The organism is Dermacoccus sp. 147Ba (assembly GCF_004151355.1).
Classification (GTDB): Bacteria; Actinomycetota; Actinomycetes; order Actinomycetales; family Dermatophilaceae; genus Dermacoccus; species Dermacoccus abyssi.
Map to the genome: position 1 here is coordinate 56691 of NZ_SEHL01000004.1, position 57671 is coordinate 114361.

The 57671-nt window shown below is 69.0% G+C and carries 52 protein-coding genes (2 of these 52 cut by a window edge); 15 read left to right on the plus strand and 37 right to left on the minus strand.

Features of this window, described 5'->3' with window-relative positions; genetic code table 11:
* From secA to EVU97_RS06630, 13 genes are all read right to left on the minus strand, one after another.
* Positions 1–1579 carry the 5' portion of a preprotein translocase subunit SecA gene (secA, locus tag EVU97_RS06570; protein WP_129664481.1) on the minus strand. The gene continues 1172 nt to the left of window position 1, outside the view, so the window shows 1579 of its 2751 coding nt (coding positions 1–1579); the start codon lies at positions 1577–1579; its stop codon lies off the left edge, out of view.
* A 94-nt stretch (positions 1580–1673) separates the two neighbouring features.
* Entirely contained in the window at positions 1674–2240 is a 567-nt protein-coding gene (locus EVU97_RS06575) for a response regulator transcription factor (RefSeq protein WP_129664483.1), read from the minus strand.
* Between the two features lie 94 nt (positions 2241–2334).
* Complete coding sequence (gene hpf / locus EVU97_RS06580; protein ID WP_129664485.1) at positions 2335–2979, minus strand: ribosome hibernation-promoting factor, HPF/YfiA family; 645 nt, start codon at positions 2977–2979, stop codon at positions 2335–2337.
* A gap of 203 nt (positions 2980–3182) precedes the next feature.
* Complete coding sequence (locus EVU97_RS06585; RefSeq protein ID WP_129664487.1) at positions 3183–3944, minus strand: ComF family protein; 762 nt, start codon at positions 3942–3944, stop codon at positions 3183–3185.
* Positions 3945–4040: 96 nt separating this feature from the next.
* Positions 4041–5840, minus strand: a complete 1800-nt coding sequence (locus EVU97_RS06590) for an LpqB family beta-propeller domain-containing protein (protein WP_129664489.1) — start codon at positions 5838–5840, stop codon at positions 4041–4043.
* Positions 5837–7615 (minus strand): MtrAB system histidine kinase MtrB, encoded by a 1779-nt coding sequence (gene mtrB / locus EVU97_RS06595; protein ID WP_047311910.1) that lies wholly within the window; start codon positions 7613–7615, stop codon positions 5837–5839. The genes EVU97_RS06590 and mtrB overlap by 4 nt, the downstream gene beginning before the upstream one ends.
* Positions 7596–8279, minus strand: coding sequence for an MtrAB system response regulator MtrA (gene mtrA / locus EVU97_RS06600; RefSeq protein WP_129664491.1), 684 nt, complete (start codon positions 8277–8279; stop codon positions 7596–7598). The genes mtrB and mtrA overlap by 20 nt, the downstream gene beginning before the upstream one ends.
* A gap of 527 nt (positions 8280–8806) precedes the next feature.
* Positions 8807–10270 (minus strand): adenosylhomocysteinase, encoded by a 1464-nt coding sequence (ahcY, locus tag EVU97_RS06605; protein ID WP_129664493.1) that lies wholly within the window; start codon positions 10268–10270, stop codon positions 8807–8809.
* A 184-nt stretch (positions 10271–10454) separates the two neighbouring features.
* Entirely contained in the window at positions 10455–11429 is a 975-nt protein-coding gene (locus EVU97_RS06610) for a DUF808 domain-containing protein (protein WP_129664495.1), read from the minus strand.
* Between the two features lie 105 nt (positions 11430–11534).
* Positions 11535–12575, minus strand: coding sequence for a cation diffusion facilitator family transporter (locus EVU97_RS06615; RefSeq protein WP_129664497.1), 1041 nt, complete (start codon positions 12573–12575; stop codon positions 11535–11537).
* 42 nt (positions 12576–12617) lie between these two features.
* A complete protein-coding gene (locus tag EVU97_RS06620; protein ID WP_165357903.1) occupies positions 12618–13247 on the minus strand; it encodes a TetR/AcrR family transcriptional regulator in 630 nt (209 codons plus the stop codon).
* A 742-nt stretch (positions 13248–13989) separates the two neighbouring features.
* Positions 13990–15375, minus strand: coding sequence for a mycothione reductase (gene mtr, locus EVU97_RS06625; RefSeq protein ID WP_129664501.1), 1386 nt, complete (start codon positions 15373–15375; stop codon positions 13990–13992).
* Positions 15376–15470: 95 nt separating this feature from the next.
* Entirely contained in the window at positions 15471–16115 is a 645-nt protein-coding gene (locus EVU97_RS06630) for a response regulator transcription factor (RefSeq protein ID WP_047311904.1), read from the minus strand.
* A gap of 96 nt (positions 16116–16211) precedes the next feature.
* On the opposite strand from EVU97_RS06630, the gene EVU97_RS06635 reads away from it, so the two are divergent.
* Positions 16212–17804, plus strand: a complete 1593-nt coding sequence (locus tag EVU97_RS06635; RefSeq protein ID WP_129664503.1) for a GAF domain-containing sensor histidine kinase — start codon at positions 16212–16214, stop codon at positions 17802–17804.
* A 101-nt stretch (positions 17805–17905) separates the two neighbouring features.
* Here EVU97_RS06635 and deoC read toward each other — a convergent pair whose 3' ends face one another.
* Entirely contained in the window at positions 17906–18607 is a 702-nt protein-coding gene (gene deoC, locus EVU97_RS06640; protein WP_129664505.1) for a deoxyribose-phosphate aldolase, read from the minus strand.
* Positions 18608–18685: 78 nt separating this feature from the next.
* A complete protein-coding gene (locus EVU97_RS06645) occupies positions 18686–19858 on the minus strand; it encodes an SIS domain-containing protein (protein ID WP_129664507.1) in 1173 nt (390 codons plus the stop codon).
* 105 nt (positions 19859–19963) lie between these two features.
* On the opposite strand from EVU97_RS06645, the gene EVU97_RS06650 reads away from it, so the two are divergent.
* Positions 19964–20380 carry a hypothetical protein gene (locus EVU97_RS06650; protein WP_052947033.1) on the plus strand — a complete coding sequence of 139 codons (417 nt, stop codon included), beginning with the start codon at positions 19964–19966 and terminating at the stop codon, positions 20378–20380.
* Entirely contained in the window at positions 20377–21576 is a 1200-nt protein-coding gene (locus tag EVU97_RS06655; RefSeq protein ID WP_129664509.1) for a glutathionylspermidine synthase family protein, read from the plus strand. The genes EVU97_RS06650 and EVU97_RS06655 overlap by 4 nt, the downstream gene beginning before the upstream one ends.
* Before the next feature lie 87 nt (positions 21577–21663).
* On the opposite strand, the gene EVU97_RS06660 is transcribed toward EVU97_RS06655, so the two are convergent.
* Genes EVU97_RS06660 through EVU97_RS06670 form a run of 3 tightly spaced genes read right to left on the minus strand, consistent with a single transcriptional unit; the run spans position 21664 to position 23775 of the window.
* A complete protein-coding gene (locus EVU97_RS06660) occupies positions 21664–21882 on the minus strand; it encodes a Trm112 family protein (protein WP_047311899.1) in 219 nt (72 codons plus the stop codon).
* A complete protein-coding gene (locus tag EVU97_RS06665) occupies positions 21879–23327 on the minus strand; it encodes a phosphomannomutase/phosphoglucomutase (protein WP_205744869.1) in 1449 nt (482 codons plus the stop codon). Before EVU97_RS06665 ends, EVU97_RS06660 begins: the two co-directional genes overlap by 4 nt.
* Positions 23328–23337: 10 nt before the next feature.
* Positions 23338–23775, minus strand: a complete 438-nt coding sequence (locus EVU97_RS06670) for a DUF3499 domain-containing protein (RefSeq protein WP_047311897.1) — start codon at positions 23773–23775, stop codon at positions 23338–23340.
* 235 nt (positions 23776–24010) lie between these two features.
* Here EVU97_RS06670 and EVU97_RS06675 point away from each other — a divergent pair, with 235 nt between their 5' ends.
* Complete coding sequence (locus EVU97_RS06675) at positions 24011–24337, plus strand: metallopeptidase family protein (protein WP_129664512.1); 327 nt, start codon at positions 24011–24013, stop codon at positions 24335–24337.
* Positions 24334–25152, plus strand: a complete 819-nt coding sequence (locus EVU97_RS06680) for an SDR family oxidoreductase (RefSeq protein WP_129664514.1) — start codon at positions 24334–24336, stop codon at positions 25150–25152. Before EVU97_RS06675 ends, EVU97_RS06680 begins: the two co-directional genes overlap by 4 nt.
* Positions 25153–25204: 52 nt before the next feature.
* Here EVU97_RS06680 and EVU97_RS06685 read toward each other — a convergent pair whose 3' ends face one another.
* The 3 genes from EVU97_RS06685 to EVU97_RS06695 are packed head-to-tail and all read right to left on the minus strand — an operon-like array spanning position 25205 to position 30156.
* A complete protein-coding gene (locus tag EVU97_RS06685; protein WP_129664516.1) occupies positions 25205–26605 on the minus strand; it encodes a DUF5719 family protein in 1401 nt (466 codons plus the stop codon).
* Positions 26606–26618: 13 nt separating this feature from the next.
* Positions 26619–29891 carry a glycosyltransferase gene (locus EVU97_RS06690; RefSeq protein ID WP_129664518.1) on the minus strand — a complete coding sequence of 1091 codons (3273 nt, stop codon included), beginning with the start codon at positions 29889–29891 and terminating at the stop codon, positions 26619–26621.
* Positions 29892–29895: 4 nt separating this feature from the next.
* Positions 29896–30156: a WhiB family transcriptional regulator gene (locus tag EVU97_RS06695; RefSeq protein ID WP_182434746.1), complete on the minus strand. Its 261-nt coding sequence runs from the start codon at positions 30154–30156 to the stop codon at positions 29896–29898.
* Positions 30157–30494: 338 nt separating this feature from the next.
* Between EVU97_RS06695 and EVU97_RS06700 the strand changes: the two genes are divergently transcribed.
* Positions 30495–31337, plus strand: a complete 843-nt coding sequence (locus tag EVU97_RS06700; RefSeq protein ID WP_165357904.1) for a 2-phospho-L-lactate transferase CofD family protein — start codon at positions 30495–30497, stop codon at positions 31335–31337.
* A gap of 61 nt (positions 31338–31398) precedes the next feature.
* Here EVU97_RS06700 and EVU97_RS06705 read toward each other — a convergent pair whose 3' ends face one another.
* The 7 genes from EVU97_RS06705 to EVU97_RS06735 form a co-directional block, all read right to left on the minus strand.
* Positions 31399–32379, minus strand: a complete 981-nt coding sequence (locus EVU97_RS06705) for a DNA-3-methyladenine glycosylase (protein ID WP_129664520.1) — start codon at positions 32377–32379, stop codon at positions 31399–31401.
* Positions 32376–33380 carry a hypothetical protein gene (locus tag EVU97_RS06710; RefSeq protein ID WP_129664521.1) on the minus strand — a complete coding sequence of 335 codons (1005 nt, stop codon included), beginning with the start codon at positions 33378–33380 and terminating at the stop codon, positions 32376–32378. The genes EVU97_RS06705 and EVU97_RS06710 overlap by 4 nt, the downstream gene beginning before the upstream one ends.
* A 1-nt stretch (position 33381) precedes the next feature.
* Positions 33382–34284 carry a glycosyltransferase family 2 protein gene (locus EVU97_RS06715; RefSeq protein ID WP_129664522.1) on the minus strand — a complete coding sequence of 301 codons (903 nt, stop codon included), beginning with the start codon at positions 34282–34284 and terminating at the stop codon, positions 33382–33384.
* Between the two features lie 69 nt (positions 34285–34353).
* Positions 34354–34839 carry a hypothetical protein gene (locus tag EVU97_RS06720; protein ID WP_129664523.1) on the minus strand — a complete coding sequence of 162 codons (486 nt, stop codon included), beginning with the start codon at positions 34837–34839 and terminating at the stop codon, positions 34354–34356.
* A 315-nt stretch (positions 34840–35154) separates the two neighbouring features.
* Positions 35155–35907: an SDR family NAD(P)-dependent oxidoreductase gene (locus tag EVU97_RS06725; protein WP_047311889.1), complete on the minus strand. Its 753-nt coding sequence runs from the start codon at positions 35905–35907 to the stop codon at positions 35155–35157.
* On the minus strand, positions 35900–37186 hold the full coding sequence (locus EVU97_RS06730; RefSeq protein WP_129664524.1) for an AMP-binding protein: 1287 nt from the start codon (positions 37184–37186) through the stop codon (positions 35900–35902). Before EVU97_RS06730 ends, EVU97_RS06725 begins: the two co-directional genes overlap by 8 nt.
* Positions 37187–37188: 2 nt before the next feature.
* A complete protein-coding gene (locus EVU97_RS06735) occupies positions 37189–37443 on the minus strand; it encodes a phosphopantetheine-binding protein (RefSeq protein ID WP_047311887.1) in 255 nt (84 codons plus the stop codon).
* Between the two features lie 266 nt (positions 37444–37709).
* Here EVU97_RS06735 and pseH point away from each other — a divergent pair, with 266 nt between their 5' ends.
* From pseH to EVU97_RS06760, 5 genes are all read left to right on the plus strand, one after another.
* Positions 37710–38204 carry a UDP-4-amino-4,6-dideoxy-N-acetyl-beta-L-altrosamine N-acetyltransferase gene (gene pseH / locus EVU97_RS06740; RefSeq protein WP_129664525.1) on the plus strand — a complete coding sequence of 165 codons (495 nt, stop codon included), beginning with the start codon at positions 37710–37712 and terminating at the stop codon, positions 38202–38204.
* Positions 38205–38251: 47 nt separating this feature from the next.
* Positions 38252–39316 (plus strand): pseudaminic acid synthase, encoded by a 1065-nt coding sequence (gene pseI, locus EVU97_RS06745; protein WP_047311885.1) that lies wholly within the window; start codon positions 38252–38254, stop codon positions 39314–39316.
* 2 nt (positions 39317–39318) lie between these two features.
* Positions 39319–41112 carry a hypothetical protein gene (locus tag EVU97_RS06750; RefSeq protein ID WP_129664526.1) on the plus strand — a complete coding sequence of 598 codons (1794 nt, stop codon included), beginning with the start codon at positions 39319–39321 and terminating at the stop codon, positions 41110–41112.
* A 104-nt stretch (positions 41113–41216) separates the two neighbouring features.
* Positions 41217–42932 carry a hypothetical protein gene (locus tag EVU97_RS06755; protein ID WP_129664527.1) on the plus strand — a complete coding sequence of 572 codons (1716 nt, stop codon included), beginning with the start codon at positions 41217–41219 and terminating at the stop codon, positions 42930–42932.
* Positions 42932–43954, plus strand: a complete 1023-nt coding sequence (locus tag EVU97_RS06760; RefSeq protein WP_129664528.1) for a hypothetical protein — start codon at positions 42932–42934, stop codon at positions 43952–43954. Before EVU97_RS06755 ends, EVU97_RS06760 begins: the two co-directional genes overlap by 1 nt.
* Before the next feature lie 103 nt (positions 43955–44057).
* On the opposite strand, the gene EVU97_RS06765 is transcribed toward EVU97_RS06760, so the two are convergent.
* The 3 genes from EVU97_RS06765 to pseB are packed head-to-tail and all read right to left on the minus strand — an operon-like array spanning position 44058 to position 47081.
* Positions 44058–44948: a hypothetical protein gene (locus tag EVU97_RS06765; RefSeq protein WP_129664529.1), complete on the minus strand. Its 891-nt coding sequence runs from the start codon at positions 44946–44948 to the stop codon at positions 44058–44060.
* Position 44949: 1 nt separating this feature from the next.
* Positions 44950–46083 (minus strand): DegT/DnrJ/EryC1/StrS aminotransferase family protein, encoded by a 1134-nt coding sequence (locus tag EVU97_RS06770; RefSeq protein ID WP_129664530.1) that lies wholly within the window; start codon positions 46081–46083, stop codon positions 44950–44952.
* Between the two features lie 8 nt (positions 46084–46091).
* On the minus strand, positions 46092–47081 hold the full coding sequence (pseB, locus tag EVU97_RS06775) for a UDP-N-acetylglucosamine 4,6-dehydratase (inverting) (RefSeq protein ID WP_129664532.1): 990 nt from the start codon (positions 47079–47081) through the stop codon (positions 46092–46094).
* 172 nt (positions 47082–47253) lie between these two features.
* Between pseB and EVU97_RS06780 the strand changes: the two genes are divergently transcribed.
* The 3 genes from EVU97_RS06780 to EVU97_RS06790 are packed head-to-tail and all read left to right on the plus strand — an operon-like array spanning position 47254 to position 50629.
* Positions 47254–48336 (plus strand): PseG/SpsG family protein, encoded by a 1083-nt coding sequence (locus EVU97_RS06780; protein WP_129664534.1) that lies wholly within the window; start codon positions 47254–47256, stop codon positions 48334–48336.
* A gap of 47 nt (positions 48337–48383) precedes the next feature.
* Positions 48384–49919: an aldo/keto reductase gene (locus EVU97_RS06785; protein ID WP_129664536.1), complete on the plus strand. Its 1536-nt coding sequence runs from the start codon at positions 48384–48386 to the stop codon at positions 49917–49919.
* Complete coding sequence (locus EVU97_RS06790; protein WP_129664538.1) at positions 49916–50629, plus strand: TIGR03089 family protein; 714 nt, start codon at positions 49916–49918, stop codon at positions 50627–50629. The genes EVU97_RS06785 and EVU97_RS06790 overlap by 4 nt, the downstream gene beginning before the upstream one ends.
* 77 nt (positions 50630–50706) lie before the next feature.
* Here EVU97_RS06790 and EVU97_RS06795 read toward each other — a convergent pair whose 3' ends face one another.
* From EVU97_RS06795 to EVU97_RS06805, 3 genes are all read right to left on the minus strand, one after another.
* Complete coding sequence (locus tag EVU97_RS06795) at positions 50707–51483, minus strand: ABC transporter ATP-binding protein (protein WP_129664540.1); 777 nt, start codon at positions 51481–51483, stop codon at positions 50707–50709.
* A gap of 1 nt (position 51484) precedes the next feature.
* Positions 51485–52351 carry an ABC transporter permease gene (locus tag EVU97_RS06800; protein ID WP_129664542.1) on the minus strand — a complete coding sequence of 289 codons (867 nt, stop codon included), beginning with the start codon at positions 52349–52351 and terminating at the stop codon, positions 51485–51487.
* A gap of 88 nt (positions 52352–52439) precedes the next feature.
* The gene (locus tag EVU97_RS06805; protein ID WP_370448528.1) at positions 52440–53504 is read right to left on the minus strand and encodes a glycosyltransferase family 2 protein; all 1065 of its coding nucleotides are present in this window, start codon (positions 53502–53504) and stop codon (positions 52440–52442) included.
* A gap of 147 nt (positions 53505–53651) precedes the next feature.
* Here EVU97_RS06805 and EVU97_RS06810 point away from each other — a divergent pair, with 147 nt between their 5' ends.
* Entirely contained in the window at positions 53652–55211 is a 1560-nt protein-coding gene (locus EVU97_RS06810) for an LCP family protein (RefSeq protein ID WP_240730151.1), read from the plus strand.
* 123 nt (positions 55212–55334) lie between these two features.
* Here the strand turns inward: EVU97_RS06810 and EVU97_RS06815 are convergent, their stop codons facing one another.
* The 3 genes from EVU97_RS06815 to EVU97_RS06825 all read right to left on the minus strand — a co-directional run.
* The gene (locus EVU97_RS06815; RefSeq protein ID WP_129664544.1) at positions 55335–56504 is read right to left on the minus strand and encodes an acyl-CoA dehydrogenase family protein; all 1170 of its coding nucleotides are present in this window, start codon (positions 56502–56504) and stop codon (positions 55335–55337) included.
* Positions 56505–56641: 137 nt separating this feature from the next.
* Positions 56642–57169, minus strand: a complete 528-nt coding sequence (gene purE, locus EVU97_RS06820) for a 5-(carboxyamino)imidazole ribonucleotide mutase (protein WP_047312177.1) — start codon at positions 57167–57169, stop codon at positions 56642–56644.
* Positions 57170–57177: 8 nt separating this feature from the next.
* Positions 57178–57671: the 3' portion of a 5-(carboxyamino)imidazole ribonucleotide synthase gene (locus tag EVU97_RS06825; RefSeq protein WP_047311873.1), read on the minus strand. 703 nt of this gene lie beyond the right edge of the window; the window shows 494 of its 1197 coding nt (coding positions 704–1197); its start codon lies beyond the right edge, outside the window; the stop codon is at positions 57178–57180.

A 57671-nucleotide genomic window follows, 5' to 3' on the forward strand; every position in this document is an offset into this window, starting at 1 on the left:
CCGGGTCGAGTCCGCGCTGCTTGAGCGCCGCCACGGCCATGAACTCGGGGTTACCACCGAGCATGATGTCGGTGCCTCGACCGGCCATGTTCGTGGCGACGGTGACGCCGCCCTTGCGGCCCGCCTGCGCGACGATGGCGGCCTCACGCTCGTGGTGCTTGGCGTTGAGAACCTCGTGCGCCACGCCCTTGCGACGCAGGAGCTCCGACAGCTTCTCGGACTTCTCGACGCTCGTCGTACCGACGAGAACGGGCTGGCCCTTGCGGTGACGCTCGCTGATGTCGTCGACGACGGCGCGGAACTTCGCGTCCTCGGTGCGGTAGATGCGGTCGGCCTGGTCGACACGCTGGGGCGGGTTGTTCGTCGGGATCGTGATGACGCCCAACTTGTAGATCTGGTACAGCTCCGCGGCCTCGGTCTGCGCTGTACCCGTCATGCCCGAGAGCTTGTCGTACATGCGGAAGTAGTTCTGCAGGGTCACCGTCGCGAGAGTCTGGTTCTCGTTCTGGATCTCCACGCCCTCCTTGGCCTCGATGGCCTGGTGGACGCCCTCGTTGTAGCGACGGCCCGCGAGCATACGCCCGGTGTGCTCGTCGACGATCATGATCTCGCCGTTCATCGCGACGTAGTCCTTGTCGCGCTTGAACAGCTCCTTCGCCTTGATGGCGTTGTTGAGGTAGCCGATGAGCGGCGTGTTCTCCGCCTCGTAGAGGTTCTCGATGCCGAGCAGGTCCTCGACCTTCTCGATGCCGGACTCGAGCAGACCGACCGTCTTCTTCTTCTCGTCGACCTCGTAGTCGCCGGCCTTGACGATCTTGCCTTCCTTCGACTTCTCGGCGCGCGTCAGGTGCTCGACGATGCCGGCGAACTCGACGTACCACTTCGTGGCCGCGTCGGCCGGGCCGGAGATGATGAGCGGCGTGCGAGCCTCGTCGATGAGGATCGAGTCGACCTCGTCGACGATGGCGAAGTTGTGTCCGCGCTGCACGAGCTCCTCGGGCGACCACGCCATGTTGTCACGCAGGTAGTCGAAGCCGAACTCGTTGTTCGTGCCGTAGGTGATGTCCTTGGCGTACTGCTCGCGTCGCTGTGCCGGCGTCATCGAGGAAAGGATGCAGCCGGTCTCGAGGCCGAGGGCGCGGTGCACGCGGCCCATGAGCTCCGACTGGTACTCGGCGAGGTAGTCGTTGACCGTGACGACGTGGACGCCCTTGCCCTCGAGCGCGTTGAGGTAGCTCGGCAGCGTCGCGACGAGGGTCTTGCCCTCACCGGTGCGCATCTCGGCCACGTTGCCCATGTGGAGGGCTGCGCCACCCATGAGCTGGACGTCGAAGTGACGCTTGCCGATGGTGCGACGGCTCGCCTCACGGACGGCTGCGAAGGCCTCCGGCATGATGTCGTCGAGCGTGGCACCGTCCTTGAGACGGGCGCGGAAGCGGTCGGTCTCTTCGCGCAGTTCGGCGTCGGTGAGCTTCTCGAAGTCCTCCTCGACGACGTTCACCTGAGCGGCGATCGCTTCGAGCTTCTTCAGCGTTCGGCCTTCGCCGGCACGCAGAACACGTTCGACAACCTTGGGCACTCGACAACTCCGTAGATCGATGGTCGGTGAGGGCAGCGGCCCGCGGCCTCACACTGACGTAGTACGCCCGAGACGGACGCACAGTTCCCTAAGCCTAGTCGCTCGGGCGGCGCCCCTCGCGCCCCTCCCGCGGCGAGGCGTCCGACAACGCCTCGCGGGTCAGGTCGACCGCTTCCCGACGCGTCGTGACGTCGAGTTTGCGGTAGATGCGCGCGAGGTGATTGCGCACGGTGTGCTCCGAGATGAACAGGCGCGCCGCGATGGCGCGGTTGGCCTGTCCACCGGCGAGCAGGCGGAGGACTTCGACTTCACGCGCGGTCAGGACGTCGAGCACGCTGTCCGGCCGCAGAGCCCGTCGCGCCAGACGCAGCAACGACTGGGTGAGGTCAGGGTGGGCATAACTGCCCGCGACCGCGAGCGCCCCGGCGGCCTCGGTCAGTTCGTCGTGCGAGGGCACGTAGGGGAAGAAGGCTGCAACACCGGCGCCGACCAGTCGTTCCAGGACTGCTTCGTCGGCCGGATCGACGACCGCCGCGACGTCCTCCGTACGGGCGAGTGCGACAAGGCGTCGAAGGGAAGCGATGGACGAGGGCTCGTGCACCGCGATCTGCCGGTCTTCGACCACGATGGTCGCGACGACATCACCTGACATGCGCTCCATTGTCACCGATCCTCACGGGAGCGACCCTGGGGGCGAACGGCCGCGGGACCGCCCGCACGGTGTGCGAACGGCCCCGCGGTCGAGTCCGCCGGTCTCAGGCGGTGGCCTCGTCGTCGTGCGCGACCTCCTCGGTCACGTCGAGGTGGATGACGCCGTAGGACCAACCGCGACGGCGGTAGACGAGGCTGGGACGCCCCGTCTCCTTGTCCTGGTAGAGGTAGAAGTCGTGGCCGACGAGTTCCATTTCGCGCAGAGCTTCGTCGACGTTCATGGGCGCACTCTGGTGAACCTTCTCACGCAGCTGGACCGGGCAGTCCGGGTCCTGTCCGAGCGCAGCGGGTGCTTCGTCCGCGTTGTCGCTGAGGTCGGGCATGACCTCGAGCAGCCCGAGGTCGGCCGTTGCCTCAGCGACGGAGGTGGGGCGCGCGTGGCCGCGGTGCACACGCCTGCGGTCGTGCTGGCGACGCAGACGCTCACCCAGCTTGGCCATGACGAGATCGAGTGCCGCGTACTCCTCGTCGGCCGCTGCCTCAGCTCGGATGACCGAGCGCTTGGCGCGGCAGGTCACCTCGATGCGGTACGCCTCTTTCGCACGTCGCGGGTTCGGTTCGTGCGTGACGACGACGTCACAGCGCACGACGCGCGGGTCGAGCTGCGGAACCTTTGCCAGCTTTTCCTCCGCGTGGCGGTGGAAGCGGGCGGGAACCTCGACGTGGCGACCGGTAACGGTGATCTCCATGGGAATGACCTCCTCAGGCCAAGAACTGATGCTGCGTGAGTCGGCGGGGCCGGGCACATTCACGGCGCCGCCCAGGGAACTGAGTGCATCACCTCCTGCCAGGAGTGGATCGTGACTCCACGCTAGACCTGTGAGGGGGCCCACACCAGGGTTTCGTGACGATCCGATGAACAGCGCGTGACGTGCCCAGGACCACGGACGTCTCAGGCGTCGCCCCGGGCACCCGCGTCGGGCGTCGCGGCGACCGCCGCGAGAAGGACAGGGTCGTACCCACCGCGGACGAGGACATCGTGAGCCGAGGCCAGAGTGGCGCCGCTGGTGACGACGTCATCGACGAGGACGACGCCGCACTCCTCCGGCGCATGGGCCTCGCGGGCGCCGGCCAAAGCGAAGGCTCCGGCGACGTTGGCGCTGCGCTGGGCTCGGGTGAGGTGGGACTGGTCGACCGTGCGTCGCGAGGCGCGCAGCAGAGAAGCTTCGACGAGCGTCCGCTGCTCGGCACCTGCTCGATCGCTGTGCAGCGATGCACGCACCACCTCCCCGAGAGGGAAGCGGCCGCGTACGCGCGTCGCGGCGGGCGACGACGGGACGGGGGTGAGCAACCACCTCCTCGGGATCGGCCGCTCACCGTCGATGTACTCCGCGAGTGCCGCCGCGACAGCGGCGCGCAGCAGGACGCCGAGAACGGGCGCGAGGTCACTGCGGCCCTCGTCCTTGAACACGGTCACCCCACGACGCACCGCACCTTCGAACGGCGTGGCCGCATGGACGACGAGGTGTGGCGCGAGGCTGGGACGGACTCGCAGGAGTTCGAGCCGCGTTGCCCGAGCGCATGCCTCACACCACGGCGTGGACCAGCGTTCGCACCCGGCGCAGGTGACCGGCCACGCGAGATCGAGCAGCTCCGCGAGCGCTCGACGAAGCGGCGATCGGGAATCGTTGTGCACGAACGGGCTGGGGCGCATGCCTCACGGTCGCGCCTCGAGGACCCCACGCGCAGCCGAGAACAGCGACGGGTTGTGGAAAAGCCGGTCCCACGGCGTGGTGGGACGTATCTCCCGTCACGGGTTGGGGACGATGACGTCCCCACGCGAGAGGAAGCTGCTCCACGACGAGCCCAGCCGTGTGAAAACTGTCTGGTTCGACGTCCGGACGAACAGCCCGTCGGAGCCACGCAGCGTGCTCGCGAGCCCGTCGCCGTGACGCACGACGGCGAGCGGCTCGACGACGTCGTCGATCGTCTGCAGCGCCGGTCGCTTCGTCCCGTCGATCGTGCCGAGGACCGCGAGGCTCGTCGCGTCTGCCCACACGATGCTCGTCGGGTTCTTCACGCCCCGGGCCGCGACGTGGGCCGGACCGAGGCGGACGGGGCGGCCCTTCGCGTCACGTTCCACCGCTGCCAGAACGGCGCGGCGCCCCTTCGGGTCCTTGACGATCATGGCGAGACGTTGGCCCTCGGGGGACATGCTCAGCGACTCAACCTCGCCTTCGCCGAGCCACGGCACCTGCAGCCGCACCGGGGCCGCGCCGGCCTCACTCGCGGACGTGTCGACGGCCCACACCGACGCGTCGCGCACCTTCGAGTCGGACCTTCCCGACTCCGCGTTGGAGAACGCGTGCCCGGCGGTCCACAGCCAGCCGCTGGCATCGAACGCGGGGCGTACCAGATCGGTACCGAGCGAGTCGAGCGTGACGGCGCTGCCGTTGACCCATCGTCTGATCGAGGTGCGGTCCTTCGAGACTGCAGCGATCTGACGTCCTCCTTGGCCCGCTGCCAGGAACGTCCAGTTCGCCTCGACGGCGGGAAGCGACGGTCGCCCGCGCGCCGCTGCTTTCGTCGTGCCCGAGACGGCGTCGTTCGCCGACGCCTGCGTCCAGGCAAGGTAGGTGCCGCTGCGGGAGATGACGGTGTCGACGCCCCCGGTCGGGAGGCGATATCCCACATCCGAGACCTCGTCGACCGTGCTGGGAAGGTTCTCGGCCTCCAAGCGAGTGGCGCCCACCGTGAGGTTCAGCGTGCCCACCTCGGGTGCCTGAAGAAGGGTGGCGGTCATGGCGGCCCACAACGCCGTGCGCTGGGCGTTGTCAGCGCCGCTGGCCTGCTTGGACAGGTCGACCTGGGCGGTGCCCTCGCGAACGGGCACGGCGTCCACGGCGAGACGTGTGCCGTCGGGAGCGCTCTGTTCGACGGCCGGTTCGAGCCATGCGGGCGGCGCGGACAAGGACGCTCGGGCGAGCGCCGTCGCAAGGCCCTGACGTGGCAGGACGCGGGGGTCGGCGATGAGGACCCGTCCGTGGCGGGCCGGATAGTAGACGTTCGCGTTCGTGAAGAGACGGGTGACATCCGAGTCGCTCATCCACACGCCGAGGTTCGGCGGGAGGTCGGTGAGGCGCCATCCTGCGGAGGTCTCGCGGACGGAGAACTCGAGGGTTCGCTCGTACTGATCGGAGCGCTCGAGGTGACCGTCCGGAGAGATCGTCGCGACGACGGGAATCCGCAGCCGAACCTTGCCCGTCTCCGGTCGGGTGGCGACGATGTCGCTCTCTCCACTGAAAACGGTCACGGCGGAACCCGGCTTCCACGCGGTGGAGGCCTCGGCCGTCAGGAAGGTGCGAGCCGCTGCGTGGTTGTCCTGCGACGACATCTGTGCCCGCACGAACCCCGTGGCGATGGAGCGCGGATCGTCGAAGGAGGACGCCGTGAGCGGCTCCACGGCGAGCGGCTCGTCGACGGCTCCGGCGTCGACGGCCTGACCGGCGCGCACCCCCGTCGTCGAGGGCAGGCCGATGCACCCGCTGAGAGTGATGACTGCGGCGAGGGTGAGCGCGGACAGACGCGCTGGACGGCTGAGGCGGCTCATTCGTCACTCCTCGGCCGGGCGACGGCTTCGCCCTCGAGGGTCGGGGGCAACGCGTTCGTGGCCTTCTTGGTGCCGATCGTGCTCGGGTAACCCGAAACGAGGCGCGCACCGCCGTCGGAGGTGCGCATCGTGCCGCTGGCGATCTGCTTGGGCGCGGTGACGCTGGAAGGCTGCAACGGCCCGGGGCTCGAGGCGATGGGGATGCCGGGGTGGCGCGGCAGGGTGAGGCGGAAACAGGAGCCCTCCCCCGGCGCACCCCAGGCTTCGAGGAAACCGTCGTGCAGGCGTGCGTCCTCGAGGGAGATGGAAAGGCCCAGGCCGGTGCCCCCGGTCGTGCGCGCGCGAGCCGGGTCGGCCCGCCAGAATCGGTCGAAGACCTTGTCCGCCTCGCCCTCCTTGAGACCGATGCCGTAGTCGCGGACGCTGACGGAGACCGCCGTCACGTTCGAGCGGACGATGACGACGACCGGCGCGTTCTGCCCGTGCTCGATGGCGTTCGACACGAGATTGCGCAGGATGCGCTCGACACGGCGGCGATCGATGGGCACCTCGACGTCGGTGGGCGCGTCGAGCACCAGTTTGACGCCCAGCTTCTGCGCCAGTTGCTCGTGCATGTCGATGACATCGGCGGCGAGGGCGGTGAACGACACGGGAGTGCGGCTGAGGACGGCGCCACCGGCGTCGAAGCGGCTGATCTCGAGCAGGTCGGCCAGCAGCGCTTCGAACCGGTCCAGTTCCTTCGACAGGAGCTCCGACGAGCGGGCCACGTGCGCGGCGAAGTCACCGCGGGAGTCGTGGATCATGTCGGCGGCCATGCGGATCGTCGTCAGCGGTGTACGCAGTTCGTGCGACACGTCGGAGGTGAAGCGCTGTTGCAGGTGCGACAGGTCTTCGAGCTGGCCGATCTGACGCTGCAGGCTGGAGGCCATGGCGTTGAAGCTCGTCGCGAGACGGGCGATGTCGTCCTCGCCGCGCACGCGCATGCGCTCGTCGAGATTGCCGGCGGCGAGGCGTTCGGAGACGTGGGCCGCAGACCGAACGGGCGTGACGACGAGCCTCGTCGCGAGATAAGCACAGGCACCGATGAGGAGCACGAGGCCCAAGCCGCCGGCGGCGAACGAGTTGCGCACGATGCCGAGCGACTGGGCTTCCTTGTCCATCGGAAAGACGAGGTAGAGGTCGTACGCGCCCGCGTTGGGGATGTTGACGCGGGAGCCGACCATGACTGCGGGCACGTCACCGCCGTCGGCGTGGTGCAGGGTGATGATCTTCGTTTGCTGGTGCGCAGGGTCGCGGGCGAGCGCGCCTCGCACGTCGGCGGGGGGCGTGATCTCGCCGGCACCGGCGGTGCTGACGCGCGGTATACCGGGGCGTGCGTTGTCACCGGCCCGCATGAGGACGACGAGTCGCGAGGTGTCGTCGAGGGGGCTGGAGATGCGTCGCACGGAGTCGCGCGACAGGTTGTACAAGGTGGTGAGGTCGGTCTTGTCCGTGGCGTCGAAGGCGTTCTGGACGTCGGCCGTCTCGCGCAGCGCGACCTGCTGGGCGGAGCTGGTCTTGCTCCGCACGAGACCGTCGGCAATGCCTTGGTACATGAGGGCACCGACGGCGAGCACCACCGTCAGCCCCATGAGCATCGTGAGGCTGATGACGCGGAAGTGCAGCGACCGCCGCCATGTGCGACCGAGGAACGCGGCGAAGCGTCGGGCGCCGGCGACGACGGCGGAGAGCGCGCGTCGGGCGGGTCCGCGGCGCTCAGGACTGCTGGGCGGCACCGGCCTTGTATCCGACTCCGCGGACGGTCAGGACGATCTCGGGGTTCTCGGGGTCCTTCTCGACCTTGGAGCGCAGGCGCTGGACGTGAACGTTGACGAGGCGCGTGTCGGCCGCGTGGCGGTAGCCCCAGACCTGCTCGAGGAGCACCTCGCGGCTGAAGACCTGCCAGGGCTTGCGGGCGAGGGCGAGAAGGAGGTCGAACTCGAGCGGCGTGAGGGAGATGGCTTCGCCGTCGCGGGTGACGGAGTGGGCGGCGAGGTCGATGACGAGGTCACCGATGGTGACGATCTCGGGCTCGTTGTCTCCGCGGCGCAGGCGGGCGCGGACTCGGGCGACGAGTTCGGCGGGCTTGAAGGGCTTGCTGACGTAGTCGTCGGCGCCCGCTTCGAGGCCGCCCACGACGTCGAGTGTGTCGGTACGCGCGGTCAGCATGATGATGGGCACGACGGATTCGGCGCGGATCTTGCGGCAGACCTCGACTCCGTTCATGCCGGGCAGCATGACGTCGAGCAGGACGAGGTCGGGCTTGAAGTCGCGGAAGGACCCGAGCGCTGCGGAGCCGTCGGCGACGTGGGAGACGTCGTAGCCTTCGCCGCGCAGGACGATGCCGAGCATCTCGGCGAGTGCCGGGTCGTCGTCAACAATCAGCACACGGTTGGTCACTGTCTGCCCCTTTCAAGATGCTCGGGCGGTGTGCCCGGGCGTCGCCCGGCTCATTGTCACACACAGGTAACGGTGGGCGGCTGCACGCGAGCCAGGCGCGCCCACCCTCCGGAGTCCAGTGGGGACGCTCGGCCGACCCGGGCCAGTCGGGACACAACGCGTCGAATCGCCAATTCGGCACCCAGGCGCTGTCCCTCAGGACAAAACCAGCCACGACGCCCCAACGGCACCTGGAGCGCCATCCGTCAGGACCGAAGGTGCCATAAGGAACCGTGGGCACCTCGAGACCACGAAAGGTGACAGCCACACGAAAGCCGCCCACCTCGAGAAGTGGACGGCCGCGTGTCGCACCGAGCGGGACGAGTGAGCTTGCGAACTCGTCCCGCCGGAAGACGCGCCATGATGCGTGTCGCACCGAGACAGGCCCGCTAGGGCCTGGCCGGAAGACGCGCCAAACAACACCTGACCCGAAGATCGTGCGGGCGCCGAGCGAGCTTGCTCGCCGGGCGCCCGCACGATCGAAGCGGTCAGTACCTGTAGTGCTCGGGCTTGTACGGGCCGGCGACGTCCACGCCGATGTATTCGGCCTGGTCCTTGCGCAGTTCGGTGAGTTCGACGCCGAGGGCGTCGAGGTGGGCGCGGGCGACCTTTTCGTCGAGGTGCTTGGGGAGCGTCTTGACGAGGGGCTTGCCGTTGGCGCGGTAGGCGTCACCGTTGGTGAACAGTTCGATCTGGGCGATCGTCTGGTTGGCGAACGAGTTGGACATGACGAAGCTCGGGTGGCCGGTGGCGTTGCCGAGGTTCATGAGGCGGCCTTCGGACAGGACGATGATGGAGCGGGCTTCCTCGTCACCGTCGGCGGGGAACGTCCACTCGTGCACCTGGGGCTTGATCTCGACCTTGGCGATGCCGGGGATCTTGGCGAGGCCGGCCATGTCGATCTCGTTGTCGAAGTGGCCGATGTTGGAGACGATCGCCTTGTTCTTCATGCGCGACATGTGGTCGGCGGTGATGATGTCGAAGTTGCCGGTCGTCGTGACGAAGATGTCGCCGTATTCGCAGGCCTTGTCCATGGTGGTGACCTGGAAGCCTTCCATCGCGGCCTGGAGCGCGCAGATGGGGTCGATCTCGGTGACGACGACGCGGGCGCCCTGGCCTGCGAGCGCCGCGGCGACGCCCTTGCCCACGTCTCCGTAGCCGGCGACGACGGCGACCTTGCCGCCGACGAGGACGTCGGTGGCACGGTTGAGGCCGTCGAGCACGGAGTGGCGGGTGCCGTACTTGTTGTCGAACTTGCTCTTCGTCACGGAGTCGTTGACGTTGATGGCCGGGAAGAGCAGTTCGTCGGCGCGCGAGAGTTCGTAGAGGCGGTGGACGCCTGTGGTGGTCTCCTCGGTGACGCCCTGGATCTGCTCACCGATCTTCGTCCACTTCGTGGGGTCTTCGGCGAGGGTCTTGCGCACGAGGGCCTTGAAGACGCTGAACTCCTCGGAGTCGTCCTCGGTGGTGGGCGGCACCTGGCCGGCCTTCTCCCACTCCGTGCCCTTGTGCACGAGCATCGTGGCGTCGCCGCCGTCGTCGAGAATCATGTTCGGGCCCTCGTTGCCGGGCCACGTGAGGATCTCGTTCGTGCAGTCCCAGTACTCCTCGAGCGTCTCGCCCTTCCAGGCGAACACGGGCACACCCTGCGGGTCGTCGACGGTGCCGTTCGGGCCGACGACGACGGCCGCGGCAGCCTCGTCCTGGGTGGAGTAGATGTTGCACGACGCCCAGCGCACCTCGGCGCCGAGGGCGGTGAGGGTTTCGATGAGGACGGCCGTCTGCACCGTCATGTGCAGCGACCCGGCGATCTTCGCACCGGCGAGCGGCTTGCTCTCGCCGTACTCAGCACGCAATGACATGAGACCGGGCATCTCGTGCTCGGCCAGGCGCAGCTGGTGACGGCCGGATTCGGCGAGTGAGATGTCGCGGATCTTGTAGTCGAACGGCATGGTGGTCTGTTTCCTTCGCATTCGGTGACTCGAGATTCCGGCGTGCCCCTCTGGGCTGCTCTCGTGCATGGGTTATCGCCCGCGCCGACTGGCCGTGAGTCTACCGGCCACCTCCGACACGGCCACGTCGAACGGCCGCCGCACGGGACGTGCGACGGCCGTTCGAGAGGTGAGGTGCGGCAGCTCAGTGCGCGGGCGCCTCGCCCTTCGCCTTGGCACGAGCGGCGAGGATCGGCGTCACGATCAGCGCGACGATCGTGCCGACGATGAGCCCGAAGATGCCGCTCGCGACGGTGTTCGTGAGCCATCCGAGCACGCCGCCGAGTGCGCCAGTGGCCTCGTGCACCGCTTCTTCGACGTGATGGACGGCCGAGTACAGCGGGTGGAAGCCGAGTTCGTCGGTGCCGACGAGAAGGATGTGGCCACCGACCCAGAGCATCGCGACGACGCCGACGGTGGACAGGAACGCCATGACCTTGGGCATGAGGTTGACGAGGAAACGGCCGAACTTTTCGCTCTTGCCGCCCTCGATGAGGCTGAGGCCGGCGTCGTCCATCTTCACGATGAGTGCCACGAAGCCGTAGACGAGCACCGTGATGAGGACGGCGACCACGGCCAGAATGATCGCGCGCGAGACGAGCGGCTGATCGGTGACCGACTTCAGGGCGATGACCATGATCTCGCCGGAGAGGATGAAGTCGGTGCGCACGGCACCACTCACGACCTCGTCCTCGTCGATCTTCTCGGTGGCAACGTCCTCGTCCTCGCGCTCCACGGCACTCTCGTGCCCGTGCTCGCGGCGGTGCTTGAGGGCGTGGATGATCTTCTCCGCGCCCTCGAAACACAGGTACGTACCGCCGAGCATGAGCAGGATCGTCACTGCGATCGGGAGGAACTCCGAGAGCACCAGCGCGATCGGGAGGATGAAGAGCAGCTTGTTGCGTAGCGAGCCGATCGCGATGCGCTTGATGATCGGCAGCTCTCGCTCGGCCGCGAGGCCCTGCACATAGCGCGGCGTGACGGCGGTGTCATCGATGACGACGCCCGCTGCCTTGGCACTGGCGCGACCGGCGGCAGCGGCCACGTCGTCGGTGGAGGCCGCCGCGAGGCGGGCGAGCGCTGCGACGTCGTCGAGCAGCGCGAAGAGTCCGCCGGCCATCAGTGACCGCCTCGGGTCTCGACGCGGACCGGGCGAACGTGCTCTCGATTCATGGAGCCAACCTTAGAGAACGTCGATGCGTCCCTGCGAATGCGCTGAGCAGACCTATCGGTCGTCGGGTCGCGAAGGGCCGACGTGCCACTCCCCCGGAGCGTTCTCGCGCTGGGCTGACGTGACGTGCCCGATGCCGCCGCTCGCGTCCCCGCCGGTATCGACGTCGGGCTCGAGGTAGACGAGCATCTGCAGGTCGGGATCGACGCGCCGGGCGGCCTGCTGCGCCGCGTCGATGGAGCGCACGATCTCCGCACCGCGCGCCTGCGGGTCGATGGCGATCTTGGCCGCCACCATAAGCTCGTTCGGGCCGAGGTGGGAGGTCTTGAGGTGAATGACACGCTCGATTCCGTCGGCGGATTCGATGGCACTACGGATCTCGCGCACCGTCTCCGGGCGGGCTGCCTCACCGAGGAGCAGGGAACGCGTCTCGCGAAAGAGGAACGCCGCGACGGCGATGAGGAGCAGACCGATGAGCCCGGCGCCCACGGCGTCCCAGATGCCGTTCTCGGTGAACACCGCCAGGCTGACGCCGAAGAGCGCGAACGTCAAACCGGCCACGGCAGCCGAGTCCTCGCACAAGAGCACCGGGAGTTCGGGGCTCTTGGCGTTGCGCAGGAACGAGCCCCAGGACTGATCGCCCTTCTCCTTCTTGGCCTCGCTCACCGCTGTCATGAGCGAGCGACCCTCCATGAGGATCGAGGCGACGAGCACGACGATGGGAACCCACCACCACTTCTCGTGGGTGCCCGGGTGCGGCGCGTCCGGCAGAGACATCTCGTGGTACTTCTCGTACGCCTCGTAGAGCGAGAACATGCCGCCGACGCTGAAGATGACGATGCTGACGACGAAGCCCGCGACGTAGCGCTCCCGCGCGTAACCGAAGGGGTGGAACTCGTCGGCATCCTTGCGGGCCCGCTTGCCGCCGACGAGCAGCAGGATCTGGTTGCCCGAGTCGGCCACCGAGTGGATGGCCTCGGCCAGTATCGAACTCATGCCGGTGAGCATCCAGGCGATGAATTTCGTTACGGCGATGCCGAGGTTGGCCGCCAGGGCCGCGAAGATCGCCTTGTTGCCGCCCGAAGAGTCACTCATACGTGCAGCCTACGGTCCGCTTCCACAAGCCACCCACTAACGTCAGCTCCCGTATTGCCGACAAGGGTTCGGGAAGGTCGAAGCGCATTCCTGGGCCAGAACTCGACGCGCCCGGGCGACCTCGTCGGCGTCGTCACGCAGAAGGAGCGTTCGAGCGAGACCTCGGGTCACCGCGAGTAGGCGCCGCGCTTCGTCGTCCGGGTCGACGCCCTCGCGCGCCTCCCCGCACTCCTCGGCGTTGACGACGGCCTCGCGCAGCCTTGCGAGCAGGACGTCGTCCGTGCGTCGCCACGCCTCGCGCAGGCTCGGCTGTCGAAGCGCCACGGAACTGAAGTAGTCGAAGAGGATCGTCTCGTCTCGGCGACCGGGGTCGAGCGGCAGGAACTGTGTCAGGGCGCCGAGCACCATGTGTTCGATCCGCCCCCGCGCCTGTTCCTCGCTCGCCACGAGCGTCTCGATCCGCCCTTGCTGTACCTGCAGGGTTCGGTCGTAGGCGTCGGCGAGCAGGACGTTCTTCGAGGCGTAGTAGTGCTGCACCAAGCCCACCGAGACACCCGCACTCGCCGCGATGCGGCTCATCGTCGCGGCCTCGGGCCCGTCACTGGCGACGAGGCCACGCACCGCATCGATGATCTGCGTGCGACGAGCGTCGTGGTCGGCGGTTCTCGGCATGGACTCAGCGTAGCGACCCGTGCACAATAAAAATATGCGCATATTTAAATGGCGATTGCTGGCACTCCCCTTCCTCCTCCTCGCACTCACCGTGGGCCTGCTCCGGTGCGGCATCTGCTCTGCCGGCTGCCCCGCGTTCGGACGCCGCGGTGCCTGCGAAACTACGGCGACTGGCGCGCAGGGCTCGAGCCCCACAGGCGAACCTCTGGCATACGAATTCGGTTGGCGCGCGGGCTTGCTCGACGGCGACGGCCCGCGGGTCGTCGAACACACCGGAGCGACGCCCGGTACGTTCGCCCACGTCGTCATGCTGCCGGAACAGCACCGTGCGGTCATCGTCCTCGGACGTGGCTATTCCGAAGCGCTCGCCCCGGCCAGGCAGGTCTCGGCTACGACGTGGCCCGGACGCTCGCCGGCCGCGACGCCTACCGGAGCGGGCCCGACCCGTTGCTCTGGTGATCGCCGTGGGCACTGAGCGCGCTGGCGGTCCTTCTCGTCCTCGGTGCAGCCACGTGGGCTCGACTGACGCGGCTCGGCGGGCGGGAACGTCGGCATAATCGCGCCTGGGCTTGGGGTTTGTCCCTCGCCTCCGTGCTGCTGGCGAGCGCCGCCTGGTACGCACCCCGCGCGCTCGGACACGATCGTCGGCAACTCGTGATCTGGTTGCCGGATCTGTGGTGGGCCACAACCGCTCTGTGCTGCGCGGGCGTCCTCGCAGCGCTCGTCGTGACGGTGCGCGGGATCAGGCGTCGTGGGGCGGGAACTCCAAGCCCAGGAGGGCGTTCTCCAGCACCTCGGTGAGGGCCGGGTGAATCCAGTACTGGCCGCGCGCCATCTCGTCGGCAGCCAGACCGAACGACATCGCCTGGATCGCCGGCTGGATGAGCGTCGAGGCGTCGGGGCCGACGAAGTGGACACCGAGCAGCTTGCGCGTCTCCTTGTCGGCGATGACCTTGCAGATGCTGGAGGTGTCCTCGAGCGCCCAGCCGTAGGCCGTCGCGCCGTAGGCCTGCACCTTGACGGTGACGTCGTGGCCTGCGGCGCGCGCCTGCGCCTCACTCATGCCGACCGTGGCGACCTGCGGGTGGGTGAAGACCGCGCTCGGCACCACGTCGTGCGGGAACGGACGGAGGTCGTTCGGGTGGACGAGGTTGTGCGCGACGCAGCGTTCCTCGGCGTTGGCGACGTGCTTGAGCTGGAACGGCGAGCTCGCGTCACCGAGCGACCACACGCCGTCCACGCCGGTGCGGCCGTACTCGTCGACGAGGACGCGACCGTCGGGGCGCACCTCGACGCCGGTGTTCTCCAGGCCGAGGTCGTCGGTGTTCGGTCGGCGGCCGGTGGCGACGAGAAGCAGATCGCCGTTCACGGTGCGGCCGTCCGAGAGCGCGAGTTCGATGCCGTCGGCTCCGTGGTCGGCCGACGTCAGCTCGGCGTTGCGCACGAGCGTCCACTGGTTCTCGACGGCGTTCGTCAGGGTCTGGCTCACGTCGTCGTCCGCGTGACGCAGAACGCGCTCGCCGCGCAGCACCATCGTCACGTCGACACCGAGTGAGCTGAAGACGTGGGCGAACTCGAGCGCGATGAAACCGCCACCGACGATGACCAACGACGAGGGCAGGTCGGCGATCCGCATGACGGTGTCGCTCGTCTCGTACGGCACGCCCGAATCGGTGATGACCGCGGGGATGACCGGGCGGGCACCTGTGGCGATGACGATCTGGTCGCCGGTGACCTCCTCGTCGTAGCCGTCGACGCGCAGGCTGTGGTCGCCCGTGAAGCGTGCGTGGCCTGAATAGACGGTGGTGTTGCCGTCCTCGGAGCCGCGCTCGCGGTACTCGCGTCCGCCGAGCGCGATCGGGTCGATGCGCCCGAACACGCGCTCACGGATGTCGCTCCAGCGCACGTGCTGCACGGACGCGTCGACACCGAGGCGCGAGGACTCGCGTGCGCTGCGGGCCACCTCGGCGGCCTGGACGAACATCTTCGTCGGGATGCACCCGACGTTGAGGCACGTACCCCCGAAGACGCCCTTCTCGATGATGGCAACCTTCTTGTCCGCGAAGTCAGGCGTGACGAGGGGGTTACCGGAACCGGTACCGATGATGACGAGGTCGTAGTGGGCCATGAGGTCAACCTTAGACCCCGACGCCAATCGGCCGCAGCACGCGAAAATCCGCGTCGTTACTGGCGAGACCGGCGTCACACCGGCTCGCGCGCAGGTCAGTCGTGCGGGTGGCGCAGGCGCTCCATGAGCACCGCGGCCTGGGTGCGCGATTCGAGCCCCAACTTGGACAGGAGGCTCGTGATGTAGTTCTTCACCGTCTTCTCCGCCAGGTGCAGGCGCCCGGCGATCTGACGGTTCGTGAAGCCCTGCGTGATGAGGTCGAGCACACGCTTCTCCTGGTCGGTGAGCGCGGCCAGCTCGGGGCGCAGCATGACGTCCTCGCCGGTCAGGCGCGCGCGAATGCGGTCGGCGTCCTCCCCCTTGAGCAGCGACTCACCTGCGGCGACGCGTTCGATCGTCTCGACGAGGTCGGCGCCGCGCACCTGCTTGAGGACATAGCCGCTCGCACCCGCGAGGATCGCCGCGAGGAGGGCCTCGTCGTCGTCGTAGGACGTGAGGATGAGGCAGCGGATGTTCTCGTCCACGCTGCGTACCGCGCGGCACACCTCCATGCCCGTGCCGTCGGGCAGACGGCCGTCGAGGATCGCGACGTCCGGGCGCGCAGCGGGGATACGACGGATCGCCTCGGCGGCGCTCCCACTCTCACCGACGACCTCACAACGCCCGGAGGTGGAAAGGAGCTCGGCGAGCCCTCGGCGCACGATCTCGTGATCGTCGAGCAGATAGACACGAACAGCCATGCCCCCATTGTGGACGCCCGTCGCCCCGGAGGGTACGTGTGCGGCGAAGTCTGCGGGGAGCCGCTCGTCATACCTGGCGCCCCTAGACTCGCGTGCATGGTCACTGCATCGCAGCCCGCCTCGCCCCGCAGCCCGCGCGACGACGATCGCAGCCCCTCCCCCGACGACGCGCTGCTCACCGCCGTCATCGACCTGAGCAAGGACCTCGCGTTGCGACCGTTGCTCCACCGTTTCGTCGAAACGGCGGTCGACCTCACCGACGCCGAGTACGGCGCGCTCGGCATCCTCGACGCCGACGGCGGTTTCGAGGACCTCGTTCTCCACGGCATCGACGCCGAAACGGCCGCGCTGATCGGCGACGGGCCACACGGCAAGGGCGTCCTCGGCGCGATCATCCACGAGCCGCACACCCTTCGGGTGGCCGACATCAGCCGTCACCCCGAGAGCGTCGGGTTTCCGCCCAACCACCCGCCGATGAGTTCCTTTCTCGGCTGCCCCGTCGTCATCCGTGGGCAGGTCTACGGCAACATCTACCTGACGAACAAGCGCTCGGCGAACCAGTTCAGCAACCGCGACGAGCGAGTGCTCGAGGCCCTCGCCGCGGCGGCCGCCTCCGCGATCGCGCACGCTCGCACGCTCGCCGAGGCAGAGGCCCGTGAACGCTGGCAGAGGGCCGCGGCCGAGGCCCTCGCCCTGCTTGCGAAGCTGCCGCCAAAGCAGGCGTGGCCGGCTGTCGTCGAGCGCTTCGATTCCATTCTCACCGCCGACCACGTCGAGTACGTTCCCGTGCATCGCATGACGGAGCGCCTCGGCCAAGACCTGGCCGACGACTTGGCGCTGCGCCCGGATGCCCGTTTCCTCTCCGGCGCCAAGGCAGCCGCGCTCGTCGACGACGCCAAGCGCTCGGCGCTGCTCGTGCCGGTGACTGCCGAGGAGGCCTCCCCCAGTCTGCTGCTCATCGCGTGGGACCGGGCGCTTCTCTCGATCGCGCCGGAACCGCTCGAGGCGGTCGGCCAGATGCTCTCCGACCGCCTGTCCGTCGCGACGCTCCTCGCCCACCAGCACGCGGAGTCCGAGCGCGTGGCCATCCTCGAGGACCGCGACAGGATCGCCCAGGATCTGCACGACCACGTCATCCAACGCCTCTTCGCCGCCGGCATGCGGGTGCAGAGCGTCATGCCGCTCGTCGGCGACACCGTGGCCTCCGAGAAGCTCGACGCCGTGGTCACCGACCTCGACGAGACGGTGACGGACGTGCGTCGCGCGATCTTCGACCTCAAGCAGGGAGGCGTCGCGCTCGCGCTGGCCCGCAGCATCGACCAGCTGGCTCAGCAGGGCAGCGACGCGCTCGGGTTCATGCCCTCAGTAGCCGTGGGCGGCGACTACTGGACGCTCGACGACGCCCTCGTCATGGACATTCTCGCCGTGGTGCGCGAGGCACTGAGCAACGCCGCCCGGCACGCCGGAGCGTCGGCGGTACGGGTGGCGCTCGACGTCGGCGAGGACGTGCGCCTCAAGGTGACGGACGACGGCGTCGGGCTGCCCGAGCACGTCGAGCGCCGCTCGGGGCTCGACCACCTCGTCGCGCGCGCCGAGCGGTGGGGCGGCTCGTGCACGGTGCGGGTGAGGCCGCGCGGCGGCACGGCCGTCGAGTGGCGGGTGCCGCGTCGCCGGCCGACCGAGGCCTGAACACGGCCCGCGTCCGCCCCACGTCCACCCCGGGACAACGACGTACCGACGACGAAGGGCACCGACTCAGCCGGTGCCCTTCGTTGCGTTCAGATACGAAATCAGTAGCCCGCCGCGCCCTCGGCGGAAGCCGCCGACGCGTCGCCGGAGCCGCCCTCGAGACCGTCGAGCACGGCGCGCGTGCCGGACAGCCCGAGTCGCGACGCGCCGGCCTCGATCATCTCGCGGGCCGCAGCGGCGTCACGGATGCCGCCGCTGGCCTTGACGCCCAGGTTCGGGCCGACGCACTCACGGATGAGGCGCACGGCGTGGGCGCTGGCGCCACCGCTCGGGTGGAAGCCCGTGGAGGTCTTGACGAAGTCGGCGCCCGCGTCGACGGCCGCCTCGCACACGCCGCGGATCTCGTCGTCGGTGAGGGCAGCGGACTCGATGATGACCTTGAGAACGGCGTTCGGGATGGCGTCGCGCACCGTGCGGATGTCGAGCTTGACCGCCTCGAAGTCGCCCATCTTGGCCGCGCCCACGTCGATGACCATGTCGACCTCGTCAGCGCCGCGCTCGACCGACTCGGCGGCCTCGGCGGCCTTGACCGTGCTCGTGTGCTTGCCGCTCGGGAAGCCGCAGACGGTGGCAACCTTGACGCTCGTCTCGACGGGCAGCATGTTCGGCGACACACAGATCGAGTAGGCGCCCAGCTCCTCGGCCTCGCGGGCCACCGCCGCGACGTCGTCAGCCGTCGCTTCTGGCTTGAGCAGGGTGTGGTCGACCATGGCCGCGACCTGGGCCCGGGAGAAGTTCGTCATGCGCCCAAGCCTAACCAGCGAAGACGTTCCCTTCCTCACGCAGACGACACGCCCGCCGCCCCGCGCCGACCGCGGGCGTCATGCCCGACGGTCGCCGAGATGGTCGCGCAGCTGCGTCACGTGCCGCGACACATTCGGGTCGAGACCTTGGCCGAGCGCGAGGTAGGTGGCGGTGAAGTCGACCCTCTGGACGAGTTCGGCCAGTCGCGCGATGGGCGGGCCATCGCCGGGGTGCACCTCGACGACGGTGGCGCCGGCCGCGAACGCGCTGTCCTGAACGCCCGCAGCAACGCCGGCCAAGTCCGAAACGGCACCTTCGGGGTCGCTGTGGAGGCTGAGCAGCCCGAGCCCGGGCTGTCGGGGCGCGTCGAGGAAGGGGTCGGCGAAAATGTCGTCAGGGGCCGAGGCCGCGCCACTACCGCCACCGGCCGTGAAGGGGCCGTCGAGCGTCGCAACGACAGACGCGGCCGCATCCGGCAGTTCACCCCAGGTCATCGGCACCCGAGCGGTGCGGGCGAACATCGACGCGGCGCGGCGGGCCGCAACAGCGGCGACGGGTCCGTCCGCGAGCGCCATGGGCACGGTACCGGCGAGCTGCAGCGCCGCGAGCTTCGCGGGGTTGACGAAGTGCTCGGAGCTGGGGCGGCACACCTCAGCCTCACGGTCGAGGTGGGTGATCGCCTGCTCGAGGTGGCTGTCCGTGACGTCGACGAGGCCGAGGTGCCCCGCCGCCATGAGCACCGGGGTGAGCAGCGACCACATCGCCGTCCGGCTCGACGTGCGCCCGCGCCCGACCGGGATGTGCGTACCGCGGGCCCGCGCACACACATCCGCCAGGGGTGAGTCCGCTGCCCCGACGGTGAGCAGGGACGCTCCACGGCGTGCGGCTTCCGAGGCGAGCGCGAGCGGCCCGGCGGCCCGCCCGGAAAGGCTCACCGCGACGACGAGGTCGAGGGGGCCGACCCATCCCGGCAGCGGCACGTCGCGTCGGGTGATGACGGGAACGGGCGCCCCAGGCTGGGCGAACGTCTCGAGGACGTCGGCGACGACGGCGCTGCCACCGAGCGCGCCCACGAGGACGGCGCGGGGCCGCTCACCGTCGGCCGTGCGCTCCACGCCCGCCTCACGGGCCAGCGTCATCGCTTCGCGCACCTGGGCGCCGGCTGTGGCCAGCGCCCGCAGGGAGTCGCGCGAGTCGCAGCGTTCGAGGTGACGGGCGTCGTCCAGCCAACTCTCGTCGAGGTAGGGCATGTCACACCTTCTGTCGCTCGGGGGGACGGAATGCCCGAGGGGATCCGCGCGTCACAGCCTAGATCGCGCGATACATTGACGTCCTACTCGAAGGAGAGGATTCGGATGCCGACGACCAGGCGCAAGGGTGGGCTCGCCCTCGGCACGACCACCGTTCTCGCCGCCGGTTTCCTCACCGGATGTTCGTCGTCCAAGGGCGCCGACTACGCCGGGGTGTGCCGCGACAAGGCCACGGGTGAACGGCTGCCGGACAGCGAGTGCCGCTCCGGACATCACGCCGGCGCCGCATGGGTCTTCTACCGCTCGGGCCAGCGCGTCGCCCCGGTGGGCGGAAAGCTCGACAGCTACGCCACGTCGATTCCGAAGAACGCCACCTACGCCGCCGGTGGGTTCGACGCCCAGGGCGGCAAGGTGACGAAGTCCTCCGTCCGCGAGGGCACTCAGATCAAGGGCGCCGACGGCTCGTCGAAGGGCAGCGTCGTGCGTGGCGGCTTCGGCAAGGGCGGCGGCGGAGGCGGATGAGGCGCCTGGCCTGCGAGCCGCGCCCGAACTTCCGCGACATCCTCGATTCCGAGGGCATGCTCTGGGCGTCCGAGACCGTCGACGGCCACGACGTGCCGTACTGGACGGACAGCGCCTACTACTCCTTCTCCCCCGCCGAGATCGACCGGCTCGAGGCGGCCACGGACGAACTGTGGGGCATGTGCCTGAGCGCCGCGACGTGGATGCTCACGACGTACGACGACCGGCGTCTGTGCCTGCCCGAGGGCTCGACCCGGCGGCTCCTGGCGAGTCTCGAGGAGGGTGATCCGGGCTCACACGCCCGTTTCGACCTGTGCCTCGCCGGCGACGGCACCCCCAAGATGCTCGAGATCAACGGCGACACCCCGACGATGCTCGTCGAGTCGGCCGTGTCCCAGTGGTCCTGGCACGAGGCGAACTTCCCCGAACTAGACCAGTGGAACTCGATCCACGAAAGGCTCGTCGGTGCGTGGAAGAAGCGCGTCGCCGCTGGGCAGGACGACCTTCACTTCGCGGGGCTGCTCCACCTCGTCGAAGAGGCTTCCACGCTCGCCTACCTGGCGGACACCGCAGATCAGGCCGGCGCGACGACGAGCCTGTTCGACCTGTCCGACGTCGGCCTCGACGTCGACTCGCGCCGCTTCGTCGACGGTCAGTCGCGCCCGATCGACGTCTGCTACGCGCTGTACCCGTGGGAGGACCTGCTCGTCGAGCCTTTCGGCGCCCACATCGAGACTTCCGGCGTGCGCTGGATCGAGCCGCTGTGGCGTTCGGCCCTCTCGACGAAGGCGCTGCTCGCGGCGCTGTGGCACCTCTACCCGGGCCACCCCAACCTGCTTCCGGCCTACCTCGACTCCCCGCGCGACCTGCGCGAGTACGTCGCGAAGCCGTTCTTCGGCCGTGAGGGCGCCTCGATCCGCGTCCACGCGGAGGGTCGCGACTGGACGCACGGCGGCCAGGAACACGACGAGTCGTTCTGCTACCAGCAGTGGTGGCCGCTGCCCGACTTCGACGGCAACCGGCCCGTCATCGGAGCCTGGGTGGTCGACGGTCACGCGGCCGGCATGGGCATCCGCGAGACCGACGGCCCGATCACGGACGGCGGTGCGCGCTTCGTCCCGCACGTCATCGAGGCTCCGGCACCCGCGGAGTCGACCGTGCAGCGCTGGCTCGCCGAGGACGACGTCCGCCTCTGAGCCACGCGCCCGACACCATGCACAGCACGCGGCGAGACCGCTTCCCGATTCGGGTAGCGGTCTCGCCGTAGGTACCAGGTGGGCCGGTCAAGCCTCGGTGGGCAGAACTGTGGCCTCGTCGACGAGGAACACGGGGATGCCGTCGCGGATCGGGTATTGCAACCGGCCACCGCGCTCGGCATCGGCTTCGGTGGCGACGAGCACGGGCTCGCCACCGTCGTCGACGCCGTCGACGAGCTCACTGTGCGTGACCGGGCAGCGCAGGATCTCACGCAGCCACGGTTCGATCGTGACGCCTCGGTTCACTGTGCTTCTCCTTCTCGGACGGCGGCGAGCGCGGCATCGCGCACGCGCTCCATCGTTGCACGGTCGGCTGCCTCGACGTTGAGGCGCAGCAGAGGTTCTGTGTTCGAGGCGCGCAGGTTGAGCCACCACATCGGATCGCTGTCACCGCCTTCGTGGACGAAGGTGACGCCGTCCATGCCGTCCTCGGTGTACTCGCCGTGGGAGGCCACCCACTCGCGAACGCGGCCAGTGGCGGCGATGGCGTCACTCACGGTCGAGTTGATCTCGCCGGAGGCCTCGTAGCGGGCGTACTCGGCGACGAGCTGCGAGAGCGTCCCCTCCTGCTCACCGAGCGCGGCGAGCACGTGCATCGCCGCGAGCATGCCCGTGTCGGCGAACCAGAAGTCGCGGAAGTAGTAGTGCGCGCTGTGCTCCCCGCCGAAGACGGCGTCGTGCTCGGCCATCTGCGCCTTGATGAAGGAGTGGCCGACGCGCGTGCGCACCGGCTTCGCCCCGCTCTCGGTGATGACCTCGGTGACGGCGCGCGAGCTGATGAGGTTCGCGACGACCGAGACGTCCGAAGCGCGGGTGCCCTTGGCGACCTCCTTCGCGATCTCACGCTGGGCAACAAGCGCCGTGACGGCCGACGGCGTCACCGCGTCACCGTTCTCGTCGATGACGAAGCATCGGTCGGCGTCACCGTCGAAAGCCAGACCGATGTCGGCGCCGTGCGCGACGACGGCCTTCTGCAGGTCGACGAGGTTGGCGGGCTCGAGCGGGTTGGCCTCGTGATTGGGGAACGTGCCGTCGAGTTCGAAGTAGAGCGGGACGATCTCGAGCGGAAGCTCGTCGAGCCCCGCATCCGTGCCGAGGACCGCGGGCACGGTGTGGCCGCCCATGCCGTTTCCGGCGTCGACGACGACCTTGAGCGGGCGTCCGCCGGACAGGTCGACGAGGGAACGCAGGAAGGCGGCGTAGTCGCCGAGCATGTCGCGCTCGTCGATCGTGCCGGGTTCGCCGTCGAAGGGAACCGCCGTGCCACGATCGAGTGCCCACTGGGCGAGGTCACGCATCTCGGCGAGGCCGGTCTCAAGCGAGACGGGGCGCGCGCCGGCGCGGCACAGCTTGATGCCGTTGTACTGCGCGGGGTTGTGGCTCGCGGTGAACATCGCGCCGGGGATGCCGAGAGCACCGGAGGCGTAGTACAGGCCGTCGGTCGAGCACAGGCCGATGAGAGTGACGTCGATGCCGTACGAGGTGGCGCCCTCGGCGAAGGCTCGAGACAGCTCCGGCGAGCTCGGGCGCATGTCGTGGCCGACGACGACGCCCTCGGCTCCTTCGGGGCGGGCCACGATCTGCGCGAAGGCGGCGCCGAGTTCGCGCGCGACGGCCGGCGAGAGCTGCTCGGGCACGAGGCCGCGAACGTCGTAGGCCTTGATGAAGTCGTTGAGTACGGGGGCGTTCACGCCGACGATCCTACCGGCCGTCGTCGCCCGCTTCCGTGGACGCGTCGTCGTCCGTGGCATCGGGCAGCGCGCGCAGGTGACGACGGCGTGAGGCCGTCGAGAGGAAGGCAGGGTCCTCGGCCCGGGCGGCACGGGCGGGCTTGCGCACCGGCTCCGGTTCGGGCTCGGCCGGTGGGCGAGCCGCGGCGCGGCGCACGGCCTCGGCGAGCGCCACGAGGTCGTCCGGTGTGGGCTCCGGCGGGGTCATGTCGACGGCCAGGCGCACGATGTCCCAACCTCGCGGCGCGGTGAGACGCTGAGCGTGATCGGCGCACAGGTCGTACGTGTGCGGCTCGGCGTAGGTGGCCAGGGGGCCGAGGACGACCGTCGAATCCGCGTAGACATAGGTGAGCGTCGCCACGGCGGGCTTCGAGCAGGCGGATCGCGAGCACTGTCTGGTCAACGTCACGTTGCACAAGGTTACGCCAGTGGGGTGGCTGCCCCCGTCTGCCGCGACCGGGACACGCCCGGTCGGGCCCCGCCCGCGATCAGGTGCCCTTCGATACGCTGACGCGGTGAGGAACAAAGCAGCGCGCCCAGGCCGACAGTCCGGCCTCGACGCTTCCTCCGCCCCGGGCGCGCCCCGTCGCGACCGACACGAGCGCCGCTACCGGGGGCCTCTGGCCTGGCCCGCGACTCCGTCCATGAGATCGCGTTCGGCCGCGTTCGACGACGCCGTCCTGCGTGCTGTCGAGGTGTGCGAATCGCGCTGGTCGGTCAGCGTCGCCGACATCGAGATCGGCGTCGAAGAGGTTCCGCCGTCCGACCCGAGCTCGTGGGAGGACTCGGTGCCCCTCGGGCGCGCCTTCCCCGCCGACGGTCGCCATCGGGCGCGGATGGTCCTCTACCGCCTTCCCATTCAGACACGCGCACACGACCGGGTCGAGCGTGAGGCCCTCATCGAACACGTCGTGCGCACCCAACTCGCGGGCCTGCTGGGCCGCCCCCTGGACGACGAGGACGACCTGTGACGACGACCCCCACCGCTGCCCCGATCCTGCCTCCCGACGTGCTCGGCGTCGGACGCGCGTCGGTTCTCGTGACGGGTGCTTCGGGTGTTCTCGGCCGCGCCGTGGTGGAGGAACTACGCGCCTCGTCCATCCCGGTGCGAGCGCTCGTCCACCGCACCCCGATCACCGACGTGACCAGCGTGGTCGGCGACATCCTGACAGGGGCGGGCCTCGACGAGGCACTTCCGGGCGTGGGGGCGGTCATCCACTGCGCCACGGACCCGTCGAATGCCCGAGTCGACCGCGACGGAACACGCAACCTCCTGCGTTCTCTCGACGCCTGGGCACCCGGCGCCCACCTCGTCCTGCCCTCGATCGTGGGGTGCTGGAACAACCCGCTGGCCTACTACCGCACGAAGGCAGACACCGAGAACCTCGCCGAGTCCTGGTCGGGGCGCGCGTCGATCGTGCGAGCGACCCAGTTCCACACCCTCGCCCACGAGGTGGTGAGCGGCGCCGCGGCACGGCTCACGGGAGCCGAATCCCGCGTCCGGGTCAGCCCGGTGGACCCCGAATGGGTGGCGCGCAAGCTCGTGGACGTCGCCCTCATTCGCACGAGTCTTGCGACGCCGCTCGAGTTGGCCGGACCGGAGACCTTCTCGCTCGGTGAACTCTCCACACTGACAGCTCACCTCGAGAGCCGCCGACCCGTTCGGTCCGTGCGTGTGCCAACGCTCGGAGGTGTTCTGCGCTCCTTCGCCCGTGGCACGAATCTGCCGGGCGAAGAGGTCCAGCGCGGTGGACGTACCTACGCTCAGTGGCTCGCAGCTCGCTGACGCACGAGCCCCCGGGTGTCCGACCCGCGATCGTCCGGGTGGGATGAGCGGATCAGCGGGCGACGAGTGCGGTTTGCTCGCGCATCCACGGCGCAGCCGTGAGGGTGAGCGTCGTGATGCGATCCGAGGACTTGGAGCCGGTGCGGAGCACGATTCCCGCGTGAAGGTGGGATTTGCCCTGCTTCGTCGGCGCGGTCACCCACACGCTCGCGTCCTTCGGGACGGAGATACGTCGAGCCGCGTTGTCGCGCACGTCGACGTGCTGGGTTGTGCTCTTGCCGTCCTTCGTCGTCACGACGACGGTCGCCCGCACCTGCGGAGCGTTGGCTGTGAGCACGAGATCTCCCCCGGTCCCCGCGCCACGTAGAGACGTGCCGGCCGCCGGTCCGATGTCCGGCGCGGCTTGGGCCCACGCGAAGTCCGCCGAGGAGCCCGAGGCCGCAGGAGCGGTGGCTGCGGCGACGATCTCAGCCTCACTCGTGGCTCGCACCGCGACGGTCGACCCCTTCAAACCGTCCAGCGACACGTCGAGGGTCCGGCCGCGCGGCACGGAGACGACACGGTCCTTCGACGCTTCGCCCTGGGTCGACAGAGCCGACAGCTTGACGACGGCGCCGCGCCCGGCCGGTGCCGCCAGACGAACGCTGGTCTTGCCGTCCGTCACGGGCGCCGCAGGGACGATCTGAGTCGTACCGGGCACGGCGTACTGGGCCGTCAGTTCCTCACCCTTGGCCGAACCCGAGCTCGCGCTGTCCCGCACGCTGGCCTGTACGGCACCGCTCTCGCTACGCACGTGCACGACGACACCGTCGTGGTTCTTGGCCTCGGTCGGCAGGTTGACCTCGACGCGCGAGTGCGCGGGGACAGCCTTGTCGGCGATGGCGGCACCGGCCACGTCGCCGTCGCGTGAACTGACGTCGATGTCGACCGTGGCACCGTGCGAACCGCTGTTGACGAGCACGAGGGTCGACAGGCGTGAGGAACCCTTCTGCCCCACCGGAATCCACGCCTCGTTGAGGGAAGCTGCACAGGTGCGTGCGACGAGTGGCGACTTCCCGTCGCCGCCGCTGATCTGCGCTGCGGCAAAACCAGGAGCCATGCCGCCGGTTGCCTCGACGACGAGGGGCCCACCCTTCATCTCGGTGACGGTCGCGCCGCCTCGCTCGAGCGACATCGCCTTCGGGTCGGAAGACGACTCGAGGCGTGCACTCGCTCCGCCGCCCTCCCGCGCGAACGGCGTGAGGGACTCAGGCGACGAGGTCGCGTTGACCTCGGTCGAGCCGTTCGATCCGGCGCCCCCGGGGCAGACGAGCGAGGTCGCTTCGACGGCACTCGTCGTCGTTGCGAGGCGCTCGCCCGTGCTCGTGCGAACCGGAGCCGCGTGAGCCGTCCACACCATGCCCGCTGCTGCGGCGGCGAGCACGACCCCGCGCGCGATTCCTTGTGCGCTCATGTCCTCCCCTGCCTCACTGACGCCCGCGTCCGCGCGCGGACCCGAACGGAACGGCCAGGAACACGACGAGCCCGAGCAGCACGAGCTGGGCCGCGCGCCAGGCCGGCCACGCCGTGCCGGGTTCGATGACGAGTTTGCCGCCGTCCGCGCCGACGCTGTAAGTGGGCATCTGGGTGCCGGCCACCGGCTCGAGCGCGCGTCCGTCGAGGGTCACCTCGGCCTCACGAGCGAAGTCGTTGCCGGCGCTCACGACGAGCCTGCGCTGCGCGTCACCGCTCGGCAACGTCGTCGAGACCCGCGCGTGCGGGCCGCGCACGGGGACGATGTGACGCTCGTCGCCGTCACGCACGACGACCCGTGCGGCACGCCCGCCCCCGGCACCGTCGATGCGGTACAGGGACGCCGTCGAGTCCGTCGCCATCGGCACGAGTCCGTCAGCGGAGTCGAGGGCAGCGAGCAGCGTGTCGGACTCCTGCGCGCGACGGTCGGCCGCGACGAAGGCGATTCCGGCGTCTCGCAGGGTCTGGGCGGCCTGGGCCCGCTCACCGGCGCCCGAGTCGACGAGCGCGGCAATGGCCTTGGTCACGGACGTCGGCGTCTGCATCGCCGGCTGGGTCGGGTCGACCGAGGGCAGGCCGGCCTCGCGGCTGCGAACGGTGAACGTCACGGCCCCCGAACGTGGCTGGAGGTCGAGCAGCATGCCGGCTCGCGCCGACTCAGCCTCGTGCACGGTGATGGCAGGAGCCGGGTTGCGCACGGCTTGGACGCCGTTCTTGCCGGCCGAGGCGTTCCACGCCGTCAGACCGATGACCCCACCCATGACGAGCGCGATCGTGACGACGCTGAGGCGCCCGAGGCGCGAGGTAGCCGAACGGGTTCCGGGTTCGGAAGAACCGTGGACACGATCTGCGCCGATGAGCGCGAGCGCGAGCATCGACAGCGCCGCGACCTGCTCCGGGACACCCGTCCACACGTGCAGTCCGGTGGGCGCGCCAAGGGAGTGACGCGGCGCGAGCAGCGCGGCAGCGAGAGCGACGAGCGCGAGGACCACGAGTGCCCAGCGCGCGAGTTCGTGACCCCGGCCGCGCAGCGCGCCCCACAGGCCGAAGAAGAGGACAGGCACCGCCAGGAGCAACGGCGTCGAGCCCGGGCCGCCCGGGTGGAACAGGAGCGCGGACAGCGGCGCGCCGCCGTCACCGTCCGTCAGGACCCCGGGGCCGCCGACGAGCTTGCTCGGGTCGGAGAAGGCCTCGACGCTCCAGTGCCCGAGCAACAACGGTACGAGCACGACCACGGCGAGCGCGCGGATCTTCGCGGCGCTCGACCCCAGCACCGCGACGACGAGCAGGGCAATCGCCAGGACGGGAAGGAGGATCGGTGTGTAGGCCCCGAGCACCGTGACGGCGAGCGCAGTGGCTGCCGTGCCGGCGACGGTGGCGCCGGAGCGGCCGAGCCGCAGAATGCCCGCCAGGGCCAGCGGGAGCACGATGTGCGCGATGACGGGGCCGAGGCGCCCGCCGAGCAGCGCCGCCGTGAGCGGGGCGAGAGAGCCCCACGCGAGGGCTGCCAGAGCTCGTGGCCACGCGAGCTTCGTCGCCGCGCGCCCCGCGAGGTAGGCCGACCACCCTGCGAGTGCCGGAGCGGCCAGGAAGAGCCATGTGATGGCTGTCGCGGTCGCGGTGGAATCGGCCACACCCGGCAGGAGCGAGACGAACCAGGAACCGATGGCGATGAACGGCAGATAGGGCACCGACGAGGCGGCGTGCCCGAAACCGGGGCCCTGCCAGGCGTCGCGCCAGGCGTGCCAGACACCGCCGGGCGAGGTGAAGTACGGCAGGAGTTCGCCACCCGCGAGGCCGTGACCGCCGCGAAGAGCGCCGTCACTCAAGGCGTCACGGAAGATGAACAGGCTCATGCCGAACAGCACGAGTACGGCCCAGAGACCGGGGTGGCGCACGATGCGCTTGAGCACGCCGCCGCGGGTCCGCATTTCCTCGGCCTCTTCGGACTGCGGGCCCGTCTCGGTGGAGATCGGCTGGTGCACCGGCTTCGAGCCACCAGGTGTCAGCGCGGCGACCACGGCGTCCCAGGCCGCGGCACGCCCCGCTTCGGCCGGGACGAAGAGGGACGAGAGTTGGGCGTTGCTCACGCCGGCACGTCCACGGAAGCGGCGTCGCGCGCCCATGATGCGGCCGAGTCCGAGACCTGCACTGGCCTGACCGAACTCCGACGCGGCCGAGCGCGGGCGCTTGAGCAGGAGCAGCACGACACCCAGCAGCGCAGACGAGATCGTTGCCCACGCGAGCGCGAAGGGGAAACGGAGCGTGGAGGTCCGCGCGAGGGCGACCTGACGATGGCGGCGCAGTGTGCTGCCCGAGTGCGCGGCCGGACGATCGGGGTCACCCGAGCGGCGCGTCATGCTGCGGCGCTGGCGACGCGTCATACGCGTCCCGCGGCCCTCCGTGACGCGCAGCAGGTGCGCGGAGTCGATGTCCTGGTGTGCGGTGGCCTCGGGCACGACGACGACCGCGTGGTCGGCGAGGTGGGCTCGCCAGCACAGATCGAGACCGTCACCGTCGCCGTCGAACGCGGGATCGAAGCCGCCCAGGTCGAGGTAGACGTCCTGGCGCACGAGCATGCCGGCACTCGACACGGCGAGCACGTCACGGCGCCCGTCGTGCTGGCCCTGGTCGAGTTCGCCCTCGACGGTGCGGGCGACGTGACGCCCGCTGCGCGTGACGTCGATACCGATGTTGATCAGACGGGATGGACGGTCGAGCTCGTTGATCTTGCAGCCCGCGATACCGATGCGCTCGCTTCGACCCACCGAGCGCATGAGCGCCTTCAGGGAGTCGGGCGTCGGCGCGGAGTCCTCGTGGAGCAGCCACAACCAGTGGTAGCGGTCGCTCGGGTGGGTGGGGCGTCGGCGGGCGCGGCGGCGATCGCGCAGCGCGACGACGTGGTCGCTGCCACGCGCGGGAATGGCCTGCACGGCCCGGTCGACGAGACCGGCGAAGGCTTCCTCGTGGTTCGCCTTGACGACGGTGAGGTCGACCTCACGTAGTTCCGGGAACTCACGCGCGAGAACCTCGCGCATGTCCTGATCGGGAGTGCCGTCGACGACGACGAGGCGGTCCGCCTGTCGCGACTGGTCGAGAAATGCATCGACCGTGGCGCGAAGCCACGGTAGGTGTCCGTCCCGCGCCACGAGGACGGCGGTGACGAAAGGATGCTCGGGTGTTCCCTCGCGGGGCTCGTGGACGCCGAGTCGAGCGCTCGCCGTCACCTGATCAGACCGCGCGCTTCTTCAGCTTGCGGCGCTCACGCTCGGAAAGGCCACCCCAGATGCCGAAGCGCTCGTCGTTCTCCAGCGCGTACTCGAGGCACTCGGAGCGAACCTCACACCCGACGCAGACACGCTTGGCCTCGCGGGTGGAGCCGCCCTTCTCGGGGAAGAACGCTTCGGGGTCGGTCTGCGCGCACAGTGCGCGCTCCTGCCACGACATTTCCTCCGTGTCGTCCAGGGCGTCGTGCAGGCTGATCAACTGCATGAATTCCTGCATGTCCGTCCTTTCGTCGTCGGTGCCATGGTCAGGCGTCGGTGTACTTCGGCGAACTTCGGCCCAATACCACCCGGCGGTGACAACCCCACCGGAGCGGGACGACAACAAGGGGGACGGCGAAGCGCGACATGGCAATTACATCGATGTCATTCGAGTGAGTCAAGCCGAACGGGAATGCTCGCAACCCCCTCCCCGGGGGTGAATGGCGCCTCCACCACCTCGCCTGTCACACTGACAATATGCAACTCACGCTCCTATCTAGTGGTCCCCAGTCAGCTGCAGCACTACATGGGCTGTTCGCGCCGGGGTCGACCATCGACACGCCGATGGGTGATGTGATCTGCATCACAAATACCTCGGGGGACCTCAGTGTTGCGGGTCTGCGCTTCACCCCGGACACGGACGCCGCACTGCGCGCTTTCACGCCCTCACCCGCGCGCCCCTCCACGTCGACCGTCTCCTCGACGCTCGCAGAACTGGGCCTGGCACCCGGCGAGTGGCCGATTCTCGACGACGAGAGTGTCGCCTTCGCCGTCGCCCGCAACTACTGGCGCGCTCGAGGTGAGACCGCGGCCACGTGTGCCCAGCTCCAGAGCCCCGCAGCGGAGGCTCGCGTCATTCCCGCGACGAACGAGCCCGTCGAACTTCACGTCATCGAGGAAGACGAGGCCGGAGAGCGCAGCAGCCGCCCCGTCGCCCGGTGGCTCGGGGATGCCGACCGGGGCGAACCGCAGGGCTTCGGAGTCGCCGGGCTCGAACAGTCGACACCCTCCCCCGGCGTGCTCGACGCGCTGCGCAGCAGCGACGTCGTCGTACTCACCCCGATGTCACCCGTGCTCGACGGGCCGGGGCTGCTCGGGGTGCCCGGCGTGCGCGACGCCCTGCGCGGCACAGCGGCCCGCGTCGTCGTCATGAGTCCGGTCGGCCTGCCGACGAGCCGCGACGGTGACGCCGAGCGCAGCGCCTGGTCGCAGGCGGGCCTCGAGATGACGTCGGCGCAGGTGGCCAAGCTCTACGCGGACTTCGCCGACGTGCTTCTCATCGACGAGGACGAGGCTCAGGGCAGCTACCCCGGGCGTCTCACCGTGACGCGTGCGCCGCTCGCGCGAGCGCTGGTCGGCGACGTCGAAGCTGCGCGCGAGGTACGCACCACGGTTCTCGGAGCCTGATCGATCGGCGACCTGCTCCCACCCGACGCCGGGGACACCCGTGCAGGTCTCTCGCTGCGCCTCAGCGCCACGCGCGCTGGGGCAGGTGTGAGGGCAACGTCATACGGGCACCATGACGTTCGCGCCGCGGAGCGGCGGCGAGGATGAGGCGCTCGGCTCGATAGCGGTGTCCGCGGTAGGGCTCGAGAAGGCCGGCCATACCCACGTCGTCGATGTCACGCCCGAGCAGCGCGTGCCCGATCTCCTTGGCCACGTGGTAGTCGGCGAAGGTGGGGGCGTCGGGGTCGCCCCACGCGCTCTGTGCAACTTTTGCCGCCGTCCAGACACCGATTCCGGGCACGAGGCGCAGCCTTGCGTGGGCCTCCGCAATCGGCAGCTCGCTCGTCTGCTCGAGACGGTCCGCGTGCTCGAGGGCACGCATGACGGTGCGTGACTGCGGCGGCTCGACACCGGCTTGCAGCCATTCCCAGGACGGAATACGTCGCCACTGTGCAGCAGAGGGTGCGGCCATGAGGCGAGCGACGGCCGGTGTCTGAGGGCCCGCCGCCCGCAGCGCCTCCGGGTCGAACGTGACAGGGGTGCCGTACATGCGCACGAGGTGGCGGAAGCCTGCGAAGGCCTGACGACCGGTGACCTTCTGCTCGAGGATGCTCGGGACGAGCGAGGTGATGACGAGGCCCGTGCGCGGGATGCGCCAATCGGCGAGCTGACGCACGCGAAGGGCGACCTTCACGGGCTCGTGATGGGCAGCGAAGCCGTCGAGGCTGTCCGCCTCACCGAGGATGGTGGGCAAACGGCCCGCGAACCACGCCGCGCCCGCTCCGTATGCCCGCAGGATGACGCGCTCGCCCCCCTCCGCGGGCTCGACCTGCCACCAGGTGGCCGCCGGTCCTGCCGGCGTGTGCACGCCCCACCACACGGCGTTGGGACGCACGACCATCGTCGGATCGCCCGATCCCCGGCGAAGAGCGCCGAGGATCGAAGCCACCGGAACGCTGCGTCCGGGCTCCCACTGTTCGACGAGGTCGGGCCGGGTACTCACGCGAGTCGCGCTACCACGTCGACCGGACGGACGGGTCGGCCGAGGAACGCCGCGAAGATCTGCCGTTGAGCCTCGGAGACATCGGTGTCGAGGAAGGTGAGAGAGGGTTCGCTCACCCAGACGACGTTGGCGCCGAACATCGCACTGAGGTTGATGAGGGCTGTGCTGGGGCCTCCGAGGACGGCGTCGGCGCCGACGACGAGCGGATCGAGCTCGGCGGTGCCGCGCGAGCGCATGACCTCGAACTCGTCGTAGCGGCGCACGTCCTCAGCAGGGTGCGCGCGCACCAGTGGTTCGAGTCCCGCGTCCGCGCAACTCGCGACCAGGCCGCGGACGTAGTCGACGTACTGCTTCTCGCCGATGAGCCCCAGATCGACGAAGGGCTGAGTGAGGATGACGGCGCTGCGACGCACCGATCGGGAGGCACCTTCGGTGTGGGCGCGGAACTCCGCACGCACGGCCTCGGTGACCTCCCAGCCGTGGGAGGTGCGCCGATACGCGGGCCACCGCTCGGACGTCAACGCCTTGCCCGTCGCGGCGATGAGACAGGCCTTGAGCGTGGCCGTGACAGGCGCGGCGCCCTGCCGGCGGATGGCGTCACGGCGAGTCGTCCACGAACCGTAGGTGCCGATGCCTTCGTCGGTGACGACGACGTGGATGGGGCGCACGCCGTTCGCGCGACGAAGCGCGACGAGAGCCTTCAGGCCGGGCGTTCCCACGCTGACGTAGAGGGCCCGCGCGCCCTCGGCGAAACGCCATCCCGCCATGCCTTCCTCGAGCGAGAGGCGTGGGTCGTCCGGCAGCAGAGCTCGCGCGTGCTCGACACCGACCGCGGGCGCGGTGAGGAACGCGGCTGCCGGGACGAACGAGACGCGCAGGCGGCCGGCGTCCGAAAGATCCTGCAGGACGCGGCGAAGGTAGGAGGCGATGTAGAGCACGTGCGAGCGACTCTTGGCCCCGGTGACGACGGCGTGGACGTGGTCGTTGTGGGTTTCGCTCATGTCAGATCACCGGGGGCCGGCCGAGGCGGGTGAGCTTCGCGACCGTGCGCCACGACATGACGTGCCGCTCCCCCGCGTCGGTGCGCAGGCCCTCGGCAAGGCCGGCGAACCAGACCTTGAGTGCGGCCTTGTCCTTGACGCGAAGCAGGGTGATGGCCGCCCAGTTACCGATGTACAGCGGCACGAGGGGCGCCGGTAGGTTGCGCTTGGCCACCCACACGCGGTTTCGCGCGTTCATCCGGTAATAGACGGCGTGCCGTGCCGGAGAGGTGGCCGGGTGGTTCACAGTGATGCTGGGTACGTACTGGATGACCCAGCCCGCATCGATGAGTCGCCAGGCGAGGTCGATGCCTTCGTGACCGTAGAAGAAGTGCCCCGGCCAGCCGCCGACCTGATCGAATGCGGTGCGGCGCGAGAGGTGGATGCCTTCGAGGAACCAGGTGGCCGGGCCGGGCTTTCCGTTGTTCTTGACGTTGAGGCGCGGAATCCAGCGGCGTGGCGTGGGCTTTCCGGTGGGGTCCTGCCCGAGCGGGCCGATGACGGCGTTGTCGGCCCGCTTCTCCATCTCGGCCACCATGTCGGCGAGGACGTGGTCAGTGGGGAGGATGGCGTCGTCGTCGTAGAAGAACAGGTAGTCGCCGCGGGCTGCCCGCGCACCGACGTTTCGGCCTTCGGGGATGCCGAGGTTCTCCGGCGAGTGGATGGTGCGCACGTTCGCCGGGAACGGCCACGGGTTCTCGGCCGGGTTCCAGCCGTTGCCGAGCAGCACGATGTCGAGTTCGACTCCGCGCTGCTGGTTAAGGGACGAGATGGCCCGTTCGAGATCGTCGGGGCGGTTACCCATCGTCATGAGGACGACGCCGACGCGAGGCGGGGTGGCACCCGTCTGCGGCTCCTGCGCCATGCCTTCTCCTTCGTCGTCCGTTGCCGCGCCTTCGACTGCACTGCTCGATTTTTTGGAATGCGTCCAAGGCTAGACGGTGCCACCGACAGCCGGAGAACGCTCCTCGCTCGTGTCGGCCCGCTGAGCGTGTGCGGTGACGGCAAAGGTCACGATGACGTCGCCGAACCGCTCAGTGCTCCAGTCGGTCTCGCCGACATCGCGCAGTGCGCCGACGTGTTCGGGCACGGTGAGTCCGTGGCGGCTGAGCCAGGTGATGATGGGCAGGTCGGCGAGTTTGGCGAGAGCCTCTGCGCGGGTCCAGCGTTCGGCGAAGGTGTCGGGGTCGTCGACGCCGTAGCGCCGCACGAGAGTTGAACGCACGGGCCGTGGGATTTCGGCGTCGAGGACGAAGGTGCCGTGGCTGCGCAGCGCGGAGGGAACGTGCCACGCGAGCCCGGTGCCGTCGGAGAGATAACTGCGCGCCGCGTCGGGGCGCGCCTGACGCGTGACCTCGCGAGAACGCTCGAGTCTCCCGTCGCGCACCGCGGCGGCTAGCAGTTCAGCCGCGTTCACCACGTCACCCACCCTCTTTCCCGGCAACAGAGCATTCCATGCCACCGCGCGCTGGAGCCGGCCACACCGTCGGACGACTCCCCCGTCCGGAACGCGACCACGCCAGAAGACGCGCCGAAGGAACCAAGGCGACCACGCTGGAAGCGGACTGCGGGAGACCGAGCATGACGCGCTCCACGGGCCGAGCGTGCGAGGCCCGTGGAGCGCGTCATGAGAGGCCGAGCGCCCCGCAGCTGTGTCGCACCGAGCGAAGGGCTCCGAGTCGCGAGCGAGCTCGCGACTCGGAGCCCTTCGCCGGAAGACGCAGCAAGGGAGAACTCAGATGCTCCCGCCACCGTCGATCGTCAGCACCATGCCGTTGATGTTGGTGTCTTCGAAGAGCAGCATGCGCAGGGTGGGCGTGATGTTCTCCGGTTCGACGAGCTGGCCGGTGGGCGTGCGTCGGGTGATGGTGGAGAGCTGTTCGGTGCCGAGCACGGAGCTCATTTCGGAGGCGAAGAAGCCGGGCGCGATCGAGTTGACGAGGAAGCGTCCGTGCATTTCGCGGGCGAGGGAGCGGGTGGCGGCGTCGAGGCCGCCCTTGGTGGCGGAGTAGGCGACGAGGCCGGCGTAGCCGCGCTGGGCACAGACGCTGGTGACGTTGACGATGCGCCCCTTGCCGACCTTGGCCATGGCGTGGCGCATGAAGGCGCGCGTCACGAGCAGCGTGGAGGTGAGGTTCGTCGAGATGATGTCTTCGATGCGCTCGGGCGTCGTGTGGAGGTGGAGCGAGTCCTGCCCGATGGCGGCGTTGTTGACGAGCGCGTCGATGGGGCCGAGCACCTTGGAGGCGTCCTTGATGAACGTGGTGACGGCCTTGGGGTCGGTGATGTCGACGGAGCCGACGTAGACGCGCTCGGGCTGCTCGTCCATGAGCTTCTGCAGCTCAGGCGTGACGGTGCGCGCGAACGCGGCCACCTTGGCGCCCTGGGCGAGCACGTCTTCGACGAAGGCAAGGCCGAGGCCGCGCGAGCCGCCGGAGATGAGGACGCACGTGGCGGCCGGGATCGGCGTCTTGGTGGTTTCAGACATCGCTCTTCAAGCTCTCCTTGATCGGGATTTCACTGAGGTATCGGATGCGGCGGGGTACCGCGTATTCGGGGAGTCGTTCGCCGCACCATGCCTGCAGATCGGCTTGGGTGGGCGCGTCGTCGGAGGCCTTGTCGAGGCCGTCACGCAGGACGACGTCGGCTGCGACGACGTTGCCGACGAGGGGCGCCTTGCGGCCGCGGACGGCGGCCCAGGCGACGTCGGGGTGGGCCAGGAGCGCGGCGCGCACCTTGCCGGCGGAGGCCTTGGACCCGCCGACGTTGATCTCGTCGCTCGCGGCCCGGCCGGTGATGACGACGCGGCCGCCCGAGATATCGACGTTGTCGCCGGTGCGGATGACGGCGTCCATGCCCTCGGCGGCCTTGGGCGAGGCGATGAGCAACTCACCGTCCTCCACGGACAGGCGCGGACGACCGGGCACGTCACGTTCGAGCCAGGCTTCGGGGAAGCCGGCCAGGCCGTCGTGGACGGCGATGGCGGCGCCCGCTTCGGAGCTCGCGTAGATCCACGAGATGCGGGCGTTCGGGAACACCTCACGCAGGCGGTCGAGGATGGCCTGGTCGACGGGTTCGCCGCCGAGGGTGACCTGCTCGAGTTTCAGCTGCGCGAGCACGTCGCCGCTGCGCCACAGGGCCTGACGCCAGAACGTCGGCGTACCCGAGGCGGCGGTGACGCCGGCGGCGAGCGCCTGGTCCGGCCATTCGGCGAGCTGCGCGGGGTCGACGAAGACGATGTCCTGGCCCGGCAGCGCGATCGAGAGGGTGACGACCTGCCACCACGCGTAGGCGCCCGGCGTGTAGGGGCACAGCCAGGTGCGCGCGGGCTGGTCGCCGGCGACGGTCGTGAGGGAGGCAAGGGTGTGCGCCACCTGCTTGGGGCGCCCGGTCGAACCGGACGTCAGCAGCCAGACGCGACCGTCCTCGGCGTCGCGCTCGTTGGTGGCGGGAGCGACGTCCACGCCGCCCGCGCCGTCGCGCACGAGGGACAGACCGAACTCGCGGAAGCCCTCGGCCTGCTCGTCGTCGATGCGTGCCGCGGTGGCGATGAGGGTCTCGCGGTTCGCCTCCGTGGCGGCGAGCCACGCGGCCTGCGCTGCGCCGCGGTGGCCGCTCACGAGGAACGCTGCGGCGAGAGGTGCCGAGAGCGTGTCGTTGCTCGCACCGAAGCTCGACTCGGCGAGCTCGGCCCACGTGCCGTCGAAGTCTCCGACGACGACACGGTTGTTCGCGCCCGCTGGAGCGCCGTTGGCCTGTGACGCCAAGATCAGGAGGCCTTCTGCAGTTCGTCGATGAAGTCGAGCACGTCGCCGACGGTCTCGATGGAACGCAGGCCGGGCGCGTCGAAGTTGAGCTCGGTGTCGAGCTCGTCCTCGACCTGAAGGGCGAGTTCGGAGAAGTCGAGCGAGCGGAAGCCGATGGCGTCGAGACGAGCCGAGTCGTCGGACGGCAGCTCCTTGCCCTGCGCGGTGAGAACCTCACCCATCATCGTGCGGACCTGCTCGCGGCTGAGCGTGCTCATGGACTCTCCTTCATCGTGCGAAATGACCCGCGCCTTCGGTGGGGCGACCGCCGTCGACGCAGACACGTGTGCTGACGACAGTCTAGGGCTTCGCCTCACCTGTGAGATCGCGCGACGCACGAAGGGTGCGCTGCGGTGCGCCCACACGCTCTTCGTCGCGGTGACGCGCGGGAACGCGTCAGCGTCGCGTGGGCACACCTGCGGCCGGTATCGTGGTGAGTCGGGCCCTGACGGTCCGAGTCACCGAGTTGAGAACGGGAGTTCGCATGCTTCGCCCCGCCACGGACGCCGACCAGGAAAACGTGCGCACCTGGCGCAATCACGACGAGGTACGCGCCGTCTCTCTCACCCAGCACGTCATCTCGCCCGACGAGCATGCGGCGTGGTGGGCGAACACGAAGGACAACCCGAGCCGACGCGTGCTCATGTACGAGCGCGGCGGAGTGCCCGCCGGTGTCGTCACGTTCTTCGACTACGACGCCGAGGCGAAGACCTCCTGGTGGGGTTACTACCTCGACAACGAGGGCCTCACGGAACGAGGCGAGCTGCTGCCTGCGTGGATCCAGATCCAGCGTGAGGCGGTCAAGTACGCTGACGCGCAGCTCGATATCGACACCTTGGACGCCGAGGTGCTCGAGGTGAACGAGGGCGTTCGTCGCTTCAACAAGCGCAACGGTTTCGTCGAGATGGAGACCGAGACGCGCGAGATCGGCGGCAAGCCGACGCAGGTCATCCACGTGCGCCGCGAGCGCACGTCCTGACGCAGAGCGTCACCCAGCCAATCGCAGACGAGCGAGGAGCCCCCAGCATGAGCCAGAACCCGCACGAGAACATCCGCATCGGTGACGTCGAGGTCGGCCCGAACGCCGAGCCGTACATCATCGCCGAGATGTCGGGCAACCACGACGGCAGCCTCGAGAAGGCCCTCGACATCGTGCGCATGGCCGCTGAGCAGGGCGCCCACGCCATCAAGCTGCAGACGTACACGGCCGACACGATCACGATCGACGTCAAGACCGACGACTTCAAGATCTCCTCCGGTCACGAACTGTGGGCCGACCGCTACCTGTACGACCTGTACGAGGAGGCGCACACGCCGTGGGAGTGGCACGAGCCGATCTTCGCGCTCGCCAAGGAGCTCGGCATCCATGCCTTCTCCTCCCCCTTCGACCCGACCGCGGTCGACTTCCTCGAGCAGTTCGACGTGCCCGCGTACAAGATCGCGAGCAGTGAGATCGTCGACCTCCCCCTCATCCGGCACGCGGCGAGCAAGGGCAAGCCGATCATCATCTCCACGGGTATGGCCTCGCTCGGCGAGATCAACGCCGCGGTCGAGGCGGCCCGCAGCGTCGGCAACGACAAGATCGTCGTGCTGGCGTGCACCGCGAACTACCCGGCCGACCCGAGCGAGTCCAACCTGCGTGGCATTCCCGTCATGCGGGACGCCCTCGGCACCCTCATCGGTTACTCCGACCACACGATGGGCATCGGCGCCGCCGTCGCCTCCGTCGCCCTGGGCGCGGTCCTTGTCGAGAAGCACGTGACGCTCTCGCGTGAGGGCGGCGGCGTCGACTCCGCATTCTCTTCCGAGCCGGAGGAGCTGAACCAGCTCGTGTCCCAGTCCAAGGTCGCTTGGCAGTGCCTCGGCGAACCGCGCATCGGCGCACGCGCCCAGGAGAAGGAGGGGTTGCGCTTCCGCCGCAGCCTCTACGTCGTCGAGGACGTCAGGGCCGGCGATGTCGTCACGGCCGAGAACGTCCGCTCCATCCGTCCCGCCAACGGCCTGGCGCCCGACACGTTCTCCACCCTCGAGGGCCGCACCTTCACCCGTGACGCGGCGAAGGGCACGCCCATGTCGTGGGAGCTGGTCTGAGCATGACGGACCCGCAGACCGTGCGTCAGGTCGAGCCCGTCAGCGGCTTCACGCTGACCGGCGGCGAGATGCTCGACCACAGCGATCGGGCGGCTGCCCGCGTGGACCATGCGGGGCTGGAACTCGCCCGCCGCGCGGTGGAGGCCGCCGAGGGGCCGGTGCTGCTCATCGGCCCGACCGCGAGTCTCCTCCTCGAGGACCTGTCCCCGGAGCGCGAGGTCTCGGTCCTCGTGCGCGGCACGGTCGATGCTCGCTCCCTCCAGCACTCGCGCGACCTGCACGAGGGCCTCTCGGTTCACTGCGGAAGCCTCGACAGGTTCGACACGAGCGACCATGCGGTCGTCGTCGCACTCGATCCCCTGCGCATGCTCGTCACGCCTGACTCGCGTCCGTTGAGCTGCCGGGAGAGCCTGGCGCTCATGGCCGGCTTCACCGCGGAATCCGGGGTGCTCGTCGCGGAGGTCTCCAATTCCCTCGGCATCAACGACCTGCAGACTGCTCCGTCCGTCCTCGCGCGGGACAACTTCGACCATCTGGCCGGCGAAGCCGCCGGCGGACTGTTCCGCCACGAACTCGCGGGAGCACTCGACCACGCGGACCTGAACCTGGCGCGCTGCTTCGCCGCCGTGCCCAGTGCCACCCACCCCGTCGTCCTCGTGCGCGACGACTCACTCGCAGACGAGGAACTCGTCCAGTTCGCGAAGACGTTCACCTCCGCCGTGGCGGTCGACCCGGGCCCCGGACCGCGCACACTGAGCGACCCGACGATGCTCACCGAGCGCATGTTCGATGCGCGTCTGGCGGCCGAACTGGCACCGGTGTGGATCGTCATGTGGACCCACGGCGACGCCGATGACCTGCAGGTTCCTCGCGCCGTTGCCGTGGAGCCCGAAACCGCAGCGGGTTGGCGCGCCCGGGTGGTCGTCGACGACGACCGGCACGCGCTGGGCGGTCTCGTCGCCTCGGGCGTCGTCGAACGCGACCTCTCGCGCGCCTACGCCGGTGAGCGCGGCGCCCTGGTCGAGACGATGTTGACGGACGCCTGCCGTGTCCGGGATCTCACCGGTGTGCGCCACGTCGTCGCCGCATACGGCGCCTGGCTCATGAGCCTGCCCGCCCCGGAGGCGATCGTCGCAACCGTCGACAACACGGTCTGTCGCACGGACGGTGACTCGGTCACGTTCGGCCTGTTCGACCCGAGTTGGACGGTGAGCGTCGAGACCACGAGCGAGGCAGCCCTCGCCCGCAACCTCTGGCGCTTCGCGCAGCGTCTGCTCCGTCGTTCGTTCGCTCACCCCTGGGTGGCCGACGCAGGCGCGGACCAGATCACCGACTCGCTGTGCGCCATGGTGGGCATCGACTGGACGAGCACCCGAGAATCGTCGGTCGCGCTCGAGGAACGCCTTCAGGCCTCGTTGGGATCGGCCGCCGACAACGGCTTCGCTCGCCTCACCACCCCCGGCGCGCAGGAGATGGACGCCCAGGATCCGCGCTCGGCGAGTTGGCGCGAAACCGTCCGTGCCAACGCGGAACTTCGCGAGGAACTCGCCGTCAACCGCGAGCGCATCGATTGGCTGGAGCGGCATCTCGAGTGGCGCGATCGACAGTTCGCCGGCCTCGAGAAGCGGATGAACACGGTGACTGCCACGACGGCCTACAAGGTCACCGACGCGTTGGGTGCTCCGAAGCGCAAGGCCGTCAAGAGCGCCCGCGCGCTCGTCATGGATCAGCTGCCTCCCGGATTCAAGGACAAGGCGGAGAAGGCAGTTCGACGCATGCTGAACGACGCAACCTGAGTTGTTAACCTACGTGTGCTGTGGGCCCGGTCGGGACCCTCGGCTCCGAAGCACGACCCGGCCACGCCCGAAGCACGCCCACTGATCGACGAAGGAAACTGCCCATGGCTCGCGCCAAGCCGGTGGAGAAGGTCCACCAATCGTACGGTTCGCACTTCGACGCCATGTGCGTCACGGCCGGGCGGTTTTGGCCACGGTGCGTGCTGCCCTCGGGCGAGGAAGTCATCTTCGTCGACCTGCTCATGCAGGACGTCCGTGTGGCGCTTCGTAACCTCACCCTGGCCAACGGGATCCGTCGCATGCGCCCTGCGCGCATCGTCGCTCTCGTCGGGCCGGACCCGGACTGGCGCGACACGATCTGGCAGTACTACGACACCGATCAGCTGTCGAAGATGGCGACGGCCTGGGGCGCGGTCGACGTCATCGACGTCGGGCAGATGATCGCCGACACCCTGCAGGGTGTGAACACCTTCGAGGTGGCCAGGCACACGATCACCCTGCCGGAGACCACCGACATCCCGCAGCAGGAGTACGACGACATCGTCGCCGCCACGGCCGTTCGCATCATGCGTGTGCCCGAGGTCGACGAGCAAGTCGCGAGCGAACCGACGTACAAGCGACTCGTCGAGCGCTCCAAGCACTACGCGCGCATCTACGACGCCCTGTTCTCCCAGATCCCGACGGCTGCCTTCGTCACGAGCCACATCGACTACGCGCAGTGGGGGCTCGCGGTCGAGGCCGGTATGCGCCTCGACGTTCCCGTCATCCACGTCCAGAGCACCGGCTCCCTCAAGGCCTACGCCCTCTTCCCCGACCAGATCGAGGGCGAGGGCACCTACCGCATGCAGATGACCCGCCTCATCGCCGAGTACTTCGAGGAGTGCGTCTGGAAGCACCGTGACGCGCTACGGCGCTCGGCAGAGCTGTCGACGTGGCGTTCCAAGGTCAACCTGGGTCGCCCCTCCTGGTGGCGTGGCGGCGGATCGGTCTCGCAGCTGGAGTTCCGTACCCGCGCAGAGCGTGACAGCGTGCGCACCTTCGCGGCTCGCCGCTTCGGTTGGGACCCGGCCAAGCCGATCATCACCGTCTTCGACCACGCCGTCAGCGACGCCGTGCGCTCGAACAAGGAGATCTTCGACAACCTCGGGCACTGGTTCCGCGAGACGGTGGAGTTCGCAGCCGAGAACCCCGACGTGAACTGGCTCTTCGTCGACCACCCGGCTCAGGCGTTCTACGACAGCACGCAGATGTTCGAGAAGCTGGCCGAGAAGTACGGCCACCTCGACCACATGGTCTTCACGCCCAGCATGGACCTGTCGAAGAACGTCATCTGGAGCCTCGTCGACTACGCCGTCACCGTGCGCGGCTCGGTCTCCAACGAGTACCCCGCCTACGGCATCCCGGCCCTCCAGGCCGGTTGGTCGGAGTGGAGCCACTGCGGTATCAGCCGTCGTGCCGACACGCAGGAGGAGTACTGGCAGTACCTTCGCGAGGCGATGGACGGTCTCAACCGCGGTGACCGCATGATCACCGAGGAGCAGATCGAGCGAGCCCGGCTGTGGCTCGTCTACTACCGCGCTCTCTCGGACGTCGCCAGCCCGCTCGTGCCCCACTGGGAGTCCAGCCAGGCGGCCCGCCTGTACATGGGCGTCAACCTCGCGATGTCGCACATCGAGGCGGACGGCGACAACGTCCTCATCGCAACCCGCCGCATGTGGGATCGCCACGAGCCGTTCCTCACGCGCGCCGAGTTGCACGCCCCGACCGAAGAGCTTCCGGCCATCCTCGGCCTGGTGTCCGATCTTGAGGAGAGCCACTGATGGCAGAGCGCAATCCCGGAATGACGACGACGTTCGACGACGTCGTCACCCCGCTGACCCTGCCGGTGGACCTCACCGGTGGGGCCGTACCCGAGGCCATGGTGATGGACGGCATCGTGCGCGGCCAGGCCATCGTCGGGCGCACGCGTTCGAACGACACGATGCTCGGCCTCAAGTTCGACAACGGCGGCCGCCCGGTGCGCGTCGACCTCGAGTTGTCCGCCGACGAGGCCACCGAGAAGTGGTGGCGCGTGCGCGTGCCCGAGGAGCACCGTGAGGCCGACCTCACGCTGCCGCGTCTCGTCAGCATCCGCGCAGGTCAGAAGGCTCGACTCGTGGGTGCCGCCCTCGTGACGCAGCTCGCCGAGGACTCCCCCGGCCTCACCCGTGTCGCCGTCTCGTTCGACCTGGACGCGGACGAGATCGACCCCGAGGGGCTGCTCATGATCGAGGTGCTCGGCGTCTCGCTCGGGCGCGACGACCTGCTCGACGTGCGCCCGGCCCTCGGCCTTCGTTACGACGCCGTCCGCGTCACCGAGCGCGGCGCCGACGAGCCCCGACTTCCGGCTCAGGTCTCGGGTGGCCACACGATCAAGGCGCGCACCCGTCACGGCTGGATGAGCGTCGTGCCTGGCGAAGGCGTGACGAGCGTCGAACTCGAAGCCGTCGATGCCCCGCTCCAGTTGGCAGCACTGACCAAGAAGAACCGGTACACCCGTGTCGGCGCCAAGGCGATGCGCAAGGGCACGCGCATCGCGCGTTCGCAAGCCCGTCAGGCCGTTTCGAGCGTCGTCAACACGTCGTTCTCGGTGCCGGACGGCGCCGTGGAAGTGCTCGACCTCCAGGGCCGCCCAGTGACCGAGGGCGTCTCCGTCACGCGCGGCCCCGCAGGCCGTCTCGTCGTGACGCTCGCGGAGTCCGTCACCGAACCGGTGCTCGTGCACATCGACACCAAGCCGCAGGGTCGCCGCTCGGCCGGTTTCCTCGGCGCCACCGAGTGGGCCATCGTCGGCGTCCACTGACGCACCTGACGGCAACGCCGAAACGGGCCGGGCACCGCACACCTCGAGGGGTGACGGTGCCCGGCCCGTTTCGTCGGCCGGATCTCGCCCGGCCTATCCGGATTCAGGAGTCGACGGTGACCGCCGACTCGGGCAGCGGTGTGACGAGGCCGCCGTCGTCGCGCAACGGCTGACGCTGCCAACCGAAGGCCTCACGGACCTCGGCGGGGTTGAGCAACGCGTCCTGACCGAGTTCCTCGGCGGCGAGCTGGCGCCCCAACTCGAGAGGCACGAAGGGCTGGTAGAGCTCGGGCAGAAGACGGTGCGGTTTCTGCGACCCGCCGAGGATGGCGTGGTCGTTCATGATCTCCATCGGGTCACCGTAGATGCCGATCTGGGCACCGGCGGAGGCGCCGTAGAACAACGCGCTCGAGGCCCGATTGCTCACGACCCGGCGATGACGGCGGATCTCCGCGAGCTGCTTGCGCAGGAAGTTCACGTCGGTGTTCTTCCACATGTATCCGCGCTCACCGTGCGTGATCACGCGGGCGCCGAGGCTCTCGTAGATACGGCGCACCCGCGCGTCGCGGTACTCGTTGATGTAGAGACTCACGGTGATGGGAACGTCGCCCTCCACCTCGCGGATCTCACGCATGTACTCCTCGTGCGAGCCGACGATCTGCTGCCCCTCCCAGCCGTGGAAGGGGTAGACGATCGTTCCCTCGCGCTCGGGCTCGGTGGCCTCCCACCCGTGCTGGTCGTGCTGTTCGAGCAGGTACGCCCAAGGTGCCCCCACGACGACGTACGGGTGCAGCCCGAGAGCCCAACCACGACGCGCCACGGTGTTCGACCACACGAGCTTCGGGTAGCCGGCGACGAACGTCGTACCCACCGCGAAACCGTCGTGGATGTTCCAGCCGTGCTGCAGGAAGCCCCAGATGCGGGGCACGCCCTGCACCCCGGCGTACTCGGCCATGATGTGGGCATGGCCGTAGAAGTGGTTGGCGTGGTGCATCTCAGGCCCCGACGAAGCCCCGAATGAGCTCGATGACGCGATCGACGTCGTCGTCCGTGAGGTCGGGGAACATCGGCAGGCTGATCTCCTGCTCGTAGTAGGCCTCCGCCGTGGGGCACATGCCACGCCGGTAGCCCAGATCGGCGAAGTAGGGCTGCCAGTAGACGGGGATGTAGTTCACCTGCACACCGATACCCTGCTCGCGCAGGTGCTCGAACAGCTCACGGCGGCGTCCGTCGGTGATGCGCAGCGGGTACAGGTGCCACACCGGGTCAGCGCCCGCCCGGTGACCGGGCAGCGTGAGCTGCTCGATGCCCGCAAGGCCCTCGTTGTACCGATCGGTGATCTCCTGGCGGCGCGTCTTGAACTGTCCCAGACGCGTGAGCTGGCTCGAACCGAGCGCGGCCTGCAGGTCGTTGAGGCGGTAGTTCAGCCCCAGCTCGGGCATCTCGTACCACCAGGCGCCCTCGTCCTTGCTTCGCAGCTGCTCGGGCTCGCGGACCATGCCGATGCCCTTGAAGCGGCGAGCGCGCTCCACGACGTCGGCGTCCTTGGCCACGACGGCACCGCCCTCACCCGTGGTGAGGTTCTTCGTCGGGAAGAAGCTGAACGTCGTGATGTCCGCGAGCGAACCCACCGGCGTGCCGTCGAGCGAACCGCCGACGGAGTGCGCCGCGTCCTCGAGGAGGTAGGCACCGGCCTTCTTCGCCACGGCCGAAAGGCCCTCGGCGTCGATGGGGTGGCCGCCGTAGTCGACTCCCGCGACGACCTTGGTCGCGCCCGTGATCTCCGCAGCCACAGCGTCGGGGTCGAGGTTGCCCGTGTCCTCGCAGATGTCGGCGAAGACGATCTTGGCGCCGAGAATCGAGGCCGTCGTCGCGGTGGCGAGGAAGGTCAGCGGCGTCGTGATGACCTCGTCGCCGGGGCCCACCTGCGCGGCCGCGTAGGCGACGTGCAACGCCGCCGTGCCCGAGGTGACCGAAACGGCCTGATTCGGGCTGCCCGCGAGCTGCGCGATCTCCTCCTCGAAGCGCGTGACGTAGGGACCCGTGGTCAGCCAGTCACCGGTGAGGACCTCCTCGACGACCTTGACGTCGTCGGCGCTGATGGACTGTCGGCCGTACGGTAGAACCATCGAGCGCCTCAGATACCCGACGAGAGGATCTGCTGGAGCTCCTCGATCGTGTACCACTGGTCGTTGTCACCCGAGGAGTAGTGGAAGCCGTCCTCGACCGGAACGCCGTCGGCAGGGGCCTCGTAGCCCCACGTCGCGAAGTCGGGCTGCAGGACGAAGTACTTGCCGTCGTGAACGATGACCGCTCGGCGGCCTTCCTCCGGCGAGATCATCTCCTCGTGGAGCTTCTCACCGGGGCGCAGACCCACGTCGTGCATCTTGGCACCGGGGGCGATGGCCTGGGCCAGGTCGGTGACCTTCATCGACGGAATACGCGGCACGAGCAGTTCGCCGCCCTGCATCAGCTCGAAGGTGTCGAGCACCATCTGGCAGGCGTCGCCCAGCGTGATGAAGAAGCGGGTGCAGCGCAGGTCCGTGATCGGCAGCGATTCGCCGGCCTCGTGCATCGCCTTGAACTTCGGGATGATCGAACCGCGCGAGCCCATGACGTTGCCGTAGCGCACGACGGCGAAGCGCGTCGGGTAGGCGGCGGCGTAGTGGTTGCCGAGGATGAACAGCTTGTCGGCCGTCAGCTTCGTCGCACCGTAGAGGTTGATCGGGCTGGAGGCCTTGTCCGTCGACAGGGCGACGACCTTCTGGACGCCGGCGTCGATCGAGGCCTCGATGACGTTCTGGGAGCCGATGACGTTCGTCTTGACGAATTCGTACGGGTTGTACTCGGCCGTGTCGACCTGCTTGAGAGCGGCCGCGTGAACGACGTAGTCGATGCCGTGCATGGCACGACGCAGACGGTCGAGGTCACGGATGTCACCGATGAACCAGCGCAGACGCGGGTCGTCCTTGAAGAGAGCGCGGCACTCCCACTGCTTCAGCTCGTCACGCGAGTAGATGACGACGCGCTTCGGGTTGTGCTCGGCGAGGAGCTTCGAGATGAAGGCCTTACCGAAAGAACCGGTACCACCGGTAACGAGGATGGACGATCCTTCAAGAATGCTCACTCGGGGCTCCCATTGCGTTGTTCGTGCATCGGGCGGCTGACGTTCGGCACGTCGGCGAAACTCTGCCCGATTCTTGACATTCCCCGCAAGGCTAGCACCAGCGCGCGAGGGCCCAGGGACTCGACACGTCGCGGCGAGTCACCTCCCGTGGCGCCCGTGCCACCATGGCGCCATGACGACGCAGCCCTCCCCCACCGGCGCCGATCGGGCAACCTCGGCCATCGTCCTTCGCACCGATGCCACGGCGTCCATCGGAGTGGGTCACGCCATGCGGTTGCTCGCACTGGCGCAGGAGTTCATCGCTCGTGGCCGATCCGTCCACCTCGCGGGCGAACTGGCCCTGGACTGGGTCGAACGTTCCTACCGTGACGCCGGAGTGACGTTGCACACGCGGCCCGACGACCCGGCGGCCCTGGGGGATCTCGCCGACCGGCTCGCCGCGTCCTTCGTCGTCATCGACGGGTACGACTTCGGCCCTTCGTGGGGCGCTCATCTCAGGCGGCACGGGCTGCCCGTCACGGCCATGGTCGACGGTCGCTTCGGCGCCGATCAGGACGCCGACCTGTACGTCGACCAGAATCCCGGGGCCACTCCGAGGAAGGTCGAGGCGGGGCGGCAGGCCCTGGCCGGCGCGCCCTACACGCTCTTTCGCGACGACGTCCTCGCCCTGCGCAAGGAGGTCGCCGGGCGGGCACGGCCCGGAGCACGGGAGCGACTCAGCGTCCTCGCCGTGTTCGGCGGAAGCGACCCCATGGGCGCCGCTCCGCTCGTCGCTCCGATCGTCCTGCAGGCGGCTGCGGCCGCCGGAGTCGGGATGGACCTCACGGTCGTCACGCCCGACGACGCCTGGGCCGCGCCGTTGCGGGAGGACCTGCCCGTCGACGTCACGTTGACGACAACGGGCCCCGTCACCGATCTGGCGGCCCGTGCTGCGCGCAGCGATCTAGTCGTCACCGCCAGCGGCTCGTCCGTGTGGGAGCTCCTGTGCCTGGGGGTGCCCACGGCAGTCGTGTGTGTCATCGACAACCAGCGGCTCGGTTACGACATGGTGATCGAAGCCGACCTCGCGCTCGGCGTGGGCCACCTCGACGAACTGCACGCGGTGGGCACGAGCCGTGAGGACGCGACACGCCGACTGGCGAGTGCTCTCGGCGACCCCCTTGCCCGGGAGGCCCGCGCGCAGCGGGGGCGGGAGTTGCTCGACGGTGACGGCCGCCGCCGCGTCGCTGACGCCATCGAGGCGCTTCGTCGCTAGGGTGAGAGCGCACGTGCTCTCGTCCCTGCTTTCTCCCGGAGGTCCCCGTGACCCGCACCCGTGTCGTCGTCCAGTCCCGGCTCAACTCGAGTCGTCTGCCGGGCAAGGCCCTCATGACGATCGGTGGCATGCCGCTCATCGAGCTCGTGGCCCGGCGCGCGTCACGTGACGGGCACGAGGTCATCGTCGCGACGAGCGAGGAGCAGTACGACACGCGCATCTTCGATCACCTGCACCGCGTCGGCATCCCCGCCATGAGGGGCTCCCTCGACGACGTGCTCGGACGCTTCGTCGCCGCGACGCGCGACCTCGACGACGACGACCGCGTCGTTCGTCTCACCGGCGACAACCCGGTCGGCGACTCGAGCCTCATCGACGAACTCATCGAGGCGATGGACGCCGGCGGCTTCGAATACGGCCGCAACGACGTCTCCCGTATGCCGGAGGGCCTCGGCTGTGAGGTCTTCCGAGTTCGCGACCTGCGTCGCGCAGCGGCCGAGACCGACACGCCCTACGACCGCGAACACGTCACGCCCTGGCTTCGGCGGAACGTCAGCACGCTCGACTACGTCCCCGAGGACAACCCCGGAGACCCCGAGCGCTTCCGCTGCACCGTCGACGTCCTGTCGGACTACGACCGCGTCTGCCGCCTCTTCGCCGACAAGACCGATCCGGTGAGCGTGCCCTGGATCGACCTCATCAACGAGATCGGCGGCAGCGCGTTCACCGCGGGCCCCAGCGTGCCGCGGCGTGACCGGAGCGAACTCGACCAGTCCGTCATGATCCTCGGCGGCCAGGCGTTCGCCGGGCCCCTCGCACCCTCCTCGACGGAGATCCGCGCGATGCTGGCCACCGCCGTCAACCGCGGCGTCAACCACGTGGAGGTGGGACGCGGCGACCACAACGCGGAGGAGATTCTGCACAAGTGTGGTGAACCGCAGCTGACGCAGCGTCTGCACTTCATCTCGCGGCTGCGCGAGATCCGTACGAACGACCCGCGTCTGGCCGCGACAACGGTCGAGGCCCAGCTCGAGCGTTCGTTCGCCGAGCTCGGCCGCCGTAAGGCGTCTGCGGTGCTCATGGCGAACGTCGACGAGGCGCACAGCGCGGACGGCACGGGCTGGCACCGCCTTCGCGACTACCGCGAGTCCGGCGAGGTGGGCCGTATCGGCGTCAACGTCGAATCCCTCGACGAGTTGCGCCGTGCTCTGGAGCTGACCGACATCGGTTACGTTCAATTCCCCCTCGGCGTCGCCGACCGCGCCCTGAGCGGCGCACGCGAGCTCCTCACGGACCGCGACGTCGTCGTCACCACCCACGCGACCTTCGCGGGCGGCACGGTCTTCGAGCCCACCGAGCTCAACCGACAGCTGGTCCTCCTGGCCCACGAGCTGGGACGCGCGAACGTCGCAGATCTGTGCGTCGCCTACAGCCTGGGCCACCCCTTCGTCGACTCGATCGCCGTCGGCACCCGAAGCAACCAGCAGATGATCGACGACCTCGCCTACTGCCTCAACGCGCCGTTGACGCCCGACGAGGTCGACCTCGTCGACGAGCGTCTCGCCTCGGTGCTCACGTCGTGACGACGACACCCTGGCAGGTCCTCGAGGCCATGACGCGCAGCGACGCGACGGCGCCGCGTCTCACGTTCTACGACCGAAGCGACGAGCCGACCCGCGGCGAGCGAATCGAGCTCTCTGCGAAAGTGCTGACGAACTGGGTGAGCAAGGCGGCGAACCTCCTCACCGAGGAGTTCGACGTGGAAGCCGAAACGAGAGTCGGCATCAACCTCCCCGCCGCCCACTGGCGCACGGCGTACTGGTGTCTCGCGGCTTGGTCATTGGGTGCCTGTGTCGAGTTCTCCGACAGCGACGCCGGAACCTTCGCCGACGAGGACGGGCTCGATGTCCTTGTGACGAGCGTTCCCTCGCCGGACTTCGGTGGCGACCAGGTGGTCGTCACCCTGGCGATGCTGGCACGGGGCGCTGCCGTGGAGGTACCGGCCGGGGCACTCGACGAGGCCCGCGAGCTGAGCACCTACGCCGACCTGTTCGTCCCGTTCGACGAGCCTGCCGGAAGCGCCGTCGCGTGGGTCGCCGGAGACGAGAGGGTCACCTTCCGTGACCTCGTGACACCCGACGGAACCGGCGAACGGCGTTTCCTCGCCGGCGCCGATCCCACACAGATGCTGCGCTGCTGGGTGGGTGGTGGCAGCGTCGTCATCGTCCGCGGCGACGCTGACCCGGTCGAACTCGACACCCTGCTCGCCCAGGAGGGCGTCCAGCGCCACTGAGGACGAACAAACGCCGCCGCCCCTTCCTGGTCTTCATGAGGGGGCGGCGGCGTTCGGCCTTCTGGGGGCTCGCAGCCTCAGGAGATGCCTGCGTCGAGATCCTTGTTGTAGTGCGCGAGCACGTCCTTCATCGGACCGTCGTCGACCAGCGTGCCGCCGGACAGATAGAGCCCTCGGGTGCAGAAACGCTTGAGGTCGCCCTCGGAGTGACTCACGAGGAACATGCTCCGCCCCTCGGCGAGCAGCTCCTCCATCCGCGTGTAGCACTGTTCTCGGAAGGCTCGGTCACCGACGGCGAGCACCTCGTCGACGAGGATGATCGGCTCGTCGAGCTGAGTGATGACGGAGAAGCCCAGCCTCACCTGCATGCCGGAGCTGAAGTGTCGGAAGGGCAGGTCGAGCCCCCGCGTGACCTGCGGACCGGCGAACTTCACGATCTCGTCGAAGCGTTCGTCGACCGTTTCCTTCCTCATGCCGTGCAGGCCGGCCATGAGGTAGATGTTCTCGCGTGCCGACAGTTCTCCGATGAACCCGCCGGTGAGCTCGATCATCGGGGCGACGCCCTCGGTGACCTTCGCGTAGCCCTCGTCCGGCAGGAGCGTTCCCGCGATCATCTTGAGCAGGGTGGACTTGCCGCCACCGTTCGCTCCGACGAGACCGACCGCCTCGGCCCTGCCCACGTCGAACGAGACGTTGCGCAGGGCCCAGAAGGTCTCCTTCGCGTACGTGGTCTGTCGGCGGTAGACGAGTTCGCGCAACGACAGGTTGCGCTTGCGACCCTTGAGGAACTCGATGCCGAGGTCGTGGACCTGGATGACCGGCTCGCCCTCGGGGGTGTTCCACTCCAGTGCCATGTCAGATCTCCTTGAGGATCGCCGGTTCGAGCTTGCGGAACACCCAGGAGCCGAATGCGAGCCACGCCAGCGAGACGATGAGGGCATAGATCCAGGCGTGCCAGTCCGGGCCGTACTGACTGATGAACCCGGCGCGGTACATGTCGGTGATGCCCGTGAGCGGGTTGAGCTGAATGAGGAACTTGGCCCAGGTCCACTCCGCCGGCAGCTTCGCCTCGAGGAAGTGCAGCGAGTAGACGATCGGGGTGACGTAGAACAGCACGCGCAGGCCGATGCGCGTAATGCGGGCGAAGTCGTCGACGAGCGCGGTCACGGGCGCCATGACGAGGCCGATACCCGTGAGCAGGATGAACTGGACGATGAGGGCAGGGATCCAGAACACGAGTTCCCAACTCAGGCTCACCTCCCCCCGGAGCATGTAGAAGACCAGGAAGCCCAACAGGATCGGCAGGGAGAGCAGATGCTCGATGCCCTTCGAGGTGACGACGCGCATGACCCACAGCTCGCGGGGCAGGTTGGTCGAGCGCACGAGGAGGCGTTCGGCGTAGAGCGCGCGCGAACTCTCGTTGATCACGTTGCTGAACCAGTTGTAGGCGAGCAGACCCGCGACGAGGAACAGCACGATCGGAACACCGTCGGTGCTCGCCCACTTCTGGTCGGACGACGAGGACAGACCGGGCTTGCCGTGGCCGCCGTAGATGAAGCCGAAGACGAACGCGTAGACGAGCGCCATGGCCAGCGGATCGATGAGCGTCCACAGATAGCCGAGCACGGAACGCGCGTACCGCACGCGAAGATCACGTCGGACGAGCGTGTCGAGCGTGGCTCGATGCGCCCAGATCCGCGCAAGACGGTTGTGTGAGTTCATGGTTTCCTTCGTGCTCCTGCGTTCGCCCGCGAACCTTGCCGCGCGCTACGCGGCACCTCAGCCTAGCGAGCACATCCTGGGAGTTCCGTCAGGCTCGCGGCGCTTCGCCTGGTTCGGCCGCTTCGAGCTCGACGTTCGAGGTGATGAACCCAGTGCCCCAGGCCATGTGCATCGTGGCGAGGACGAAAGGCATCCGGACGATGACCTGCGGCGAACGTCCCGAGGCCGCACGGACACCGCCTGCTGTGACCAGGGCCGCGTAACCGAGCGGCGCAGCGAGCGCGGGCCGCCACTTCAGACCGATCAGGCTGCCCGCCACGACACCCGCGACGGCGACCGGCGGGGCGAGATAGCGCAGGTTGATCGAACCCTTGTGTTGACGAGCCACGACCCGCCGCCAGGTGCCGTATTCGAAGTACTGCTTGGCGAGCGCCTTGAGCGTGGCGCGCGGGCGGTAGGTGACGCGCAGGTCGGGGGTGAACCACACCGTTCCGCCGCCCTTGCGGATCCGAAAGTTGAGTTCCCAATCCTGGGCGCGGGTGTAGCGCGGGTCGTACATGCCGACCTTCTCGATCCACTCCCGCGCGAAGTTGCCGAGGTAGACGCTCTCGACCGGGCCGGCCTCCCCGCCCTGCTTGAACTTCACTCCACCGACGCCGATCTTGGACTTCATGGCGCACTCGACGGCCTCCTCGAAGGGCGTCGTGCCCTCGGCGTCCATGATGCCGCCGACGTTGGCCGCGCCGGTCTCGCGCAGAAGACGCTCGACGGTGGCGAAGTACCCCGGCGAGAGGATGCCGTGCCCGTCCACGCGGACCAGGACGTCGTGGTGGGTTGCGGCCAGGGCAGCGTTGAGTCCGTCGGGGGTTCGTCCGGTCGGGTTCTCGACGAGAGTGATGCGTTCGTCACGTTCGGCGAGCGCACGGGCCACGTCCCAGGTGCGGTCGGTGCAGGGGCCGATGGCGAGCACGACCTCGACGGGGCCGTCGTAGCGTTGGGCCAGGATCGCGGTGACGGCTTCCTCGAGGTGCTTCTCCTCGTTGAGGATCGGCATGAACACCGAGATTCCGCGGCGCATGCTCGGGTCGACCGGCGGCGTCGGGGCGCTCGTCACGGGCTCGCTCGTCACGGTGATGATCGCTCCTGAAGTCATGGGCTCGTGAACGTCGCCCCAGCCTACCCGCGCGCAGAAGACACCTCACGCGCGTCACGCCGACGCCCCTTCCATGACGCTCGTGCTAACACGCCGCGCGAATGCGATGTCAGCCCAATCCCGGAAGCGACCCCCTACCCTCGGAGGGTGCCTCACCCGAATGACCCTCGCCGCCCGTCCGGCACGCCGCGTCCCGAGGACCGTGGCGCCGGGCCGTCCGGAGTGCCCGCGGACGATGACGCGTTCGTCATCGACACCCGCCGCTCCAAGGGAAACCGCCGGGCCCTGCCCCAGCGTCCTCGCCGCCCCGACGAGGGCAGCGCGCAGGCCATTCCGGTTCGAGGCGAGGGGGACGCTCCCCGCCAGGGCAAGCGTCGTCAGCAGGGCGAGGTCCCTCCGGACGCCCCGCGCGACGGTCGGACGTCTCGTCCGCTCCAGGGCGCGCCGCAAGGCGGGCGTCCTCAGCGACCGCAGGACGGGGCGCGACCTACGGCTGCCGCGCCGCGTGACGACAGCACACGCGTCATGCCCACCTCGGGACGCCCCGAGCGGCCCGTCCGGGGCCGCTCCACGGACGCGGCCTACGCGTCCGCCGGCGCCGCGGGTGGGTACGGCGCTGACGCCGGGCGAGACGGTTTCGACGCCCACGACGGCAACGGCGGGCGTCCGCCCCGCGGCCCGCGCCCGGGTGACCGGTTCGACGGTGACGGCTCAGGGCAGCCCCCGCACCGCCCGCGGCGTCGGGGGAAGAAGATTCTCGCCGGTGTCCTGGCCCTGCTCATCCTCTGGGTCGGCACTCTCGTCTGGGCCGGCAACTCGGCCTGGAGCAAGGTGAAGAAGCTCGACGCCGTCCCCGCGCAGCATCTCGCGGAAGACGGCAAGGGCAAGAACATCCTGCTCGTCGGTTCCGACGCCCGCACAGGTCTGACGCCGGAGCAGCGCAAGAAGCTCGGCACCGGCACCGCCGAGGGCAAGCGCACGGACTCGATCATGGTGTTGCACATGGGCGGCGACAAGCCGACCCTCATGTCGATCCCCCGGGACAGCTACGTCGACATCCCCGGCTACGGCAAGAACAAGATCAACGCGGCGTTCTCCTTCGGTGACGCGCCGCTGCTCGTCAAGACGATCGAGCAGAACACGGGCATCCACATCGACAACTACATGGAGATCGGCTTCGGCGGCTTCGCGTCGGTCGTCGACACCGTCGGTGGCGTCAACATCTGCGTCAAGAACGACATGGACGACCCGAAGGCACACATCAACCTCAAGAAGGGCTGCCAGGACATGGACGGCGCGACGGCGCTCGGTTACGTCCGAGCCCGTTACTCCGACCCCGAGGGCGACATCGGGCGCGCGAAGCGTCAGCGTCAGTTCCTCGGGGCCCTCATGGGCAAGGTTTCCTCGCCGGCGAACATCCTCGTGCCGTGGCGCCTCAAGGGTCTCGGAGAGTCCAGTGCGCAGGGGCTCGCCGTCGACAAGGACATGGGGATGATCACGGCGGCCCGCGTCATGCTGACGCTCAAGAAGCTCTCCGGTGACGGCGGGAACTCGGTGGTCGTGCCCATCAGCAACAACGCGCTGCCGACTGCCGTCGGTGAGGCTGTCGAGTGGGATCAGCAAAAGTCCCGGGAGCTGTTCAAGGCGATCCGCGAGAACGGCGACACATCGAAGTTCGTCGTCAAGACGCCCGCGGCGGCCAACTGATCCACAACAGGTCGGCGACGAGGTGCCCGAGCGCACTCACCGCAGCTGACGTCCCGGCCCTGCCCGTGGACACGGCGAAGGGCCCCGGCATGACGCCGGGGCCCTTTCTCGTGTGCTCGAACCTCAGTAGCCCTTGAGCACCTGACGCCCCATGACGAGGCGCTGGATCTGGTTGGTGCCCTCGTAGATCTGCGTGATCTTGGCGTCGCGCATCATGCGCTCGACCGGGAAGTCGCGCACGTAGCCGGCGCCGCCGAGCAGCTGGACGGCGTCGGTCGTGACCTCCATCGCGATGTCGGAGGCATAGCACTTGGCTGCCGCGCCGAAGAACGTGAGGTCCTTGTCCTCGCGCTCGGACTTGGCAGCGGCCACGTAGACCATCTGACGCGCCGTCTCCACCTTCATCGCCATGTCGGCGAGCATGAACTGGATCGCCTGGTTGTCGGCGATGGCCTTGCCGAACTGCTTGCGCTCCTTGACGTAGCCGACGGCGAAGTCGAGTGCGCCCTGGGCGATACCGACAGCCTGGGCCCCGATCGTGACGCGCGTGTGGTCGAGCGTGCGCAGGGCGATCTTGAGGCCCTCACCCTCCGCGCCGATGAGGCGGTCAGCGGGAATACGGCAGTTGTCGAAGTGGAGCTCACGCGTGGGCGAACCCTTGATGCCGAGCTTGCGCTCCTTCTCGCCGAAGTCGAAGCCCTCGTCACCCTTCTCGACGACGAACGCCGAGATGTTGCGGCCGCGCTCGCCGTCGGGGTCGGTGACGGCGAGAACCGTGTAGAACTCCGACTCGCCGGCGTTCGTGATCCACGACTTCTGACCCGTGAGGACGTAGCTGTCGCCGTCCTTCTTGGCCTTGGTACGCATGGACGCGGTGTCCGAGCCGGCCTCGCGCTCGGACAGGCCGTAGGAGAACATCGCCTCGCCGGCGCCGAGCTGCGGCAGGTACTTCTTCTTGATCTCCTCGCCGCCGCCGAGGATGACGGGCAGTGAGCCGAGCTTGTTCACGGCGGGGATGAGCGAGGAGCTCGCGCACACGCGCGCCACTTCCTCGATGACGATGCACGTACCGAGCGCGTCGATGCCGGCGCCGCCGTACTCCTCGGGGACGTGCGGGGCGGCCAGACCGGCCTCGACGAGGGCGTCGAGGGCCTCGCTCGGGAAACGGGATTCCTCGTCGACGTCGGCGGCGTGCGGAGCGATCTTGTTCTCGCACACCGGGCGGATCGCCTCACGAAGAGCCTCGTGCTCCTCGGAGATCGTGTACAGGTCGAAGTCAGGGTTACCAGCCATAGCCGCATGCTACGCGTCGGTACGCCGTCGAGGTGGGCCCGGCCGGAAGTTACCGCGGCGAAGGGAGCGGACTCGGGTTCTCGAGGCGAATTCTCGAGGCGGGCGGCGCTTGCCCTGCTGCCGGCGTCCTTTGAGCGTCAGCCCTGACGGCGGGCGACGTCCTCGCGCAGCGCCTCGCCCTTGGCGTGGGCCTCGTCGCGCAGGCTGACCTGGAAACGCTCCATCGCCTCCGCGAGGCGCGTTGCTTCCTCCCCGTCGCCGGAGGCGAGGATGCGTACGGCGAGCAGGCCGGCGTTGCGGGCGCCGCCGATCGACACGGTCGCCACGGGCACGCCGCCGGGCATCTGGACGATGGACAGCAGTGAATCCATGCCGTCGAGGTACTTCAGCGGCACCGGAACACCGATGACGGGCAGCGTCGTGACCGACGCCAGCATGCCCGGAAGGTGCGCCGCTCCCCCGGCTCCGGCGATGACGACCTTGAGCCCGCGCTTCGCAGCGCTCGCGCCGTACTCCACCATCTCGTGGGCCATCCGGTGCGCCGAGACGACGTCGGCCTCGTAGGCGATGCCGAATTCGTCGAGCACGTCGGCGGCGGCCGACATCGTCGGCCAGTCCGAGTTGCTGCCCATGACCAGCCCGACGACGGGCTGCTTCGTGTCCATGTCGTTGCTCATTCCGTCACCACTCCCTCGAGGTAGTCGCATGCGTGACGGGCGCGCCCGCGCAGGCCGACGAGATCGGTGCCGCTGACGTTGACGTGCCCGATCTTGCGGCCGGGGCGCACGCCCTTGCCGTACAGGTGGATCTTGAGTGCGGGGTCGCGCGCCATGAGGTGCTTGTACGTGGGGTACAGCTCCTCGTAGGAGCCGCCTAGAACGTTGCCCATGACGGTCCACGGAGCCCGCGCGGTGACGTCGCCGAGCGGCAGGTCGAGCACGGCGCGCAGGTGCTGTTCGAACTGACCGGTGACGGCACCGTCCATCGACCAGTGGCCCGAGTTGTGCGGACGCATCGCCAGCTCGTTGACGACGAAATCGCTCTGACCCGAACCGTTCTCGGCGACACGTTCGAAGAGTTCGACGGCCATGACACCGGTGACGTCGAGCTCCCGGGCGATCGTCACCGCGGCTTCGGCGATGCGGCCGGCGAGTGCGTCGTCGAGGT

What these genes read in the sequence shown, in the direction of transcription:
- EVU97_RS06575 (WP_129664483.1), bottom strand. Translation starts at nt 2,240, where the DNA reads ATGGAGCGCATGTCAGGTGATGTCGTCGCGACCATCGTGGTCGAAGAC.
- hpf (WP_129664485.1), bottom strand. Translation starts at nt 2,979, where the DNA reads ATGGAGATCACCGTTACCGGTCGCCACGTCGAGGTTCCCGCCCGCTTC.
- EVU97_RS06585 (WP_129664487.1), bottom strand. Translation starts at nt 3,944, where the DNA reads ATGCGCCCCAGCCCGTTCGTGCACAACGATTCCCGATCGCCGCTTCGT.
- EVU97_RS06590 (WP_129664489.1), bottom strand. Translation starts at nt 5,840, where the DNA reads ATGAGCCGCCTCAGCCGTCCAGCGCGTCTGTCCGCGCTCACCCTCGCC.
- ahcY (WP_129664493.1), bottom strand. Translation starts at nt 10,270, where the DNA reads ATGCCGTTCGACTACAAGATCCGCGACATCTCACTCGCCGAATCCGGC.
- EVU97_RS06610 (WP_129664495.1), bottom strand. Translation starts at nt 11,429, where the DNA reads ATGGCCGGCGGACTCTTCGCGCTGCTCGACGACGTCGCAGCGCTCGCC.
- EVU97_RS06615 (WP_129664497.1), bottom strand. Translation starts at nt 12,575, where the DNA reads ATGAGTGACTCTTCGGGCGGCAACAAGGCGATCTTCGCGGCCCTGGCG.
- EVU97_RS06620 (WP_165357903.1), bottom strand. Translation starts at nt 13,247, where the DNA reads ATGCCGAGAACCGCCGACCACGACGCTCGTCGCACGCAGATCATCGAT.
- mtr (WP_129664501.1), bottom strand. Translation starts at nt 15,375, where the DNA reads ATGGCCCACTACGACCTCGTCATCATCGGTACCGGTTCCGGTAACCCC.
- EVU97_RS06630 (WP_047311904.1), bottom strand. Translation starts at nt 16,115, where the DNA reads ATGGCTGTTCGTGTCTATCTGCTCGACGATCACGAGATCGTGCGCCGA.
- EVU97_RS06635 (WP_129664503.1), top strand. Translation starts at nt 16,212, where the DNA reads ATGGTCACTGCATCGCAGCCCGCCTCGCCCCGCAGCCCGCGCGACGAC.
- deoC (WP_129664505.1), bottom strand. Translation starts at nt 18,607, where the DNA reads ATGACGAACTTCTCCCGGGCCCAGGTCGCGGCCATGGTCGACCACACC.
- EVU97_RS06645 (WP_129664507.1), bottom strand. Translation starts at nt 19,858, where the DNA reads ATGCCCTACCTCGACGAGAGTTGGCTGGACGACGCCCGTCACCTCGAA.
- EVU97_RS06650 (WP_052947033.1), top strand. Translation starts at nt 19,964, where the DNA reads ATGCCGACGACCAGGCGCAAGGGTGGGCTCGCCCTCGGCACGACCACC.
- EVU97_RS06655 (WP_129664509.1), top strand. Translation starts at nt 20,377, where the DNA reads ATGAGGCGCCTGGCCTGCGAGCCGCGCCCGAACTTCCGCGACATCCTC.
- EVU97_RS06675 (WP_129664512.1), top strand. Translation starts at nt 24,011, where the DNA reads ATGAGATCGCGTTCGGCCGCGTTCGACGACGCCGTCCTGCGTGCTGTC.
- EVU97_RS06685 (WP_129664516.1), bottom strand. Translation starts at nt 26,605, where the DNA reads ATGAGCGCACAAGGAATCGCGCGCGGGGTCGTGCTCGCCGCCGCAGCA.
- EVU97_RS06695 (WP_182434746.1), bottom strand. Translation starts at nt 30,156, where the DNA reads ATGCAGTTGATCAGCCTGCACGACGCCCTGGACGACACGGAGGAAATG.
- EVU97_RS06700 (WP_165357904.1), top strand. Translation starts at nt 30,495, where the DNA reads ATGGGTGATGTGATCTGCATCACAAATACCTCGGGGGACCTCAGTGTT.
- EVU97_RS06710 (WP_129664521.1), bottom strand. Translation starts at nt 33,380, where the DNA reads ATGAGCGAAACCCACAACGACCACGTCCACGCCGTCGTCACCGGGGCC.
- EVU97_RS06715 (WP_129664522.1), bottom strand. Translation starts at nt 34,284, where the DNA reads ATGGCGCAGGAGCCGCAGACGGGTGCCACCCCGCCTCGCGTCGGCGTC.
- EVU97_RS06725 (WP_047311889.1), bottom strand. Translation starts at nt 35,907, where the DNA reads ATGTCTGAAACCACCAAGACGCCGATCCCGGCCGCCACGTGCGTCCTC.
- EVU97_RS06735 (WP_047311887.1), bottom strand. Translation starts at nt 37,443, where the DNA reads ATGAGCACGCTCAGCCGCGAGCAGGTCCGCACGATGATGGGTGAGGTT.
- pseH (WP_129664525.1), top strand. Translation starts at nt 37,710, where the DNA reads ATGCTTCGCCCCGCCACGGACGCCGACCAGGAAAACGTGCGCACCTGG.
- pseI (WP_047311885.1), top strand. Translation starts at nt 38,252, where the DNA reads ATGAGCCAGAACCCGCACGAGAACATCCGCATCGGTGACGTCGAGGTC.
- EVU97_RS06750 (WP_129664526.1), top strand. Translation starts at nt 39,319, where the DNA reads ATGACGGACCCGCAGACCGTGCGTCAGGTCGAGCCCGTCAGCGGCTTC.
- EVU97_RS06755 (WP_129664527.1), top strand. Translation starts at nt 41,217, where the DNA reads ATGGCTCGCGCCAAGCCGGTGGAGAAGGTCCACCAATCGTACGGTTCG.
- EVU97_RS06760 (WP_129664528.1), top strand. Translation starts at nt 42,932, where the DNA reads ATGGCAGAGCGCAATCCCGGAATGACGACGACGTTCGACGACGTCGTC.
- EVU97_RS06765 (WP_129664529.1), bottom strand. Translation starts at nt 44,948, where the DNA reads ATGCACCACGCCAACCACTTCTACGGCCATGCCCACATCATGGCCGAG.
- EVU97_RS06770 (WP_129664530.1), bottom strand. Translation starts at nt 46,083, where the DNA reads ATGGTTCTACCGTACGGCCGACAGTCCATCAGCGCCGACGACGTCAAG.
- EVU97_RS06780 (WP_129664534.1), top strand. Translation starts at nt 47,254, where the DNA reads ATGACGACGCAGCCCTCCCCCACCGGCGCCGATCGGGCAACCTCGGCC.
- EVU97_RS06795 (WP_129664540.1), bottom strand. Translation starts at nt 51,483, where the DNA reads ATGGCACTGGAGTGGAACACCCCCGAGGGCGAGCCGGTCATCCAGGTC.
- EVU97_RS06800 (WP_129664542.1), bottom strand. Translation starts at nt 52,351, where the DNA reads ATGAACTCACACAACCGTCTTGCGCGGATCTGGGCGCATCGAGCCACG.
- EVU97_RS06805 (WP_370448528.1), bottom strand. Translation starts at nt 53,504, where the DNA reads ATGACTTCAGGAGCGATCATCACCGTGACGAGCGAGCCCGTGACGAGC.
- EVU97_RS06815 (WP_129664544.1), bottom strand. Translation starts at nt 56,504, where the DNA reads ATGGCTGGTAACCCTGACTTCGACCTGTACACGATCTCCGAGGAGCAC.
- purE (WP_047312177.1), bottom strand. Translation starts at nt 57,169, where the DNA reads ATGGACACGAAGCAGCCCGTCGTCGGGCTGGTCATGGGCAGCAACTCG.